Annotated in this window: 49 protein-coding genes and 1 pseudogene (2 of these 50 only partly in view); 27 read left to right on the top strand and 23 right to left on the bottom strand. The window is 69.2% G+C overall.

Going from position 1 to position 57079, the window contains the following annotated elements; translation table 11 throughout:
- The 3 genes in view from ACQPZK_RS05365 to ACQPZK_RS05355 are tightly spaced (at most 29 nt apart) and all read left to right on the top strand, a layout consistent with a single transcriptional unit that may run on beyond the window.
- On the top strand, window positions 1-527 hold the final stretch of the coding sequence (locus ACQPZK_RS05365) for a sensor histidine kinase (RefSeq protein WP_433537228.1). The gene continues 631 nt to the left of window position 1, outside the view; 527 of the gene's 1158 nt are visible here — the last part of the coding sequence; its start codon lies off the left edge, out of view; the stop codon is at window positions 525-527.
- Complete coding sequence (locus ACQPZK_RS05360; RefSeq protein ID WP_433537227.1) at window positions 524-1192, top strand: response regulator; 669 nt, start codon at window positions 524-526, stop codon at window positions 1190-1192. Before ACQPZK_RS05365 ends, ACQPZK_RS05360 begins: the two co-directional genes overlap by 4 nt.
- Window positions 1193-1221: 29 nt before the next feature.
- Entirely contained in the window at window positions 1222-1761 is a 540-nt protein-coding gene (locus ACQPZK_RS05355) for a DUF1697 domain-containing protein (protein WP_433537226.1), read from the top strand.
- A gap of 32 nt (window positions 1762-1793) precedes the next feature.
- On the opposite strand, the gene ACQPZK_RS05350 is transcribed toward ACQPZK_RS05355, so the two are convergent.
- Together ACQPZK_RS05350 and ACQPZK_RS05345 are read right to left on the bottom strand one after the other, a co-directional pair.
- The gene (locus ACQPZK_RS05350; RefSeq protein WP_433537225.1) at window positions 1794-2771 is read right to left on the bottom strand and encodes an MBL fold metallo-hydrolase; all 978 of its coding nucleotides are present in this window, start codon (window positions 2769-2771) and stop codon (window positions 1794-1796) included.
- Between the two features lie 155 nt (window positions 2772-2926).
- A complete protein-coding gene (locus tag ACQPZK_RS05345) occupies window positions 2927-3811 on the bottom strand; it encodes a serine hydrolase (RefSeq protein ID WP_433537224.1) in 885 nt (294 codons plus the stop codon).
- 51 nt (window positions 3812-3862) lie between these two features.
- On the opposite strand from ACQPZK_RS05345, the gene ACQPZK_RS05340 reads away from it, so the two are divergent.
- Together ACQPZK_RS05340 and ACQPZK_RS05335 are read left to right on the top strand one after the other, a co-directional pair.
- Window positions 3863-4822 carry a LysR family transcriptional regulator gene (locus ACQPZK_RS05340; protein WP_433537223.1) on the top strand — a complete coding sequence of 320 codons (960 nt, stop codon included), beginning with the start codon at window positions 3863-3865 and terminating at the stop codon, window positions 4820-4822.
- 97 nt (window positions 4823-4919) lie between these two features.
- Window positions 4920-5771, top strand: a complete 852-nt coding sequence (locus tag ACQPZK_RS05335; RefSeq protein WP_433537222.1) for an aldo/keto reductase — start codon at window positions 4920-4922, stop codon at window positions 5769-5771.
- 61 nt (window positions 5772-5832) lie between these two features.
- On the opposite strand, the gene ACQPZK_RS05330 is transcribed toward ACQPZK_RS05335, so the two are convergent.
- Complete coding sequence (locus ACQPZK_RS05330; RefSeq protein ID WP_433537221.1) at window positions 5833-6675, bottom strand: helix-turn-helix transcriptional regulator; 843 nt, start codon at window positions 6673-6675, stop codon at window positions 5833-5835.
- A 102-nt stretch (window positions 6676-6777) separates the two neighbouring features.
- Here ACQPZK_RS05330 and ACQPZK_RS05325 point away from each other — a divergent pair, with 102 nt between their 5' ends.
- Window positions 6778-7530 (top strand): SDR family oxidoreductase, encoded by a 753-nt coding sequence (locus ACQPZK_RS05325; RefSeq protein WP_433537220.1) that lies wholly within the window; start codon window positions 6778-6780, stop codon window positions 7528-7530.
- 56 nt (window positions 7531-7586) lie between these two features.
- Here ACQPZK_RS05325 and ACQPZK_RS05320 read toward each other — a convergent pair whose 3' ends face one another.
- The gene (locus tag ACQPZK_RS05320) at window positions 7587-8102 is read right to left on the bottom strand and encodes a GNAT family N-acetyltransferase (RefSeq protein ID WP_433537219.1); all 516 of its coding nucleotides are present in this window, start codon (window positions 8100-8102) and stop codon (window positions 7587-7589) included.
- A gap of 185 nt (window positions 8103-8287) precedes the next feature.
- Between ACQPZK_RS05320 and ACQPZK_RS05315 the strand changes: the two genes are divergently transcribed.
- Window positions 8288-9301, top strand: a complete 1014-nt coding sequence (locus ACQPZK_RS05315; RefSeq protein ID WP_433537218.1) for an ATP-binding cassette domain-containing protein — start codon at window positions 8288-8290, stop codon at window positions 9299-9301.
- Window positions 9298-10161, top strand: a complete 864-nt coding sequence (locus tag ACQPZK_RS05310; RefSeq protein WP_433537217.1) for an ABC transporter permease — start codon at window positions 9298-9300, stop codon at window positions 10159-10161. Before ACQPZK_RS05315 ends, ACQPZK_RS05310 begins: the two co-directional genes overlap by 4 nt.
- 281 nt (window positions 10162-10442) lie before the next feature.
- Here ACQPZK_RS05310 and ACQPZK_RS05305 read toward each other — a convergent pair whose 3' ends face one another.
- Window positions 10443-13832, bottom strand: a complete 3390-nt coding sequence (locus tag ACQPZK_RS05305) for an ATP-binding protein (protein ID WP_433537216.1) — start codon at window positions 13830-13832, stop codon at window positions 10443-10445.
- 106 nt (window positions 13833-13938) lie between these two features.
- On the opposite strand from ACQPZK_RS05305, the gene ACQPZK_RS05300 reads away from it, so the two are divergent.
- Both ACQPZK_RS05300 and ACQPZK_RS05295 read left to right on the top strand, forming a co-directional pair.
- Window positions 13939-14397 (top strand): helix-turn-helix domain-containing protein, encoded by a 459-nt coding sequence (locus ACQPZK_RS05300; protein ID WP_433537215.1) that lies wholly within the window; start codon window positions 13939-13941, stop codon window positions 14395-14397.
- Window positions 14390-14758 (top strand): DUF4180 domain-containing protein, encoded by a 369-nt coding sequence (locus tag ACQPZK_RS05295; protein WP_433537214.1) that lies wholly within the window; start codon window positions 14390-14392, stop codon window positions 14756-14758. Before ACQPZK_RS05300 ends, ACQPZK_RS05295 begins: the two co-directional genes overlap by 8 nt.
- Here the strand turns inward: ACQPZK_RS05295 and ACQPZK_RS05290 are convergent.
- A complete protein-coding gene (locus ACQPZK_RS05290; RefSeq protein ID WP_433537213.1) occupies window positions 14748-15380 on the bottom strand; it encodes a hypothetical protein in 633 nt (210 codons plus the stop codon). The two genes, ACQPZK_RS05295 and ACQPZK_RS05290, sit on opposite strands and share 11 nt — an antisense overlap.
- A gap of 214 nt (window positions 15381-15594) precedes the next feature.
- Here ACQPZK_RS05290 and ACQPZK_RS05285 point away from each other — a divergent pair, with 214 nt between their 5' ends.
- From ACQPZK_RS05285 to ACQPZK_RS05270, 4 genes are all read left to right on the top strand, one after another.
- Entirely contained in the window at window positions 15595-16350 is a 756-nt protein-coding gene (locus ACQPZK_RS05285) for a hypothetical protein (RefSeq protein WP_433537212.1), read from the top strand.
- A 438-nt stretch (window positions 16351-16788) separates the two neighbouring features.
- Entirely contained in the window at window positions 16789-19314 is a 2526-nt protein-coding gene (locus tag ACQPZK_RS05280) for an ATP-binding protein (protein ID WP_433537211.1), read from the top strand.
- A gap of 458 nt (window positions 19315-19772) precedes the next feature.
- Window positions 19773-20918, top strand: coding sequence for a DNA cytosine methyltransferase (locus ACQPZK_RS05275; protein ID WP_433537210.1), 1146 nt, complete (start codon window positions 19773-19775; stop codon window positions 20916-20918).
- Window positions 20918-21862, top strand: coding sequence for a very short patch repair endonuclease (locus ACQPZK_RS05270; RefSeq protein ID WP_433537209.1), 945 nt, complete (start codon window positions 20918-20920; stop codon window positions 21860-21862). The genes ACQPZK_RS05275 and ACQPZK_RS05270 overlap by 1 nt, the downstream gene beginning before the upstream one ends.
- A 478-nt stretch (window positions 21863-22340) precedes the next feature.
- Here the strand turns inward: ACQPZK_RS05270 and ACQPZK_RS05265 are convergent, their stop codons facing one another.
- Complete coding sequence (locus ACQPZK_RS05265; RefSeq protein WP_433537208.1) at window positions 22341-27782, bottom strand: DEAD/DEAH box helicase; 5442 nt, start codon at window positions 27780-27782, stop codon at window positions 22341-22343.
- 12 nt (window positions 27783-27794) lie between these two features.
- Window positions 27795-30887 (bottom strand): hypothetical protein, encoded by a 3093-nt coding sequence (locus tag ACQPZK_RS05260; protein WP_433537207.1) that lies wholly within the window; start codon window positions 30885-30887, stop codon window positions 27795-27797.
- 852 nt (window positions 30888-31739) lie between these two features.
- On the opposite strand from ACQPZK_RS05260, the gene ACQPZK_RS05255 reads away from it, so the two are divergent.
- On the top strand, window positions 31740-32627 hold the full coding sequence (locus tag ACQPZK_RS05255) for an HNH endonuclease (RefSeq protein WP_433537206.1): 888 nt from the start codon (window positions 31740-31742) through the stop codon (window positions 32625-32627).
- Between the two features lie 39 nt (window positions 32628-32666).
- Complete coding sequence (locus ACQPZK_RS05250) at window positions 32667-32867, top strand: MMPL family transporter (protein WP_433537205.1); 201 nt, start codon at window positions 32667-32669, stop codon at window positions 32865-32867.
- 72 nt (window positions 32868-32939) lie between these two features.
- Here the strand turns inward: ACQPZK_RS05250 and ACQPZK_RS05245 are convergent, their stop codons facing one another.
- Both ACQPZK_RS05245 and ACQPZK_RS05240 read right to left on the bottom strand, forming a co-directional pair.
- Complete coding sequence (locus ACQPZK_RS05245) at window positions 32940-33119, bottom strand: hypothetical protein (RefSeq protein ID WP_433537204.1); 180 nt, start codon at window positions 33117-33119, stop codon at window positions 32940-32942.
- Window positions 33120-33263: 144 nt separating this feature from the next.
- On the bottom strand, window positions 33264-34286 hold the full coding sequence (locus ACQPZK_RS05240) for an FAD-binding oxidoreductase (RefSeq protein WP_433537203.1): 1023 nt from the start codon (window positions 34284-34286) through the stop codon (window positions 33264-33266).
- A 189-nt stretch (window positions 34287-34475) separates the two neighbouring features.
- Between ACQPZK_RS05240 and ACQPZK_RS05235 the strand changes: the two genes are divergently transcribed.
- The 5 genes and pseudogenes from ACQPZK_RS05235 to ACQPZK_RS05215 all read left to right on the top strand — a co-directional run bounded on the left by ACQPZK_RS05235 (window position 34476) and on the right by ACQPZK_RS05215 (window position 37690).
- Complete coding sequence (locus tag ACQPZK_RS05235; RefSeq protein ID WP_433537202.1) at window positions 34476-34892, top strand: cysteine hydrolase family protein; 417 nt, start codon at window positions 34476-34478, stop codon at window positions 34890-34892.
- Window positions 34893-35081: 189 nt separating this feature from the next.
- Window positions 35082-35600 carry a flavoprotein gene (locus tag ACQPZK_RS05230; protein ID WP_433537201.1) on the top strand — a complete coding sequence of 173 codons (519 nt, stop codon included), beginning with the start codon at window positions 35082-35084 and terminating at the stop codon, window positions 35598-35600.
- 13 nt (window positions 35601-35613) lie between these two features.
- Window positions 35614-36108 (top strand): annotated as a pseudogene (locus ACQPZK_RS05225) (DUF3427 domain-containing protein); the annotation flags it as partial.
- A 27-nt stretch (window positions 36109-36135) separates the two neighbouring features.
- Window positions 36136-36573 carry a VOC family protein gene (locus ACQPZK_RS05220; protein WP_433537200.1) on the top strand — a complete coding sequence of 146 codons (438 nt, stop codon included), beginning with the start codon at window positions 36136-36138 and terminating at the stop codon, window positions 36571-36573.
- 91 nt (window positions 36574-36664) lie between these two features.
- Entirely contained in the window at window positions 36665-37690 is a 1026-nt protein-coding gene (locus ACQPZK_RS05215; RefSeq protein WP_433537199.1) for an IS30 family transposase, read from the top strand.
- Window positions 37691-37976: 286 nt separating this feature from the next.
- On the opposite strand, the gene ACQPZK_RS05210 is transcribed toward ACQPZK_RS05215, so the two are convergent.
- The 5 genes from ACQPZK_RS05210 to ACQPZK_RS05190 form a co-directional block, all read right to left on the bottom strand.
- Window positions 37977-39317, bottom strand: coding sequence for a hypothetical protein (locus ACQPZK_RS05210; RefSeq protein WP_433537198.1), 1341 nt, complete (start codon window positions 39315-39317; stop codon window positions 37977-37979).
- Between the two features lie 96 nt (window positions 39318-39413).
- Window positions 39414-39809, bottom strand: coding sequence for a VOC family protein (locus ACQPZK_RS05205; protein WP_433537197.1), 396 nt, complete (start codon window positions 39807-39809; stop codon window positions 39414-39416).
- Window positions 39806-40555: an ArsR family transcriptional regulator gene (locus tag ACQPZK_RS05200; protein WP_433537196.1), complete on the bottom strand. Its 750-nt coding sequence runs from the start codon at window positions 40553-40555 to the stop codon at window positions 39806-39808. Before ACQPZK_RS05200 ends, ACQPZK_RS05205 begins: the two co-directional genes overlap by 4 nt.
- Window positions 40556-40595: 40 nt before the next feature.
- Window positions 40596-41141 carry a WapI family immunity protein gene (locus ACQPZK_RS05195; RefSeq protein ID WP_433537195.1) on the bottom strand — a complete coding sequence of 182 codons (546 nt, stop codon included), beginning with the start codon at window positions 41139-41141 and terminating at the stop codon, window positions 40596-40598.
- A gap of 45 nt (window positions 41142-41186) precedes the next feature.
- On the bottom strand, window positions 41187-42335 hold the full coding sequence (locus ACQPZK_RS05190; RefSeq protein WP_433537194.1) for a hypothetical protein: 1149 nt from the start codon (window positions 42333-42335) through the stop codon (window positions 41187-41189).
- Between the two features lie 138 nt (window positions 42336-42473).
- Between ACQPZK_RS05190 and ACQPZK_RS05185 the strand changes: the two genes are divergently transcribed.
- The gene (locus ACQPZK_RS05185) at window positions 42474-44024 is read left to right on the top strand and encodes a gluconokinase (protein WP_433537193.1); all 1551 of its coding nucleotides are present in this window, start codon (window positions 42474-42476) and stop codon (window positions 44022-44024) included.
- Between the two features lie 193 nt (window positions 44025-44217).
- On the top strand, window positions 44218-45615 hold the full coding sequence (locus ACQPZK_RS05180; protein WP_433537192.1) for a serine hydrolase: 1398 nt from the start codon (window positions 44218-44220) through the stop codon (window positions 45613-45615).
- A 7-nt stretch (window positions 45616-45622) separates the two neighbouring features.
- Here ACQPZK_RS05180 and ACQPZK_RS05175 read toward each other — a convergent pair whose 3' ends face one another.
- From ACQPZK_RS05175 to ACQPZK_RS05165, 3 genes are all read right to left on the bottom strand, one after another.
- A complete protein-coding gene (locus ACQPZK_RS05175; RefSeq protein ID WP_433537191.1) occupies window positions 45623-46381 on the bottom strand; it encodes a MerR family transcriptional regulator in 759 nt (252 codons plus the stop codon).
- A 50-nt stretch (window positions 46382-46431) separates the two neighbouring features.
- A complete protein-coding gene (locus tag ACQPZK_RS05170; RefSeq protein ID WP_433537190.1) occupies window positions 46432-48687 on the bottom strand; it encodes a putative bifunctional diguanylate cyclase/phosphodiesterase in 2256 nt (751 codons plus the stop codon).
- Between the two features lie 340 nt (window positions 48688-49027).
- The gene (locus ACQPZK_RS05165) at window positions 49028-49261 is read right to left on the bottom strand and encodes a zinc-ribbon domain-containing protein (RefSeq protein WP_433537189.1); all 234 of its coding nucleotides are present in this window, start codon (window positions 49259-49261) and stop codon (window positions 49028-49030) included.
- A 102-nt stretch (window positions 49262-49363) separates the two neighbouring features.
- Between ACQPZK_RS05165 and ACQPZK_RS05160 the strand changes: the two genes are divergently transcribed.
- The gene (locus ACQPZK_RS05160; RefSeq protein WP_433537188.1) at window positions 49364-49729 is read left to right on the top strand and encodes a type II toxin-antitoxin system RelE/ParE family toxin; all 366 of its coding nucleotides are present in this window, start codon (window positions 49364-49366) and stop codon (window positions 49727-49729) included.
- Window positions 49726-50043 (top strand): helix-turn-helix domain-containing protein, encoded by a 318-nt coding sequence (locus ACQPZK_RS05155; RefSeq protein WP_433537187.1) that lies wholly within the window; start codon window positions 49726-49728, stop codon window positions 50041-50043. Before ACQPZK_RS05160 ends, ACQPZK_RS05155 begins: the two co-directional genes overlap by 4 nt.
- A gap of 119 nt (window positions 50044-50162) precedes the next feature.
- On the opposite strand, the gene ACQPZK_RS05150 is transcribed toward ACQPZK_RS05155, so the two are convergent.
- The 4 genes from ACQPZK_RS05150 to ACQPZK_RS05135 form a co-directional block, all read right to left on the bottom strand.
- Window positions 50163-51032, bottom strand: a complete 870-nt coding sequence (locus ACQPZK_RS05150; protein ID WP_433537186.1) for an SRPBCC family protein — start codon at window positions 51030-51032, stop codon at window positions 50163-50165.
- The gene (locus tag ACQPZK_RS05145) at window positions 51025-51582 is read right to left on the bottom strand and encodes a helix-turn-helix domain-containing protein (protein WP_355051970.1); all 558 of its coding nucleotides are present in this window, start codon (window positions 51580-51582) and stop codon (window positions 51025-51027) included. The genes ACQPZK_RS05150 and ACQPZK_RS05145 overlap by 8 nt, the downstream gene beginning before the upstream one ends.
- A gap of 100 nt (window positions 51583-51682) precedes the next feature.
- Window positions 51683-53026, bottom strand: a complete 1344-nt coding sequence (locus ACQPZK_RS05140) for a class I SAM-dependent methyltransferase (protein ID WP_433537185.1) — start codon at window positions 53024-53026, stop codon at window positions 51683-51685.
- Complete coding sequence (locus ACQPZK_RS05135) at window positions 53023-54420, bottom strand: FAD-binding oxidoreductase (RefSeq protein WP_433537184.1); 1398 nt, start codon at window positions 54418-54420, stop codon at window positions 53023-53025. The genes ACQPZK_RS05140 and ACQPZK_RS05135 overlap by 4 nt, the downstream gene beginning before the upstream one ends.
- 93 nt (window positions 54421-54513) lie before the next feature.
- Here ACQPZK_RS05135 and ACQPZK_RS05130 point away from each other — a divergent pair, with 93 nt between their 5' ends.
- Window positions 54514-54984 carry an aminoacyl-tRNA deacylase gene (locus tag ACQPZK_RS05130; RefSeq protein WP_433537183.1) on the top strand — a complete coding sequence of 157 codons (471 nt, stop codon included), beginning with the start codon at window positions 54514-54516 and terminating at the stop codon, window positions 54982-54984.
- Window positions 54985-55045: 61 nt separating this feature from the next.
- On the top strand, window positions 55046-55753 hold the full coding sequence (locus ACQPZK_RS05125) for an RICIN domain-containing protein (protein ID WP_433537182.1): 708 nt from the start codon (window positions 55046-55048) through the stop codon (window positions 55751-55753).
- Here ACQPZK_RS05125 and ACQPZK_RS05120 read toward each other — a convergent pair.
- Window positions 55750-57079 carry the 3' portion of an MFS transporter gene (locus ACQPZK_RS05120; RefSeq protein WP_433537181.1) on the bottom strand. 26 nt of this gene lie beyond the right edge of the window, so 1330 of the gene's 1356 nt are visible here — the last part of the coding sequence; its start codon lies off the right edge, out of view; its stop codon occupies window positions 55750-55752. The two genes, ACQPZK_RS05125 and ACQPZK_RS05120, sit on opposite strands and share 4 nt — an antisense overlap.

Genomic DNA, 57079 nt, shown 5'->3' with positions numbered 1-57079 from the left:
CCAACCACGTCGCCGAGGCCGACCCGAGGGAGGCGGGCGCCGCCCTGCGGGTCATCGAGGAGACCGGCCGTGCCGCCCTGACCGACGTACGTCGGGTCCTCGGCGTCCTGCGCGAGAGCGCCCCGTACGCCCCGACGCCGGGGTTGGACGAGCTGCCGGTGCTCGCCGAGCAGGCGGCGATCGGCGGGGTCGACGTGCGGCTCGACGTACGGCGGGAGGAGCCGGTCGGCGCGGTGCCGGAGTCGGTGGGCCTCGCCGTCTACCGGATCGTGCAGGAGGCGGTGACGAACGTGGTCAAGCACGCCGCGCCGGCCGCCTGCCGGGCGACGGTGACCGTCCTTTCCACCGAGGTACGCGTGGAAGTGACCGACGACGGCCGACGGCCGGTGTCGACCGACGGCCACGGGCATGGACTGATCGGCATGCGGGAGCGGGTGGCGCTGCACGGCGGCGAGTTCCGGGCCGGTCCACGCTCCGACGGTGGCTTCGCGGTGGCGGCCCGCCTCCCCTACCGGGTGGCGGCGTGATCCGCGTGCTGATCGCCGACGACCAGGCGCTGCTGCGCGGCAGCTTCCGGTTGCTGGTGGACCTCAGCGGGGACTGCACGACCGTGGCCGAGGCGGGCAACGGCGTCGAGGCCGTCGCGCTGACCGGCCAGCACCGGCCGGACGTGGTGCTGATGGACGTCCGGATGCCGGAGATGGACGGCATCGAGGCGACCCGACGGATCTGCGCCGACCCGGCCACGGCCGACACCCGGGTCGTCATCCTGACCACGTTCGACCTGGACGAGTACGTCTACGGGGCGCTGCGCGCCGGGGCGAGCGGGTTCCTGCTCAAGGACACCCCTCCGGCGGACCTGTTGACCGGCATCCGGGTGGTCGCCGCCGGTGAGGGGCTGCTCGCGCCGACGGTGACCCGCCGACTGATCGACGAGTTCGCCCGACGGCCAGAGCCGGCCCGACCGCTGCCCCGACAGCTCGACGGGGTGACCGAGCGGGAACGGGAGGTGCTCACGCTGATCGGCCGGGGCCTGTCGAACGCGGAGCTGGCCGGACACCTCAACCTCAGCCCCGCCACGGTCAAGACCCACGTGGGGCGGTTGTTGACGAAGCTGGCGGCGCGCGACCGCGCGCAACTGGTCATCGTCGCGTACGAGACGGGCCTGGTCGGGCCGGGCGGCCTACGCTGAGCCGGTCCGCCGTACACCCAGGAGGAGCCATGACCCGGTACGTCGCCCTGCTGCGCGGGGTCAACGTCGGCAGCACCCGCCTCGCGATGGCCGACCTGCGCCGGATCGTCACCGACCTCGGCCACGACGACGTCACGACGTACCTGCAGAGCGGCAACGTGGCCTTCGGCAGCACCGTCCGGGACGCGGAGAAGCTCGCCGCCGGCATCGAGCGGGCGCTCACCGACGAGCTGGGGCTCACCGTGCCGGTGCTGGTGCGCAGCGGCCGGGAGCTGGCGGCGGTGGCGGGCGGAAACCCGTACGCCGAGATCGACGACGACCCGAAGAAGCTGCTGGTCGCGTTCCTCGCGACCGCTCCGAAGAAGTCGGCGGTCGACGCGCTCACCGTCCCCGGTGGCGAGAACGTGGCGTTCACGGTGACCGGCCGCGAGGTCTTCCTGCACTTCCCGGACGGCGGCTACGGGCGGACGAAGTTCACCAACGCGTACCTGGAGAAGCAGCTCGGCGTGGTGGGCACGACCCGGAACTGGAAGTCGGTGCGCGCCCTGGCGGAGCTGGCCACCGGCTGACCGGGCGGGCGCGGACGCCCGCCCAGCGCCGGTCAGAAGTGGTACGCCGTCTCGTACTCGGGGACCAGCACCCGGCTGCGCGGCGAGATCCGACGCACCGCCGCGATCATGTCGTCGAGCCGGTCACGGTCGGCAGGGGCGACGACCGGCGGGTTGCGCAACTCCGTCTCGAAGTTGTCCCAGTGCACCGGCACCACGACCTTCGGGTAGTCCAGCCCGGCCAGCAGTCGGGGCAGGTAGTCGCCGGTGGTGGTCGCGTTCTGCATGGCCACCATCGCCACGTCCGGCGCGAGGCCGGTGAGGTTGCGCTCGGCGACGTCGCTCGCGCCGGTGAAGTAGACCGACGGGCCGCCGTCTACCCGCAGGAGATAGCCGAGCGTGTCGCCCTCCGGCAGGTCCGCGATGGTCGCCGGCCGCGCCGGCTGGCTGACCCGCACCCCCGGAAAGGCCACCGAGTACGACGGGTTGCGGCTGTGCAGCGAGCCGACCACCTCGATCGTGTGGTCGCCGAAGTCCAGCACCTCCCCGCCCTTCACGGCGCTGAGCTGCGTCGACGGCACCCCGTACGCGAGCCCCAGGTGGTACGCGGTGAGCGTGCCGAAGACCCGCGCGCCGGTGCGTCCGGCGATGTACGGCACGTCCATGAAGTGGTCCCAGTGCGTGTGCGTGACCAGGACGGTGGTGGCCTTCTCGACGCGCGGGTCGATCACGTCGGTCCGCACGGACAACGGGGTGGCCGTGTTGAACGGGCCCCGGAACAGGCCGGTGTCGATCCGGCTGAGGAACGGGTCGACCAGAACGGTCCGGTCGCCGATGTCGATGCGCCAGCCGGCCGTACCCCACCAGCGGAAGCTGACCACCCCCTTGCCACGGGTGGACGGTGCGGGTGCGGCGGCCGGGGGCGCGGCCTGGGCCGGGGTGGTCGAGGTGGCGGCGAGTCCGCCGGCGGAGACCAGCGCGGTGGTGGCTGCGGCGTCACGCAGGAAGCGACGACGGTCGAGGTTGGGCATGTGGATCTGCTCCCCGTGTTCGGGTGATCGGTCGGCAACGAGCCAACCAGCGCCAGCACGCTCCGGTCCAAGATCGAAGGCGTTCGCCTCCGATACGCCACCACATATCGCGCCTGCTCAACACGGGGTGCCTCAGCGCCGGACACGCCGGGAAATCAGTTACCGCGCAGCGCCTCCACGGCGGCGCGGGCGGCCCGGCCGACGGCCAGGTCCACGTCGATCCGGCGCGGGGCGAGGTCGTCCGCGCGGGCGAAGACGGCTATCCCGTATCGGCCGCCGTCGGGGTACTCGGCGACTCCGGCCTCCAGGTGCAGTCCGGGCAGGCTGCCGGTCTTGCCCGACACCCGCACGGCGGGCGGGAAACCGGCGGCCAGGCGGGTCCAGAAGAGCTGCCGGGCCATCCAGGCGCGGACCATTGCGCACGCCGACGCAGGCCCGGCCTCGTCCCGCCAGATCATGGTGAGCAGCCGGGTGATGTCCCGCGCCGTACTGGACGTGGTGCGCAGCGGGTCGAAGACCCGCATGGCCCGTACCTCGCCCGCCGGCAGGGTCGGGAAGATCCGCGCGAACTCCGCCTCGGTACGCGCCCCCACGTCGGCGAGCATCATCTCGACCAACTCCCGTGGGCCGCCGAGGACGCGGGTACGGGCGAGGCCCAGCTCGGCGGCGAGCATTGGCAGCAGGTCCGGGCCAACCCGGCGCAGCAGCAGGTCGGCGGCGGTGTTGTCGCTGACCGACATGGCGAAGTAGGCGAGGTCCCGCAACGACACCTCGGCGTCGTCGGCGCAGCCGGCCAGCCCCCACCCGCCGAGCCGGTCGGCGGCGGTGACCAGGACCCGTTCGGTCGGGTCGAGTTGACCCGCGTCGACCTGCCGGGCGAACTCCAGCACCAGCAGGATCTTGAAGATCGACGCGATCACCACCTGCTCGTCGGCCCGCAACCCGACCTCCCGGCCCGCCGCGTCCAGGTCCACGACGTGCAGACTGCCGGTCACCCCGGCGTCCGCGAAGATGGCCTCGATCCGTTCCCCCACGTTCACCCCGGCACGGTATCCACTGGCGGGGTGCCGACGCTGGCGTAGGGTCCGGCCGTGGACCTGCTCCGACATCTGCGGCACTTCGTGGTGGTCGCCCACGAGCTGCACTTCGGACGGGCGGCCGACCGTCTCGGCATGGCCCAGCCGCCGTTGAGTCAATCGATCCAGCGGCTGGAGCGGGAGCTGGCCGTCGAGCTGTTCGACCGGTCCCGCCGCCAGGTACGACTCACCACCGCCGGCGGTCTGCTGCTCGCCGAGGCCGAGGAACTGCTCGCCGGCGAGGGCCGGCTGCGCAACCTCATGGTCCAGGTCCGCGCGGGCGAACTGGGCGTCCTGCGCGCCGGTGTGCCGCCGGAGACCCCGGCGGTGACGCTGCGGGCGCTGCTGGACCAGCTCGCCACCCGTGCGCCCGGCCTGGACGTGGAGCTGCACGAGCTGACCACCGCCGAGCAGGTGCGGATGCTCGGCGAGCGGAGCCTGGACGTGGGGCTCCTGCACCATCCGATCGACGCGGACGCGCTGCGCTTCGGCGCCCCCGTCGACGTACCGCTGGGGGTGTTGCTCCCGCGGACCTCGCCACTGGCGCGCGACCGGGCGGTGCCGCTCGCCGCGCTCGCGGGCCTGGACCTGGTGGCCGCGCCCCGGGCCACCGCGCCGGGCTGGCACGACCACCTGCTGGCGGTGTGCCGGCGGCACGGGTGGCGGCCGGCGCGGGTGCGTCCGGCGCGCAATCCGGAGTTCCTGTTCGGGTTGGTCCTCGCCGGCGGCGGGGTCGCCGTGGAGCCCGCGACCCTGGCCCGCCGGGAGCCACGGATCGCCTGGCGACCGATCGCCGACACGTCGCTGGCGAAGCGCACTTCGGCGGCCTGGCCGCAGCGGTCGGCGCACCCGGCGGCGGCGATGGTCGGGCAGCTCGCCGCCGAGGTGCTGGCCGCCGCCGAGCCGGCGCCATCCACGTCACCCTCGCTGCCGGCGGCACGGCCCTGGCCGGTGTTGTTCGACACGACCGGGTGAACCGGATCGCCGTTGCGCTCGTCACCTCGCTTTGGGCGGTGAATCGTCCACCCGCCCGGGTATGGATAACGGGTACCGAAGACGCGAAGGAGCCGCAGTGGCACTCACGATTCCTGACATCAGCCTGAACGACGGCACGACCATTCCGCAGCTCGGCTTCGGGGTGTTCCAGATCGAGCCGAAGGACACCGTCGCGGCGGTGACCACGGCGCTCGAGGTGGGCTACCGGCACATCGACACCGCCGAGATGTACGGCAACGAGGCCGAGGTCGGCGAGGCCGTCCGCACGTCCGGCCTCGACCGCGGCTCGGTGTACGTGACGAGCAAGCTGAGCAACGCCTTCCACCGCCCGGACGACGCCCGCAAGGCGTTCGACTCGACGCTGTCGGCGTTGAAGATGGACTACATCGACCTCTTCCTGATCCACTGGCCGCTGCCGACCCTGTACGACGGCGACTACGTCTCGACCTGGAAGGTGCTGGAGGAGTTCCAGCGCGACGGCCGCGCCCGGTCGATCGGCGTGTCGAACTTCCAGGTGTCGCACCTGCAGCGGCTGGCCGACGAGGCGAGCGTGGTGCCGGCGGTCAACCAGATCGAGGCGCACCCGTACTTCACCAACGACGAGGTCCGCGCGTACGGCAGCGAGCACAACATCCTCACCGAGGCGTGGTCGCCGATCGCGCAGGGCAAGGTGCTGGACGACCCGACGGTGGTCGACATCGCCGAGCAGGTCGGCCGTACGCCGGCGCAGGTGGTCCTGCGGTGGCACGTGCAGCGCGGCGACATCATCTTCCCGAAGTCGACCACGCCGAAGCGGATCGAGGAGAACACCGGGATCTTCGACTTCGAGCTGGACGACACCGCGATGGAGCGGATCACCGGGCTGAACAAGGGCAGCGCCGGGCGGCAGGGTCCGGACCCGGACACGTTCGCCTACGTGCCGCGCTGACCTGCGACTACGTGCTGCCCCGGAGTGCTGACTCCGGGGCAGCGCGCGGTACGCGGTCGGGTCAGCCGTCGACGCGCTCGGCGAGCCGGCGGAACACCGCCTGGGTCGGTGTGTCGGGCGTGGCGACGTAGACGATCAACCGCTGCTCGGTCTCCGGCACCAGCAGCACGCGGCACTCGAACTCCAGCGGTCCCAACTCGGGATGCGGCACCCGTTTCACGACGGGACGGCGCTCCCCGACCTCGTGCTCGGCCCACAGTTGGGCGAAGCGCGGCGAGGTGCCGAGCAGTTCGGTGACCAGCTCGCGGATCGCCGGGTCGGCCGGGTAGCGGCCGTAGGCGGCCCGCAGGTCCGCGACCGTGGTGTGCACGAACCTGCGCGCGTCGGCATCGGACCAGTGCGCGTCGGTGATCGGCTGCCGGAAGGTCCAGCGGATCATGTTGCGCTCGGCGTGCGGTACGGCCGCGAGATCCCCCACGAAGTGCGTGGCCAGCCGGTTCCAGGCCAGCACGTGGTAGGCGGCGTCGACGAGGTACGCCGGGGTCTCCGTCATGGCGTCGAGCAGGTGCCGCAGTCCGGGCGGCACCTCGCGGCTCGGGCCGACGGCCGATGGCGGATTTTCCCCGGCGATCCGGAACAGGTACTCCCGCTCGTCGCGGTTCAGCAGCAGCGCCCGGGCCAACGCGGCGAGCACCTGCCGGGACGGGTGCGGCCCCCGGCCCTGCTCCAACCGGATGTAGTAGTCGATCGACATGCCGGCGAGCTGGGCGACCTCCTGCCGACGCAGCCCGGGCGTACGCCGCCGTACCCCGTCGGGCAGACCGACCTCGGCGGGCCGCAGGCGGGCGCGGCGAGCGCGCAGAAACGACGCCAGTTCGTTCCGTCGCAGGCCGCTGCTCGTCATGCCCCCAGCATGCCTCGTGCCACGTCGCTCATGGTGGTACCGCCGGTCCCAGCCTCGCGGCGTCTCTCCCCGCCGGCCGTCGGCGGGCACAGGCTCGGTGGCATGACGAACACGATCGCCCTGATCACCGGGGCCAACAAGGGAATCGGCCTCGCCACCGCCCGGCAGCTCGGCGCCCTCGGCATGACCGTGCTGCTGGGAGCGCGGGACGTCGAGCGGGGCCGCGCCGCGGAACGGGAGCTGCGCGACGGCGGCGCGGACGCTCGGTTCGTGCCGCTGGACGTCACCGACGCCGCCTCGGTGGCCGCCGCCGCGAAACTCGTCGAGGACGAGTACGGCCGGTTGGACGTGCTGGTCAACAACGCCGGCATCGTGCTGGCCGACGGTACGCGGGGGCTGCCCAGCGAGACGACCGTGGCGACGATGCGCCGGCTATACGAGACGAACGTCTTCGGCCCGGTGGCGGTCACCAACGCGCTGCTGCCACTGCTGCGGCAGGCACCGGCGGCGCGGATCGTGAACGTCTCCAGCGAGGTCGGCTCGATCGCCGTGATGACCGACCCGGACGGGGCGCTGTTCGCGCTGACCTCCGTGCCGTACCCGTCGTCGAAGGCGGCGCTGAACATGCTCACCGCCATGTACGCCAAGGAACTGCGGGACACCCCGATCAAGGTGAACGCCGCGAACCCCGGCTACTGCGCCACCGACTTCAACGGCAACAGCGGCTTCCGTACGCCCGAACAGGGCGCCGAGGTGAGCGTGCACCTGGCGACCCTGCCGGCGGACGGGCCGAGCGGGCTGCTCTGGGGCTTCCAGATGGACGCCGGTGGCGGGTACGGCGTACTCCCCTGGTGATCCGCGCTCGCCAGGGTGGTCCTCGGGCGCCCGCCAGCGAAGCAGCCCCGCCGATCTCAGTCGGAGGTCGGCGGGGCGGTCAGGTCGACCTGCCAGTCGTTCACCCGCATCAGGTGCCCGGGCGGGTACTCGAAATTCGTCTCCTCCAGCAGTGTGAAGCCCGCCTTGCGGCAGACCGCGTTCGAGGCCGGGTTGTCGACGGACGGGTACGCGTGGGCGTGACGTCGGTCCCGTCGGGCGCGCGCCGCGTCGAGAGCCGCGCGCACCGCGGCGGTGGCCAGCCCTTGCCCCCGGTACGCGGGCAGCACCGCCCAGCCCAGCTCGTACACCGGCTGGTCGCGCCACTCGCGGGGCCAGTAGCCGACGCTGCCCACCCGCGTGCCGTCCGGCAGCACCACGGTGAACATGCACCCCGGCCCGCCCTCGGCGGAGCGCACGTACCGGTCGTGCCGGGCGAGCACCTGCTCGTCCGTCTCCGGGCCGCCGGTGTGTCGGCGCGTGTCCGGCGAGTTGAGCCGGCGCAGCAGATCGAGATCATCCTCGCGCCACGATTCGATGCGTACCTGCGTCATTCCGTCCCCTTCGTCGACCCCAGTCAAGCCGATCCCACCGACATTCCGCCCCGGAACAGCGCCCGCTAGTTCCGATCTAGCGGACGGCCGCCGTCGCCTCGCGCCTGAAGAGTGGGCGGGGTCGTTGGTCTCACCGACCGGCGACCACCGCGCCTGCCGACGACGTCCGAGGAGAGGTACGACTGATGAGTAGACGCGCCACCGGCCTGGCCATCGAGGCCGAAGGGCTCACCCGCACCTTCGGGGAGACCCGGGCGCTGGCCGGCATGGACCTACGGGTGCCCGCCGGCACCGTCTACGGCCTGCTCGGGCCGAACGGGGCGGGCAAGACCACCGCGGTCCGGGTGTTGGCGACGCTACTGCGCCCGGACGGCGGCACCGCGCGGGTCTTCGGGCACGACGTGGTCACCGAGGCCGACAAGGTCCGCAGCCGGGTCAGCCTCACCGGCCAGTACGCCTCGGTCGACGAGGACCTGACCGGCACGGAGAACCTGGTGCTGCTGGCCCGCCTACTGGGCCTGCGCAAGCCGGAGGCCCGCGACCGCGCGGCGGCGCTGCTGGCCGCGTTCGGTCTGACCGAGGCGAGCGACCGCCAGGTGAAGAAGTACTCGGGCGGCATGCGACGACGCATCGACATCGCCGCGAGCATCCTGAACACTCCGGACCTGCTCTTTCTCGACGAGCCGACGACGGGCCTCGACCCGCGCAGCCGCAACCAGGTGTGGGAAATCGTCCGGGCCGTGGTGTCGCACGGCACCACCGTGCTGCTGACCACGCAGTACCTCGACGAGGCCGACCAGCTCGCCGGTCGGATCGCGGTCGTCGACCACGGCCGGGTCATCGCCGAGGGCACCCCGGGCGAGCTGAAGTCGTCCGTCGGCTCCGGCACCGTCCACCTGCGACTCCGCGATCCGGGCCAGCGGCCCGAGGCCGAGAAGGTGCTCCGGGAGGCGCTGAACGTGCCCGTGCAGCTCGCCGCCGATCCGGTGGCGTTGACGGCCCGCGTCGGCGAGGCCGGCACCGACCTGGACGCCAGCGCGCAGGCCGCTCGCGCGCTCGGTGACCTGGCCCGCGCCGGCATCGCCGTCGACAACTTCTCCCTCGGTCAGCCCAGCCTGGACGAGGTCTTCCTGGCCCTGACCGACCACCCGGCCGTACCGGCCGACGAGCGCGACGACGAGCTGGAGGCAGCCCGATGAGCGACACCACCACGACCGCCAGCACGGCCGAGCGGGCGCCGTCGGTCTACGTACCGTCCGCCGAGGCATTGGCGACCGTCCTCGCGCCGGGCGCCCGACCGCCCCGCCCGAGCGCGTTGGGCGCGTCCCTCACCTTCGGCTGGCGGGCCCTGCTGAAGATCAAGCACGTGCCGGAACAGCTCTTCGACGTGACCGCGTTCCCGATCATCATGGTGCTGATGTTCACGTACCTGTTCGGTGGCGCCCTCGCCGACAGCCCACGTGACTACCTGCAGTTCTTCCTGCCCGGCATCATGGTGACGAGCGTCGTGATGATCACCATGTACACCGGGATCGGCCTCAACACCGACATCGAGAAGGGCATCTTCGACCGCTTCCGGACGCTGCCGGTCTGGCGGCCCGCCGCGCTGGTCGGCATGATCTTCGGTGACGTGCTGCGCTACATCCTCGCCGCCCTGGTCATCCTCGGTGTCGGGCTGGCGCTCGGCTTCCGGCCCGCCGGTGGCGTCGCCGGGGTGGCCGCCGGGATCGGGCTGCTGGTGGTCTTCTCGTTCGCGTTCTCCTGGGTGTGGACGTTCTTCGGGCTGATCCTGCGCAGCGAGAAGTCGGTGATGGGGGTCAGCATGATGGTGCTGTTCCCGCTGACGTTCCTCAGCAACGTCTTCGTCGAGCCGAGCACCATGCCCGGCTGGCTTCAGGCGTTCGTGAAGGTCAACCCGGTGACGCAACTGGTGGCCGCCGTACGCGCCGTCATGTCCGGCAACTCGGACGCGCCCGCCACGATGTGGCTCCTGGTGTGGAGCGCCGGCTTCGTCATCGTCTTCGGCACCCTGACCATGTACCGCTACAACCGCCGCTAACCCGGTCCCCGCGCTCCCCGCTCCCCGCTCCCCGCTCCCCGCTCCCCGCTCCCGCCTCCCGCCTCCCGCTCCCGCGCTCCCGCGCTCCCGCGCTCCCGCGCTCCCGCGCTCCCGCGATCTTGCACTTTCTGTGGCGACATAGGCCACGAGAGCACCCAAATCCACAACAGCAAGTGCAAGATCGGCGGGGCGGGGGGCGCGCGTGGGCGCCGGGCCGCGGGGCGCGAGGGCGCGGGGCGGGGGGGCGCGGGCGCGAGGGCGCGGGGCGCGAGGGCGCGGGGTTAGAGGTGCCAGGGGAGGCGGGTTTGCGGGAGGTAGCGGCAGGTCGTGCCGGTGGAGACCGAATCGCGCAGGTGGTTGGCGAGCGCGGGATGGCGATCGTCGAGCTTGCGGAGCGTGTCGCGGATGCGCGCGGTGACCGTCTTGCGGGCCCGTTCGGCTTCGTCGCCCAGCCGTCGACTCCGGCCGGCCAGCCCCGCCGCGGCACGCAACTCCTCGAGCAGCGCGCCGCGCTCGGCGTCCAGCGCGCCCACCTTCGCCGTGTCGCCACGTGCGGCGGCCCGGTCGATCTCGGCGTCGAGGCGTGTCAGGTGCCGCCGGTAGCGGGCCTTCGCCTCGTCGTCGAGGACCGGGTCGCCGCCCATCCGTCGGGCGGCCACCAGCACCGGACCGGCGGCGGGGTCGAGCAGTTCCACCGCCGGGACGTCACCCCCGGGGCGGCTCAACAGCAGGTGCAGATCGTGCAGGCCCTTGGCGTCGGGCAGGTGCGCCACCACTCCCGCGTACGCGAGTTGCCAGACCGGCCCGTCGCGCCGAAACGCGTACCCCTCGCTCGTCGGGTCGGACGGCGTCACCGGACGCCGACCCACGGCCTGGCCGCCCCCGACGACCTGGTCAGCACCCGCGACCTGAAGGTTCTCGGCGACCGTGCCCGCGACATCGCCGGGCCCACCAGGGGCGCTCTGCCCGGCGGCACGACCCGGCCCGCGACCTGTCCCCCGGTCCACGGCGTGATCCGCCTCGGGGGCGTGGCCCGGCTCGGCGTGGGTTGGTTTCGGGTCGGCGAGCCGGAGGAGCACCTGCCTCATGCCGAGTGCGGTGGCGTCCCGGACGGTGGTGGCGCGCACCTGGGCCGCCGCCGCGGCGTCGCCCGGCTGGTCGCGGCCGGCGAGGGCGTCGACCAGGCCCGCGCGGGCGATGAGCGACCAGGGTCGGGAGCCCATCCGGTCGGCGGCCTCACGGGCCGCCGTGAACCCGGCGATCGCGTCGTCCCACCGCTCCTGAGCGGCGTCGACCACGGCGAGCCAGTGGTCGATGGGCCCGCTGATGTCGCAGCCGAACAGCCCGACCGTCCACTGTCCACGGTGCGGAAGCAGCGCGGCCCGCGCGTCGTCACAGCGCCGCGGATCGCGGGACGCGGCGGCGGCCTGGGCGCGCAGGCGCAGCCACAGCGGCGACACCGGACGCGGATAGTGGATCCCGGCCGCCTCGATGCCGGCGGTCAACCGCACCGCCTGCTCGTCGTCGCCACGCTCGGCCGCCGTGATGGCCGACAGCAGTTCCCGGTACGGATAGTCGGCCGGCGCCCACTCGTGCAGCAGCGCGTCGACCTCGTCGAAGCGCCCCTGCAACAGCAGCCGGGCCCACCGCAGGTGGTGGCCCATGAAGGCGAACTCGGCGTGCCCCGGGTCGGACAGATCGGCGATGACGGCGAACCGCTCGTCCGCCTCGGCGAAGTCACCCCGGAATCCCGCGATGATCCCACCGTCGACGGCCGCCGCCATCCGGGAACGAGCCAACTCGCGCTGCTGACCCCCGGTGACGAAGGCGGCGAACTCCTCCATGAAGCGCGGGTCGCCCAGTTCCAGCAGCGCCACCCAGCGCAGCGACGTGGCCCACAGCTCGGTCTCCCGGTCGCCCGTCCGGCGGGCCACGTCGCGGATCTCGGCGGTGAGGGCCGCCCTCGCCGCGGCGGTGCCCAGCCCCCAGGTGGTGTCGTGGCGGGCCCACAGGCTGAAGGTGAGCGCCTCGTCGTCGCGCCCACGACGGGCGATGGTCTCCGTCGCGGTGATGAGATCCGCCACCAGCGCGCCCGCCGACGCGGTGGGGGCGGGCTCGCCGATCAACCGCTGGTACGCCTCGCGGACCAGGTCCGTCGTGTCGACCGCGTGGGTGGTGTCCACCTGACGGGAGCGGTGCACGGTGAGCGCGACACGCGCCAGCGGCACCGGGTCGTCGAGCGTACGGGCGAGCGTCGCGGCTTCGGCCAGCAGGCGTACGGCCTCGGATCGGCCGGCGTGGTGGTACTGCACCTCGCCGAAGTCCACGAGCAGCCGGATCCGCTGCGCGGGGTCCTCGACGATCTCCAACGCCCGGCGGAAGTGCACCGCCGCCTCGTCGGCGGCGAGCCGGGCGAACGCGTCGCGCCCGGCGGCGGTCAGCAGCTCGACGGCGCGGGTCCGGTCCAGCGCGGCGCCGGCCAGGTAGGCGTGGCGGGCCAGGTCGGCCGGGATGAGCCGGTCGGTGAGCGCCGTCGGCGGGTCCACCGCACGGACCACCGCGGCGTGCCGAGCCTGCCGGTCGTCGGTGGTGAGCCCGTCGTACAGGGTCTCGCGGACCAGGTCGTGGGCGAAGGTGAACCGTCCGCCACCCCGAGCGGCCACGAGCCGGGCGGTCACCGCGTCGTCGAGCAGCCGATCGACATGCGCCACCGGTTGCGCCGCGCTGGCCGCCAGGACCTGTCGGTGGAACTCACGCCCCAGTACGGCGGCGACGGTCAACGCCTCGACCACCGGGGCGGGTAACCGGGCGAGCCGCTGCCGCACCGCTTCCCGTACGCCGGGCGGGATCGCGCCGGTCACGCCGTCGGCGTGCCACAGCCGCGCGGTCTCCTCGACGAAGAACGGGTTGCCGCCGGTGCGGCGGTGCACCTCGTCCGCCAGGTCGGGGGCGGGCTCCCGACCGGCGGTACGCGCCATCAGCGCGGCCACCTCGTCGCGGGCCAGGCCGGCGAGGGTGATCGTGGTGGCCTTGGCGACCAGGGGCAGCAGCAGCGGGCGCAACGGATGGTCGTCGGCCTCGACCTCCGCGTCGCGGTACGTGCCGACCAGCAACAGGCGTTCGAACCAGGTGTGCTGGGCGGCGAACCCCAGCAGCCGCAGCGAGGCCGGGTCGGCCCAGTGCAGGTCGTCGAGGACGACCACCACCGGCCGGTGCGCGGAGACGGCGACCAGCGCGGCGGTCACCGCGTCGTACAGGGCGAACGCCTCCTGGTCTGCGACGTCCTGGCCGTCGCGGGCCGACCAGGCGGCCGTGAGCCCGGGAACGTCACCGGTGCCGCTCTCGCCGAGCAGGGCCGAGAGGGCTGGTTCGGCAGCCGGGCGGGCGAGCGCCCAGTCGTCGGCGGATCGCCGCAGGGCACGCAGCACCTGCACCCACGGCCAGTAGCCGGGGGCGCTGTCGGAGTCCCAGCAGGCCGCGCCGAGTACGAGAGCCCCGCGTCGGCGGGCTTCCCGTGCCGCCGACGTGACGAGGGTGGTCTTGCCGATGCCGGGCTCACCGGTGACCAGGACGAGACCGCCGTGACTGGTGGCCGCCCGGTCCAGCTCGGCGCGCAGCAGACCCGCGGGATGATCCCGCCCGATGATGGCGTCGCCGACCCGCGCGTCCATGGTTTCCAGACGGTACTGGAACCCTCCGACGCTCAGCGTCGAATATGACACGAGCCATGCGGCCCACCGCTCCTCAACCTTCCCTATCAAGATATGATAGGGAGCGATGAGGGAAGAAATGTTTTCGGTGGAGCAGGTTGCCGACCGGCTCGGGCTGCACGTGCGCACCGTGCGCGGCTACATCCGCTCCGGTCGCCTGCGGGCCGTGCGGATCGGCAAGCAGTACCGGATCGCCGCCAGCGACCTCGATGCGCTCACCGCACGGCCGCCCGGGACGCCCGTCGCGGGCATCGTCGGGCCGGCCGAGGTGTCGAGCATCGTGCAGGTCGACGGCGTCGACCGGGCGGCCGCCGACCGGCTCGGCACGCTGGTGCTCGCCAGCGCCAACACCGGGCACGACCCGACCCGGCCGCTGCGCGTGCAGACCGTGCACGACGACCACCGTCACCGCTTGAAGATCATCATCATCGGCGACCCGGCCGGCACCGCCGAGTTGCTCCACCTGCTCGACGCCGTCCTCACCGCCGACAACGGCCTGCTTGACCGGGAGGTCCACGATGCCTGACGAGATGCAGCAACGCGCCGGAGTGCCGGTGCTGGTCTGCGACCCGGCCGGCCCGCCGATCGCCACCGAGCAGGACGCGCTGGACCTGATCGGCGCGGCCTTCCTCGGCGCCCAGGTGGTGGCCGTACCCGCCAACCGGCTCGACGACCGCTTCTTCTCGCTCGGCACCCGCTTCGCCGGCGACGTGATGCAAAAGTTCGTCAACTACCGGCTGCGGCTCGCCGTGGTCGGCGACATCTCGCCGCAGCTCGCGGAAAGTTCGGCGCTGCGCGCTCTCGTACACGAGTCGAACCGGGGCGAGCAGATCTGGTTCGTGCCCGACCTCGACGCCCTCGACGAACGACTGCGCGCTATCTCCTAGCCGCATCCGGGTCGTGCACGATCGCCATCTCGACCGCATCCGGCTCAATGCCTCTGGCCTGGGCCTGCTCGGCGGCCCAACGAAGATAAGCCAGCCACTCGTCCGACGACCAACCGTTGCGCCGGGTGACACCGGCCTCGGCGGGGAGGCGGCTGGCCACCACACGATCCAGGATCAGCGGCTGGACGCCGCCCACCCCGCGCCGGTAACCGACGAAGTAGAGGACCTTCGTGAACAGTCCCGGCCCCAACCACGGCAGGCGAGCGGGGTCGCGGAAGCGGCGATAAGCCGTGCGGAGCGCCTCCGGGTCGGGCGCGGGCGCGGACACCTCCTCAAGCGCGTACGCCAGGCGTTTACCATCGGGGTCGGCGCCCAGCGACCTGGCGGTGCGCCACGGCCCGTACCCGATGGGTCCGTAACCCCAGACCAGCACGGCGGTCAGCAACTGGCGGGCGGTGGCCGAGCCGGCCCGGTACGCGTCGGCCACCGCGAAGACATCGCGCCGCCAGACCTCGCCGCTCACCGGCAAGGTGTCGGGCCAGGCGTCCGGCGGCAACCCCGCCCGCCACCGGTCCGGCTTCACGGTGGTCGGGGCCTGCTCCCCCGGTAACGGCCTCTGCATGGCTACCTCCCTCAGGTCGCGCGCTTGAGGACCTGCGCCGTTCGGACGCTACGGTCGGGCACTCGGGCACGCCGTCCGCTGACGCCATATCGCGGTATCGGGCGCCTGCCTGCCCTACGCGATCTCCAGCCCGGTCAGGTCGGCGCGCCGGACGCATCGCCCGGCGATGGGGAAAGGCAGTCCGTTCGGCATGGGGCCAGAAATCGTCATCGCAGTGGCGTCCGCCGCCATGTCGCTGATCAGCGTCGCGGTCAGTTCCCGGACCACTGTCGTCACTCACCGCCTACAGGACAAGGCGCGCAACCGCGACAAGGTGGAACTCGCCGAGGAGTTGTTCCGGCGTTCCCGGGTGCCCCTGTTGGCGTCAGCCGAGTCGCTACAGTCTCGGCCGCACAACGTGCTCAGCCGAAACTTCCTGCGTACGTACCTGCACTCCGGCAACAGCGAGGAGCAGCAGTACGTCCGCCACAACATCGTGTACGTCCTCGCCGAACACCTGGCCTGGCTGAAGGTCCTGCGGCGGGAACAGCGCTTCCTCAACATCGAGTCGGTGAAGAGCACAAGGAGCTCTTCGCAGCGATCCAGCGGATTCATCATCCCTTGGCGACCGACTCACTGCCCGGCCCGTTCCGTGTTCCGGGGGCACCAGCGGGCCATCGGTGAAGTCATGCTGCACCGAGTGGAGTCGCCTGAGGGCGCGGTGACAGAGGTGCTGGGATACGCCGCCTTCTGCGACCGCCTCGAAACCGAGCCGAGGTTCGCATTATGGTTCACCCGCCTCCTCGCAGAGGTCGACGACGTGGGAGCCCAGGACCTCCGCGAAAATGAGCGGCTCGTACGCCCGCAGAACGAGCTCGTCGGGCTCACCGAACTGCTCGACCCCAAGGGTGAATGGCTCCCGTTGGAGCGACGCGAGCGACTGCCACAATCGACCCCGCTCCTGCCCACCTCGCGGACACCCAACGGCTGACGTTCGCCGGGTGGCTCGTGACGGGCCGCCGGGTGACCGATACGCACGGTCTATGGGTAACCACAAGCAGAAGGGTGGAGGACAAGACCCGCGGCCCAGTCCGTGTAGGCGCGCCAACTGGCGCGTCAGTCATTACAGCTTCGGTGTCAATCATCCCGAGTGGTGAATAGTCAAAGACAGCACCACGGTATGGCCTAAGGGGTCGGCCATGCCCAGCAGAGCAGCGACCCAGGAGCAGGATTCGAGATCCCAAGGCAGAAATGCCCGGAACGCCCCTATCAAGGCCCGGCCCAGCCGGGACTGTCAACCCTCCTCGACCTGCCGAGTCGACTAGATGTACCCACCTATAGCTTCACCACGAACTGCAAGTCAACTAGTGACATGGAACACCCGTCCCGGGTACGGTGACCGCACCAGGGGAGACGGGGAGGGACACTTATGCGCGTACCAGAAAACACGGTTGGCATTCAGCTTGATCATGTGGGAATCCAGCGAGAAAGCATTCCCGTCCGACTTTCTAAAGAATTAATAACACTACTATCCGAGCAACTTTACCAGTCGCCACTCAAGGCCATCGAAGAACTTGTAGTAAATTCCTTCGACGCCGAGGCTGCCGAATGCCGCATCTTCGTTCCCATAGTTGCAGCCGGAACAGCCGCGGCAGCAATCCCCTTGATGCTGGTCTTCGACAACGGCATCGGCATGGATATGTCCGGGTTGGTCGACTTATGGCGGATCGGGTCTTCAACAAAGCGCGAAGAACGAATAACGAGGATCCGCAAGCGACGCCAAATAGGAAAATTCGGCATCGGGAAACTCGCGACGTACGCGCTTGCAAATCGAATCACATACGTCACGAGTTCGGGCGATGGCGAGATTCTCGCACTTTCGCTTTTGTATTCGGACTTCCGCTCGGAGCCAGGCTTGCCCGACCGCCCCACGGAGCTCACAGTACGACAGCTGACCGAGGCAGAGACATTAGCCCTGCCCAACCTACGGCGAGCGGCCAGCGAGGCCGGGCTGGAGGCACAAGTCGCACTTAAGCCAAATAAAACCTGGACGATAGTTCTACTCGAGGGCCTTAAGGCGCAAGGCCGGTCCATTTCTCCTGGTCGCCTTCGGTGGGTTTTACGAACCGCGATGCCGATCACACAAGAATTCCGTCTATTCCTAAACGGCGAAGAAGTCACCTCTTCCAAACTCGATTACGAGACGATCGCCGAGTTCAATATCTCCGACCTACCACCCGAGCGCCTTAAACAACTGGAAGAGAAAACAGGAATCGAGTGGAGCGCGACAAGCGATGGGCTTAGATCATCACTCTTCCCCAACAAAATTTCGGGCCAAGTAGTGGTCACGAAAAAGAGCCTATATGAAGGAAAGAGCGCAGACCTTACCCGTTCGCATGGGTTTTTCGTCCGCGTCCGAGGCAGACTGATAGATGAAGACAATGCCCTTGCAGGCGTAGCACCTCGGGCTTACGAAGTCTTTTACCGTTTTCGAGCAGACGTGAACGCCGATGATCTAGACAGCGAAATAACAGCAGCGCGAGAGGCTGTCGGCCTTAGCCCTCGCCGCACGGCCCTTACCAGTGTTTTGACAGAAGTTCTTAACGAAGCCCGTACCCGCTATGAAAAGGTGGTCAACGACCGACACCAGAAACAAGCAAACAAGAACGAACCAGACCGGAACTACGTACCTCCACGACACGTCGAAATGCCCGTTGCCGACGTGCTCGCGACCAATCAAGAGAACGGTGCAGATCCTGGGACGGATGCAGATGAGGGCTGGTTCTATCTACGCCCACCCACCGACACGAGCGTTCTTGATTTAATTACCAAGCTATACGAAACGGAGACCCGGAATCCTTACGAGTATTCGATTGAGAGCCTGGGCCCAGGCGGCCGGCTGGTGCAGTTCCACCCCGATGTTCGTCGCTTCGTACTCAACGAGGACCACATACTCTTCATCTCCTTCGGCGACGATCCTCGAGCTCTTGATCTGTTAAAGGACTTCGCAACCGCAGAGGCACTACTTGAGATCTACCTGCGGGGCGCGAACGTGTCTCCTCATTTAATCGGCGAAATTCTCGAGCGCAGAGATTTGTTGATGCGAAGTTTAGCTCGCGAGCAAATCAACTCACCGGCCGCAATTGCCGCTTCACTTCGTGATGCAGTGTCGTCCGAGCGAGACCTCGAGGTAGCAGTCATCATCGCGGCGCGCGCACTAGGCTTCGTTGCGAAGCACCTCAGTGGATCCGAAAGGCCTGACGGCGTGGCACGCTTCCGAGACCACGCAGTAGGCGACCGAAAGATCATCCTCGAGGCTAAATCTTCCGTACATGTACCAAGTCTCGGGGCGATCGATTTCGGAGGGCTGCATCAGCACGTCAATGACGAAAAGGCCGATGGATGCCTTCTGGTAGCTCCGGATTATCCGGGCTCAAGTCGTGAAGACGACTCTGCCGCCTCTAAGCGGGCTGAAGCGCTGAGAATTAGTTGCTGGACCGTAGAGCAGCTGGCCAGAGTCGTCGAGTGCATGGACAAGCGCGATATCACTGCGAGAGATATTCTACGAATCGTGGAATCGGCATTTACGCCGGCCTCCGTCGCCGCCGCTGTCGACGCTCTCCTGGCAGATCCGACACATCCTTCCCAGGCAGTGGCCGGTGCGATTCTTCGCGCCCTACGGGAACTAGACCGGCTTGTTCCCCATAGAACTCGGAGCCTGGATATGCTAATACCCGAAATTGCAAGGCAAGGCATAGACCCCATCAATGCAGTTCGTGTGGAGGAAGCCCTCAGAGCCCTTGCAGCAGCCAGTAGAGGAGCTCTAACGATAATGAAGAATGACCGGATCCAACTGAATACAGCAGTCGAAGAGCTTGAACGGCGCGTCAATCCTTGGCTTCGAAACCTGGCCACTTCTCGGCGCGAAAGCACCTTCCGGTCTAGCGCGCTTTAGCCTGAACCTGCGCGCCGAGCCGGCACCAGGCCGGGGCCGATGGGAGGTAGCGGCCGGAATCATGATCGTTCTGCAGCCGGCAGCGGCGGCTGAGGCCTGTAGCTGACAACCAGGCGAACAGAGCGCCCTCGCCTCCTCGCCTACATGGTCTCGTCCCGAGATTGACAGGACGGACCGTAGCCATCCCAACGGTCCGCAGCCGTGATCACTGCAGGACGCACCGGCGACCGTCCTGAGCACAGCGTTCCGAAGGGGTGGATGGCGAGCTACCGCGGGCGGCATCGAATCGTCCGTTGGCCGGACGTTAGAGGCCAAGCCCTGCACCTGCTCGTCCGGTACGAACCAGTGCTGGGGCTGGGCGAGCAGGCGGCAACTCCTCGTTAGCACCTAGCCCTCGCACCCTCGGTGCAGCCGTGGGCCGGTTACCGTGAGGCTATGGCGCCTGTAGGGTGTTTGCCGTGACTGACGAGCCTGTCGACGCTGCCCCGGACACCATCCGGGCTGCCGAGTTCTTCGCCGGCATCGGGCTGGTACGAGAGGCTCTGCAGCCTCTTGGCATTCAAGTCGTGTGGGCCAACGACATCAAGAAGGCCAAGCGGGACGTCTATGCCGCCAATCATGACGCTAGCCACTTCCAGCTAGACGACATCCGCAATGTGACCGCTAAGGATTTGCCGTCAGACATCGAGTTAGCGACTAGCAGCTTCCCATGCGTTGACCTATCTCTTGCGGGCAACCGCCGCGGCCTTATCGGTTCCGAGTCAGGGATGTTCTGGGAGTTCGCCAGGGTCATCGAAGAGATGCAGGAACAGCGACCTCGCGTCGTTCTCCTTGAAAACGTTCATGGCTTCGCTACAAGCCACGGCGGCAAAGACCTTTCTGACGCTCTTAGGCAGATGCATGAGCTTGGATACTCATGCGACGTCATCGCCGTCGACGCGCGGCATTTTGTACCGCAGTCACGACGGCGCATGTTTATAGTCGGAGTCCAGGGCGCAGTCCCGTCTGGGGCACAGAGCGGCATTCCGCCGATCTCAGGTGTCCGGCCCAGGTGGGTTCAGCGCGTGCATGCTCTGCACCAGCACCTCGACATGCATCACCTAACGCTTCCTAGGCTTCCTAATGGACCACAGGACCTTTCCAGCGTCGTCGAGACGATGGACAGCGAGGACCCTCGATGGTGGGGCAAGGATCGGCAAGCCGCGTTCATAGAGTCCATGAGCCCCATTCAGAAAGCTCGAATGGAAGCTCTGCGTGACACCGAAGACACTTCATGGCGCACCGCCTACCGCAGGAGGAGAAATGGGGCCTCAATGTGGGAGCTTCGGCGAGACGCGATCGGGGGCTGCCTTCGCACGACCGGAGGCGGCTCCAGCAAGCAGGCCCTAGTCGAGCTAGGCAAGGGTGAGGTGCGGGTTCGCTGGATGACCCCCTTAGAATACGCGCGAATGATGGGCGCAGGGTCCTACACCGTCACCGCTGGAACACCGAACCAGGCGCTGTTCGGCTTTGGGGACGCAGTGGTAGTGGACGTCATCAGTTGGATCGGCCAGCACTACCTGCTGCCCGTACTCCGACCCCAGAAGGTGCTGCAAGCCGCGTAATGGGCCTCGGCCGGCGCCCCACAAGTTTGCAACCCGCCGACCCGGCGATCCAGGCCCGGACGCAGGCAGATTCGCGAGGAGCTGGGCCAGCAGAGCAGCGCATTATGAGGTCGATGGAGCCTGCTGACCGCGAGGACGCAGCAAGCCCAACATCAATCAACGCTTCTCGCCTGCGGGCGCCGTACTATCATCGCATGCCACGAGCCCGCGTGGAGCTTGCTCCAGAGGACCCGCGTCACGGGACGCCGAACGGTTACGGCAACCTTGGGTGCCGATGCGTCCTCTGCCGGGAGGCTCACCGGCAGACCCACAGCCGTTACATGCAAAGGGTGCGGACAACAAAGACGCTCGCCGGGACGGCCTCAGCCCACGGAACGTCCTATCGATACGACGTCGGATGTAGATGTGAGGAATGCCGCAAAGCGCATAACGTCAAGAGTCGTCAGACGAAACAGCGTCTGCGGGAGCAAGCAATCCGAGCAGGAGGTGCCGTGCCATCGGATCTAGCGCTTCCGCCATCCCCGCCCCCATCCACGGCTACCGCGTCAATGCGCTCGAACCGCCATCGAGACACCGGACCTGAGCTCCGGCTTCGTAGGGCCCTTCACGCTCGGGGACACCGCTACCGGGTGGCACTGCCCATCGTCGCTCGTGGAAAACGGGTGCGTCCCGATCTTGTCTATCCCAAGCGCAAGCTCGCCGTCTTCGTCGATGGCTGCTTCTGGCATCGTTGTCCGGAACACGGCAGGGCCCCGAGCGATCCAACCGGATATTGGTCCGTCAAGCTTCAGCGCAACGTCGATCGGGATGTCGCCGTCAGGGCCGCCCTCGAAGAGGACGGTTGGCGCGTCCTTCGCCTATGGGAGCACGAAAGCCTCGACGATGCCATCGGCCTTGTTGAGGCAGCTTGGCGAGAGGGCAACCCGCCACCATCACGTGGTTGACGGCTCCCACAATCCTGTTGGGCAACCAGGAAGCTGCCTTGCAATTCTTCAAGCCCCGGAAAGGGCTGCCTCGCGATCTGAGTGAGCGCGTGAAGCCCTTCTCGGTCGAACTCGAGTGTTTGACTGACCTTCTTGCCGGCCGCCTGCTGGTCGGATCCATATCTGCTCAACTGCAATAGCGTCTCATCGCCATCCTTGACGATCTGCCAGCCGCATTCAACTACCGTTGGATGACGTCGAACGTTCGGCCTGTCCGGGAAACTCTCCGACTACCGCCATGCTGATACTCCGTTTCACCCATGCGCTCAGCCCTAACCGGCGGGGCATATTGCAGTGAACCGGTCCATGGGGAATGGAAGCAGGTTACAGTGGTCATGCCTTTTCGTACTGACGTTGCGACTGGTTGCCGCCCCGCTAGCGTGAATGACTGGATCGCAGCCATCGGCCCGCCAAGCGTGCCGGTTGCAGTTTACGGTGGCTACGACAGCAACCTTAGAGCGATCCTCATGGGTGTGCGATCGAGTTCGAACAGGTCGCCCGATTGAACTTCGAACCCGTTCGACTCGACCCAACGGAGCGCCGCCTCCTGCTCTTCTCGGAGGAGGTGACGTTCTTGGCGCCACAACGGGTGGCCCAAGATCACCGCTCGTCGCTTATCGGTCTGGTATAGGACCGCTAGCCCCTCCATCTCCTGCGCCTTGATTCCGTGCTGTCCGAAGGAGGCGAGGAACCCGCGGGTCAGCACGCTCGCGCGGCCCAGCCAGCGTTTCCAGTCGACGTCTTCCTGCAGGGCCAGCTCCGCCATGTCCAGAGCCAGCCTCCAGTCGAGCGCGCCATGAAGGCGCCGGTTGTCGTAGGAGCGGAGACAGTCCGGGCAAGACATGGTGCAGTCCATCGAGTGGCGGACGTCCTCCCACCGCGCGCGCAGGTCCTCCACGACGCGGCGCAACACACGCTCAAAGACCTGAGGCTTACCGAGCTCGGTAGCGTACCCGGCCCCGTTCTCGAGGCTGTCCGCTACGAAGACGCGGTGCGTCTGCTCTCCGCAGACATTGACGGAGTTAAGGCCTACGGTCAGCTCAGCCGGATCGACGTCAAGCTCGGCCTGGAGCCCTCGGCGCAGCACCTCAGCGAAGGACCACAGAGCCGGGAGGCCGGCCGGATGCGTTCCCCGACGAGTCGGTAGGACACCACCGGGCAGGTCCAGTGCGTTCGGCGTAACGACCAGCACGTCGGTCTTTCGCACTTCTCCGATCGCCGCGTCGCACCGCAACCCGTAGGACCGCGGCAGGTTCACCTCATTGCTGTACAACGACGAATCTGTCACGATCACCGACTTCCCGGGTCCGGCCTCCATTGGGAACAAGCGCCCGAGATTGTCGTTTATCCGGAGAATGTCGGCCATCTCGTAGACGTCGACGAGCACCCCGTGAATCTGTGACGTCTGGTCCGGGTCTGACGCCACGGCAAGTTCGGGAGCGCCGACCACTGCTACGGTGTCGCCGTCGATGTCGTAGTCCCTACCGTGATAGTCGGTGCGGAACCCCAACGGCTGGTACATGTCGAATGAGTTGACAGTGCCACTACAGACGGGGCAGACCTCCGCCATCTCTACGAGAGCGGTCCAACCGCACTCGCTGCACCTGCTGACCCGGATCGAAACCCCCAACGGATCGATCGGCAACGCCGTCCTGCCTCGAACTTCGTAGGCAGCGAAGCCGACGACCGTGTGGATCCGTCCGTCCCGGACGACCTCTGCGCCTGGGGCGAAGCTTCCCACCGCCATGTCGAGAGCCCTATCGGACACAACAAGGTCATTGAGCTGACGCTTCTCCTTCGGCACGCCCATGTACAGGTTTCGGACCCGGGTGGGGAACCCGAACATCGGCAGGACGCCGGCGTTGGCGAGCAGCTCGCTCAGCTCGTTTTGCTGGTAGAACGGGTTGGCCAACGCCGTGTCGATGTCGCTGACAAGGTCCGTCCGCGCCCACCGCTCCAGGCCGGCCACGCCGGCCAGATCGATCCCGGAACGGACGGTAAGGGCCCTGATGACCCGAGGCACATCGGCAGAGTGCCTGAGCCAGGCAGCCACCTGCTGCCGATAGATCCCGGGCCACGCGTCCCGCGTGCCGAAGATGCCATGGATGCTCTCGCGTGAACGAGCCGGCCTCGGATCCGCCGCCAGGAAGGCCCGGCGCAGGAGTTCCGCGGCAACGACCCGCCGTGCGATACGGGTGCGACGCAGGTCCAGGAACGGCTGCGGCGGAATGTCACCCGTCATTCGCTCCGTCGCGTTGAAGTAGTAGTCATCGTGAGTGCGAGACCGGGCGACGGTCAACGCGTACGAGAACGGCTGTCCTTGACGGCCGGCGCGGCCAACCCGCTGCTGGTAGTTGAAACGTTGCGGCGGAACGTTGGCCATGATGGTCGAGCGTAGGGAGCCGATGTCCACGCCGACCTCCATTGTCGTGGTGACGCTTAGTACGTCGAGCGGGCTCGTCAGCTCGTTTTCCAACGGCGGCTTGAGCAACGCTCCACGGAACCAGCGTTGGCGCTGCCGCTGCAACGCCAGAGGCTTCGTCTGTCCGGTCAACTCGGCGACCGTCATGCGCCGGGGCTCAAGGCTGGAAAGCCAGGCGTAGTAGTCCTCGTCCACGCGATCACCGATGTGCTGTTCGAGCGCGTAGTGGTAACAGCCCCTGGCGGCACAGACACCGGCCGACGGGTGCAGGTGGCGGTAGTTGCACTTGCGGCAGGCCCAGCTCGAGTCGCCGGCCCGCACAATGACGAGGGGCACATCCGGGTTGTCAACCCGCAGCCCCCAGTCCGGCGCGATGCCACGGTCGCGAATCTCGCGCGTAACCCAGGTCTCCAGCCCATCCGTGTCGCATCCAAGTCGGCCCGAAACCGCTTTCAGGTATTGCCGGACAGCGGGCGGCACCTTGAACGACGGTTTGAACCATTGGGCACCCGTGAACCGCCCTGCTATACCTAGGATCCGGATGACAGAGCGCAAGACTTGCAGCGCTGTCTCCGGGTCTGTCGGCGCGTCGGTGAGCTGCGGCGCCCGAGGCTCGACCACGACAAGGCCGGTGGACTCGAGATCTCGGCCCGCGCGGTCGAAGACTGCCTCGGCCATCGCCGTGGCAAGTGCTTGCCGGTACAGCTGTTGACTCTCGACACGCGCCTGCGGGTCGAGCGGAATCCAATGTCCCGTGATGGGCGGCTCGTACGCCCGGTACCACGGCTCCCCGTGGGGCGTCTGCTGCATGGACTGCGCGGGGCCTGCCGGGTGCAGGCCTTTCTTCAGCATGCTCTCCTGCAACCTGCTCGTCACCACAGCCCACGAGAGCCGCGTGCTTGAGCGGCTCTCCTCCCGGTACCGCGAAATTAGGCTTTTGTCCTCGGTTGAGGCAATGCCCGTGACCTGCCGCATCACCGCTTGGAACACGTCCGGGTGCTGAGTCTGAAAGCTGGTGAAGGCGAGCTGCTCGTCGGCGGACAGCGGCGTTCCGGAAAGCAGCTTGGCGGCCAGTTGCGCGCCGTCGGGGTGCTCCGCATCGAGCTCCCGGCGGATGAGCTGGCGCACCAAGTCCCGGTGGTGGTTTTTTGCCACCCCGGCAGCCGTACGCGCAGCGTCATCACGGCTGTCGGTGAATAGGATCGTGCGGGAGTCGGCTGCCGTGGAACCCATGCTCCGGAAGAGCTGGGACAGGTAGAGCTGAATTGCCTGTGCCTGACCGTGGGTGTGGCCACGTATCGGCGAGCGGACAATGCCTCGCCAGAACCTCTGCAGATCGGTGTTGCGATTGTGGGACCCGCAGCGGGGGCAGCATTCCGGAAGAGCCGGTGCCTTCGCGTCCGAGTCTGTGCCGAGCCCCGCGACGCGCAACGCATACCCGGTGTGGTTGTCATCGCGCTGGATCACGCCGGAAGTGGGATCCAGACGGACCGGCTCGAACTGGAACCTCGCGGACCGCTTCTGTGGCGTCTGGTGTCCCCACTCCTGCACCGCCGTGACATCCCCCGGCCAGTACCACACGTACTGGCTAAGCAGGCGGCGATTCACCGGCCTGCTCTGCCCTGATGGAATGTCAACCGCTGTTGCTCCGAGTGCCCGGATCGGCGGATCGAACTCGTCGTTCCTCTCGATGACGTAGCCTCCGAGGCTTACGTCTCCGCAGTCGAAGCAGTACAGGACCTCGAGGATGCGGCCTCCGCAAGGACAGGTCGATCCGGGACGGCTGAAGAGCCGGCCGATTCGCCGCCTCTCCCACCGGTATGTGGGATCGACGGCCTCACAGTCGGGCTTTGCACAGGCCCACAAGCCGCCGACAGTACGGACGAACATGTGCGCACGAAGCGGAATCGCTCCTTGGTCGCCCGCAAAAGCAGCGGCTGACAGGACAAGCTCAAGGGCTCGTCCCTGGTCGGCCTCCTCGTCGAACAACCGCTGCTCGATGACGCCGACGCGCGTGGCACGCAACTGCCCTGCGGTCGTCTCTCGGCAAGCCGAAGCGATCGCCTCCGAAACGAGGTACTTCTCAGCGATGTTGGCCAGCGCCGCAGCTCGGCCCTCGGGGTCTCCTGGGAGTTCGCGGGCCAGCTGCTCTAGCTCACTGCGTGGCAGCGGCTCACGGCCGGCGACGGAGCGCGGAACGCCCGCCGTGACGTGGAATGTGGCGCGGTCGACACCAAAGAACTGCTCAAGGTACTCCTTGCCCTCCTCGTCGTCAGAGAGCGAGGCGCTGGTAGCAAGGCAGCGTAGCTGCGGCGAGTCCGCCTCTAGCCCCAGCCTCGCTAGGAGGTTGCGCACGACCATCGCCACCTCGCTGCCCTGCGTCCCTCGATACAGGTGCATCTCGTCGACGACGATCGTGAGCGTGTTGCTTTGGTCCGTTCTCAGCCATTTCGCTGTGCTCTCGAACAAGGGCTGCTCGATATCCCGCATGAGCATCGCGTTCAGCATCGAGTAGTTGGTCACGAGAATGTCGGGCGGCGAGGCCACCATGTCCCACCGGGTCAGCATCTCCCCCATCTGGGGATCAGGGAACTGCGACAGCATCTCCTCAACCCGCCGCCGGTCAGCTTCGCCCTGGTACGCCTCAACGAGGGTCCGAAAATCGCTGGCTGCGCTCTTGATCTCGTTGGCCGCGTCGATGACCCGCTCTCGGTCTGCGGAGCCGGCCGGAAGATCACTCGACCCCAGCGTTCCGCCTGTGTACCGGCCAAACCACAGCGGTGCCAACTGACTTGCCGCGATACGCCGCAGCGCCTTGCGCAGTCGGCTGATCTGATCCTCAACGAGAGCGTTCGTGGGATACAGCACGACTGTGCGGAGGGCGGCAGACCGCGCCTCCGATGCCCGCATCGGCCGCCACCGCATCTGGCTTTCCGGTGCCTCCCACCACCGGTCCGGTGCCCGGTCTTGGCCCCAAGCCAGCGCCTCCTGCACCAGCCGGGCGAGCACGGGCAGCAGGAACGACTCGGTCTTGCCCGAGCCAGTGCCAGAGGTGACCACGACGTTGCGCGGCTTGCCGGGATCGTTGCTGAGGGAGTGCCTCAACGCCTCGGCCTGGTGGCGGCGCAGCATGATGTTCTCACCAGGAGCGACGAAATCGCCGAAGAGGGCTTTCCCGACGATGTCAGCAGCTAGCGGATCGAGCCCTACTTCCGCGGCAACCTCCTTCAGGGGGACGTCGGCGTCGTACGGAACGACAGGCTCGAGAAGCACGTCCGTGAACAGCAACCCGGACTCGTTCAGGAGCTGCCGCCGCTCCCGCCGCAACGGCTCGTCCCGCAGCCAATACGCAGTGTCGAAGTAGCGTAGGTAAGCGTCCCGGAGCTCCTGATAGACCCGCTTGGGTGTGGGGAAGCCAAGCCGCGAGGACGGGTCAAATGACTTGCTTGCCGTGGTCATCGGGCACTTCCTTCAGCTGGCGAGACGTGCAGCGAGCGTGTCGGCAAAATCGGCGGGCACATTGCGGTAGAGCAGGAGCCTGTCCGCCTTCTCCGGTGGACGGCCACTGCATAGGACGGCGGCCCGGCCGTAGAGCCCGGGGAGGTCAGCGCCGAGCGGCACTTGGAGGCATTTCTGCTTGGCCTCGTACGCGATGAGTGGGCGGCCGGTTGCGAGCGCATCGAGGTGTTTGACTAGCTGCACCGTGCCTATCCGTGCTGTTCCCCGCGCAATGTCAACTTGACGACGGATGACGTCGGTGACGCCAAACGACTCGAGTCGGTACGCGCCCGGAGACTCGGCATGTTGTTGTGCAAACCACGAGGCGGAAGCGACGTGGAACCTTTGGACGCGCCGGGCGCCTGGCATGGTGACCTGCGGAAGCGCCGTCTCAACCGCGCTCAGATTCGGAGTCACTCGCAGGATCGACCGCGCGGCATCGCGAGCGACTGCAACCGCGTCAAACAGCGCGGACACAGTTTCGACCTCCGTTGCCGTGAGTCCCTGAAGAACCCAGCGGGTCGGTCCCGCGTTGCTCGCTTCCGCCACAACCCTGCCACCAAGCGCTGCGGCCTCGTTGTCCAGCGTGTCTCTCATTGCGGCCGGCCAGTAACCGACCAGCAGGAATGACCCGTCCGTCAGCTCGGCGAGGGTGGATGGACTAATTTCCCACTCCACCGGACGAAGCAGGTAGTTGTCCCGCTTGACCTGCAGATGCCCTAGGACCTCGAGCGTGCGGGCGAACTCATCGACGAAACGAGATGAGCCTTCCACTTGGAGGCTGATCCGTTCAAGAGCGGAGAAGGGGCCGCCTCCGGCATGCATCAGGGCATCGACGGCCACGTCCCAAGTAATCGATCCTGTCCGTACGGGCTCGATCTCTCGAACGTCGACGTGATGCGTGGCGGCGGTCGTGTTCTGAACCCTACGCTTCGCTTCGGCGGCCCATGCCTTGTTGGGGAATCGCTTGACTAGTCCGCACTTGCGGCAGGTCCCGTGCACGGTGATGCTGCTGGAGAGGGGCAGATCCCAGTGGTGGGCACCGGTTACCAGACAGGAGGTCGGGTCAGGAGTGGTAAGCACGGTGGTGGTCGTGCCAACGTAGTCGGAGGGACGATCACCGGTCCACCATGGCGCGCTTGGGGCCTTTACTTGGGCTACCTCCGCCTCGGTGCCATCGGCAGAAGCACCGTCGACCAACGACGTCGAATCCTGAGCATCCAGCTGTTCTGCCGAAATCACCGCCCAGCCATCTCGCCCTCCGATGTCGTGAACGAGGCGAGGGCTACGGCTCCACATTGCCAGGTCGACGGCGCTGCCGGACCTGAGCGAGAAGGGAAGCCGCTGCGCGGGGGTTTTCGAGTCGTCGATATAAAGCAGCGCCTCGTAGTCGCCGTCCTCAAGTTCTTCAGTGGCGAGCGGGAGGACCAATGCGCTGCCGTTCGTCTCGGCTTTACAGAAGGCCTGGTCGATCGTCACTCCTGCTGGATCGTCGAGCAGCCCCAGGTCGTCCGTGTGCTTCCTTAGCACCTCAAGTCGGAGGTACTCCGCTGTCACGGCGACAGACCGAATCTCAGGCGGCGACAGCGACGAGTACTTTCGCATCTGGCCAGGCAACTTCAGCCCATCAGCTAGGGTAAGCTGGGACGCGACCGTTGGGAGAAGGACATTTAGATCCTGGTGCTTGTTGGATCGATGCTCGTTTGCCAGCAGCGCGAGCAATTGCACGTGTGAGAAGAGGACCCAGTTCGCCGGCACCCCCTCCTGCCCTCCGTTGACGCGCCGGAAGCCGGGGCGCGCAGCCTTATCGAGCGCGCGCTCCACCTCGTCAGCCAGCTCCTCGGCAGTGAAAACCAGGCCATCCTCCGCCAGCGGCAATCGCTCAACCTCGAGATAAAGTCCGAGCGACTCATCTCTCCGCATAGGGACCACTCGCCGAGGGCGACGCTGGACCGTGAAGCTGCCGGTGTCACTCGTCAGCGACAGGATGCCATCGAGAACAGACGCCTTCTCCAGATTTGCGGGCCGGTGCAATCGATGCCAACCGCCAGGGCCTGGGATGAAGTCGAGGAGCGGTTTATTGTCTCCGACGGCACTCGAAACCGCCATGCACTGCGGACGATCGACGCCGGGCAGCCGCGACACAATGTTGAATTCGACGCTGCTGCCAAACGGCCCCGATCGCGTCATGGCCACTAGCCGGACCTCGCCTCGCGGCTGAATGGCCGGAACCGACGATTGAGCGTCGCCGGCCGAGATGCCGTCCCAACTCTGAAGCTCGAGGGAAACGACTGCAGCGATCCGCTCGCGCGCCGCCGGCTGCCTCCTCCAAAGCTTCGCCAGGCTCCGACTGATGGGCGGAGGATCCTTCTTCAACCACTCGTCGAGCAGTGCCTCCATCTCTCGTGGACTAACCTCCTGGCCAGGCATAAGTCCGTATGCCATGAAGAAACGCGGCAACTTTTGGCGATCGTGCTCGCGAACCAGAGCCTGCGAGACGGACAGCCCGATGTAGCGGTGAGTAAGGGCGACTGCGGACGGGAGACCGCGCATTCCGTCGAGGCCCGTCAGCCACAAGGACAACACATGCCAAAAGAATTCGACATGCCGTCGGTAGTCCTTCGCTAGCCGTTCCCGCTGCTCCCCATCGGGTACGGCAAGCACCTGAGCTAGACGCCCGAAGTAATTGCTGGGGGCCATGGTGGCGTCACCTCCCATCCGCTCTGCCGCCATGCTGAAGACCGCCAGTACGGCTAACACGGGGGGCGGACTTAGGTCCAGACGGGACGTGCGAACAGTTCGACGCCACGTTCCGAGCCACGTCTTGAGATTCGTAAAAACCTCGTCGAAGGCCCCCTGGCGACCTGCACCGAGACGCAAGACCTGCCGTACGGCTGCGGCCAGGGCGTTTTCGACCTCATCAACTGGCGTCCCAGTCTTCTGGCTCAGCAACGGGACTGTGTCGTTGTCTAGGTCAATGTATACCGGCTGACCTCCGAGTTCTTCACAGAAGAAGACCTCTGCGATCGCTTCGTTCCACATGTCGTACGCTTCCCAGCGAGCCATCCTAGATCCCTTCGTGCGGAACGAAGCGGTCGATGAAAGTCGTCGACTAGCTCGTTGGCCTGGGCGGTGATGATCAGCGGCTCGCCTGCGGCGGCTAGCTCGACGGCCCCACCGACTACCAGGGCCGACGTGCTGTACCCCAGGAGCTGAGTCGACCACAACGCCAGGGTGGGCTCCCGAACCCAGGTCGGCTAGAACGGCGGTAAGTGCGCGCTCCGCTTTGACCGCGGGTGGTACTTCCAGTCCAGCATGCAATGACACCACCTCCCCACATGGTGTGCCAGGACCCTACGTCAGTAGTCCTGCGAGCGGGACCCCTCGGATTTCATCCGATCGGCCGCTTTGACCTGGCCTATCTGCGCTGTCAACTACCCCAGATGTGGATATTGCCCCGAGGCAACTACTTGCCTTAATCAGGGCCGTTCGTGCTGGAGAAGGCCGTGATCACGAAGCGCATGGGGTTCGGTCAGCTGAGTCGAAGCCGCAGCCTCGTCCTCGACGAGTCCTACATCAACGAAGATGCATTCCTGTCAGGGACACGACAGTGACGATGGCTGACGCACTCCACTCAGCCGACCAAGCCTTAAAGCGAAGATGCTCCATGTATAGGGTGGCCTTCCGACATCCCCGCTTGGTCGATCTTGTCTCTGCCGGGGGCTGAGTAGTGGCAGGAACTAGGCCGACGGTCACGTCGGGACACTGGGTCCGCCGAAGATACTGCGTAAGGGTGGAGGCGACATGCCGTCGGAGCGGGACTACCTGGATCTGACCGGAGCCCAGGCCGCAAACCAGTGGCGGGCAATCCTGAGTCGAGAGCCAAGGCCGGGGACCAGGCAGGTGCCTTTTGTGCCGGTGGAGACGCTGCTGTGTCTCGCCGCTAGCCTCGTCTTCGACCGCCGAAAGTATGGGGGCTCCACTAGCCACCTCGCTGTCGAGCCGGTTCCCACGCTCGCCCGGCTCTTCAAACGCCCCAACGGCAGCCTGATCGCGAAGATGTCCAACCTAGACGGGACCCTCGCCCATGGTGCCAAGCACGAAGTCCATGTCGCTGCGCAGCTGCTCTCCTCCCCCACCAAGCTTCAGGCGACCTGCCGCCTGATCTTCGACACCGCACGCCGGGTCGGGATCGGGCCGGACGAATTGCCCGACTTCCTCGGCCTCGAGGACAACGACGAACTCGTGCTCCTGGGCCAGGAGGAGCTGGTGCAGTCTGACCTTGAGGCGGCCGTTCAGAACCAGGTCGCCAAGTGGGCGCAGAAGTACCCGGACATCGCCGAGCCAGTGACGGAGCGCCTCCTCACCGCCGCCATCCGGGTCGGGCAGCATCGATTCGCGCGCGACGTGCTGCGGAACAACGGTTACCGCTGCACCTTCTGTGGGCTGGGAGTGAGGGCCGGCGGGCTCAGGGCCCAGCGGATGCTCGTCGCGAGCCACATCAAGCCTTGGCGGGTGAGCAACCCGACCGAGCGGCTCGACCCGCGAAACGGTATCGCCGCCTGCCCGACCCACGACGTTGCCTTCGACACGGGCCTTCTGACCGTCGGCCATGACCTCCGCATCCATGTGCGTCCAGAGGTGCAGCAAGCGGCAGAGTCCGACTCAGCAGTGCGGTCATCGTTCGGGCACCCACCGCTCTCGCAGCATCTACTGCTACCGGATGGTGCAATACCACCTGCCGTCCGATACCTCGACTGGCACCACGAGCACGTTTACCAGCGGACGAGTAGTAGGACCTCCTGATCAACTACGAAGCGCTACCACTGCAGGAACCTCGCGGGCGTGGTGCTGGCCGCCAGATTCGGCGCGCTCAGCGTGCTGCTGCTGGTGCCGTCCGTGCAGTCGGCCGTCACCATCGGCGTCGGCGTGCTGCTCGACACGTTCCTCGTCGGCAGCTTGCTCGTACCGGCCCTGGCGCTGCACCTCGGCCCCCGTACCTGGTGGCCAAGCGCCCTGGCCGGAATGGGTCCGTCGGTCGACTGAACGGTCGCGTAGAAAGTCGGCGTCTCGTACTCGGGAAGGCTCAGCCGCTGCCGCACGACCGCATCCGACAGGTCACGCATCGGGGATGTCCGGCTTGGCGGCGACGAGCATGCTTCGCGGAATGACGACGACCCTTTCGTCTGCACCAACGCTCACACCGTCGGGTAGCCGGGTGGCAAGCACATCGGTGAGATTGCGCCCAATGACAGCGACATCGCCGTTCGAGAGCCTCCAGACGTCGGGACAGGTCATCGTTCCCGCTCTCGCCCAGCTCTGCGGCTGACTTGCCGAGCCTGCGCAAGAAGCGTGCAGTGCGGTCCGCTTCCCAGTGTCCAGACATGTTCGTCTGCCACGATTGACGCCGCACAGGGTCTTTCGGCTGCCCTGGGACGGCCGTCAGCGGGTGAAGGTGACCGGCGTGTGGATGAGAGTGGCGGGGATGCCCAGGGCCAGCAGCCGCGCCCGGGCACCGGCCAGCATCCCCGGCGGCCCGCAGAGGTAGATGTCCTGGTCGGGTCGGTGATGAGCGAGGGCGACGGTGAGGGCGTCACCCCGCTCGGTCGGCTCGGCAGAGGGGTCGTCGGAGAACGCCGGCACGATCGTCAGCCACTCGTGCGCGCATTGCAGCTTGTCGAGGGCGATCGCGTCGTACAGGTCGATGAAGGCGCGGGCGCCGACGACCAGGGTCACCCGCCGACCGGCGGGCGCGGCGGCGACCTGTTCGACCAGGGCACGCAGCGGCGCGAGGCCGGTGCCACCGGCGACGAGCAGCAGATCGGCGGTACGGGTCGGATCAAGGCGCAGGCCGGTGTCGCGGGGTGGACCGAGCCAGATCAGCTCTCCGGGGCGTACCCGATGGACCAGCTCGTGCGAGACGGCAGCGGCGGGCACGGCACGGACGTGCAGCTCGATGGTGCCGTCGGCGCGTGCGACCTTCGCCGGCGAGAGCCAACGCCAGCGGCCGGGCAGGCGTGGTGCCCAGACCGGGACGGCCTGGCCGGGAAGGTGAGGCAGCCGCCGCCAGGAACGTACCGTGAGGATGGCGACGCCCGGCGACGGCCGATCGTGGCCGATCACCTCGGCGGGCCACCAGGCCGGGCCGTCACCGACGCGACCGGCAGCGCGGCGCACGGCCTGCATGGCGCGCTGCACCGCCACCGCCCACAGGGCGTGCGGCGCGTGCCGGGTCAGGGCGGCGAGCAGCGCGTCGCCCACGGCGGTGGCGTGCGGGAGCAGGTCGTAATGGCGGTACGCGCGGACGAGCACCGTGAGCAGCACAGCCCGCCCCGCCCGGTCGCCACCACCCGCCACGAGACGGCCCGACGCGGCGAAGAACAGCGACGCCTCGCGCTGCGGCAGCAGCCCGGGAAGTCGGTCCTCCAGAGTGCACCAGGTCGAAGACGGACGAGACCCGGTCATGCCGCCTGAGTTCGGCTGGCGTTTCCTGCGCGCTGCCCACTCCCGATTGACGACCGCCAGGGCCCGCGAGACAGCGCAGCACTGCATGATGCGCGAGGCGACTCTCTCAACGAGCGGCCTACCGGCACGCCTGATGCAGGCGCAGGCCACCCTTCGCGAGACTGTGGCGTTCAGTGGCAGAGTCGACGGATGAGTGAGAGATGCGCCGCGCTGATCGTCATCGACATGCAAAACGGCTTCATCAATGGCCGAAGCCGGGGTGCCATTCCGAAGGTCGTCGAGCTGGTCGAGCATTGGGAGGCGACCGGGCGGCCGGTGGTGTTCACTCGCTACCACAACTACCCCGGTAGCCCATTCGAACGACTGATCCATTGGTCCTCGGTGCAGCATCCTCCCGAGACGGAGATCGTCCCCGAGCTGGCAGAACATGCGAGCCGTGCCAGAGCCGTTATCGACAAGAGGATCTACTCGTACTTCTCAGCTGAGGGCGCTGGCCTGACGAAACAGGAGGGATGGACCGACCTGCTGTTCTGTGGTGTAGCGACGGAGAGTTGCGTGTTGAAGTCAGCGGTCGATGCCTTCGAACGTGACCTGACACGTGGTTAGTGACGGACGCGTCCGCCAGCCACGGCGGACAACCCGCACACGAGGCGGGCCTGCTGGTTGCCCGCCGGTTCATCGGAGCCGGGCAGCTCATCAGCACCGACGACGTGCGCGTCAGATTCTGAGAGACGCCGCGAGGACCGGCTCGTATCCACTCGATCGAAGGTCGTCCGACTCGGGCAGACTGCGGGCATGACGGAACGTCAGGTGCTGTATCTGGTCGTCTGCGCCGCCGGCCCCGCGGAGCACATCGACGAGCTGGTCGACCTGCTGATCGCGGACGGATGGCGGGTGTGCCTGATCGTCAGCCCCACGGCCGCGACGTGGCTCGACCGAGCGGCGTTGCAGGACAAGACTGATCATTTCGTACGCGTCGAATGGCGCATGCCCGGCGACCCCGAGCCGCACCCGCCGGCCGATGTGGTGGTGGCCGCGCCGGTCACCTTCAACACGGTGACGAAGTGGGCGCTGGGCATCAACGACACGCTGGTGCTCGGCGTCCTCAACGAGTCACTGGGCGCGGGCCTGCCGATCCTCGCCTTCCCGCACGTGAAGGCAGAACTGGCCGCTCATCCGGCGTACGCGAGTCACGTGGCGGTGCTGCAGGGTGCCGGGGTTGCCGTCGCCGATGGAAGGGCGCTCGACCCGGTGTACGGGCCGAGCCGTTGGGACGCGGTCATCGAGGCGGTTCGCTCGGCTCGGCATTTCTGAAGGCAGCTGAGGCATCCACCGCGTCACATCGGCTGCCGCACCTGGCGCCCTGCCGCTGCGGGTGCACGCCCGGTACAGCCGCAACGAGGCGTGCGCCGCATTCGGAATGCCCAATCCGGGCTCGCTACGCGAGGGGGTGAAGTGGCTACCCGACGCCCGGTCCGACCTGTTCTTCGTCACGCTCGTCAAGTCCGAGGCCCACTACTCCCCCACCACCGTGTACGCCGACCGGGCCATCACCGACACGCTGTTCCAGTGGGAGTCGCAGAGCACCACCTCGGCGGCGTCGGCGACGGGCCAGCGCTACACGTCGGGCACCTCCGCCGTGCACCTCTTCGTACGGGAAACCCGGGTCGCCGACCGCGACCTGGGCGCACCGCCGTACCTCTACGCGGGCACGATGACGTACGAGTCGCACACCGGCGACCGACCCATGCGAATTCTCTGGCGACTCCACCACGCCCTACCCGCCGACGTCTACGCCACGGCCCGCGCGATCGCGGCCTAGCGGCTGCGAGCGCGTTAGGTTACGGAGATGGAGCATCGGATCAGTCTGATCACTCTCGGCGTCTCCAACCTGGCGCGCGCCAAGGCCTTCTACGAGCACCTGGGCTGGCGCGGCCAGGAGGTCGAGGGAACGGTCTTCTTCCAGGCCGGCGGCCTGGCCCTCGTCCTGTGGAGCCGCGACAAGCTGGCCTCCGACGCGGGCGTGCCCAACCCGGACACCGGCGGCTTCGGCGGGATCTCCCTGGCCCAGAACGTGCGCTCACGCGCCGAGGTCGACAAGGTGATCGCGACCGCCGCCGAGGCCGGTGCCGAGGTGACCCAGCCGGCGCGGGAGACGTTCTATGGCGGCTACGCGGGCTACTTCAGCGACCCGGACGGCCATGTCTGGGAGATCGCCTGGAATCCCGGCTTCACGTTGGGGGCGGACGGCACCCTCACCCTCCCCGACTTCGACGCCGCGAACTGATTCCCGGGAGATCTTGGACAGTTCCCGTCCGGAGCTTGGGCTCAACCGGTGGTTGCAACACCCCTTGTTTGTGGTGGTCGTTGGGGTGGTTATGGCGTCGAGGTTGAGTGCGTTGGAGCGGGAGCAGATCGGGTTGGGTCGGGCGGCGGGTGAGTCGGTGCGGTCGATCGCGCGCAGGTTGGGTCGGGCGGCGTCGACGATTTCGCGGGAGGTGGGTCGGTTCGAGCGTTACGGGCAGCGGTATCAGCCGTCGATGGCGCAGTGGGCGTCGTTTCTGCGGCATAACCGCCCTGGTCGGGTGCCGCGGTTGGCCGGTGACGGGCCGTTGCGGGAGGTGGTGCTGGATATGCTGCGGCGACGTCGTTCGCCGCAGCAGATCAGTGCCCGGCTGCGGGTGCAGTTCCCGGACACGCCGGAGATGTGGGTGTCGCACGAGACGATTTACCAGGCGATCTATCTGCAGGCGCGGGGTAATCTGCGCGCGGAGTTGACGCGGCAGGTGGCGTTGCGCTCGGGTCGGGCCGCTCGCCGTGCCCGGGCGGCGTCAGCCGGGGCGGTGCGTTCCGCCCGGCCCTGGGTTGATCTGCGTATCGCGGACCGGCCAGCGCAGGTCGCTGACCGGGCGGTGCCCGGGCACTGGGAGGGTGACCTCCTCGAAGGGGTCCGTCGCGGTGGACGCGGCGGTTCCGCGATCGCCACGTTGGTCGAACGCGCTACCCGGTTCGTCATCCTGGTCGCCCTGCCCGAGGGCAAGGTGTCCGAACACGTCGTGTCCCAACTGGCCGCCGCGATGACCTGGCTCCCGCAACGGTTACGGGCCTCACTGACCTGGGACCAGGGCGTCGAGATGGCCCGACACCGGGACTTCACCATCGCCACCGACTGCCCGGTCTACTTCTGCGACCCGCACAGCCCCTGGCAACGCGGCAGCAACGAGAACACCAACGGGCTACTGCGCCAGTACTTCCCCAAAGGCCAATTCGACTTCACCACCATCGACCAAGCCGACCTCGACCACGTCGCCGACGAACTCAACGACCGCCCCCGCATGACCCTGGGCTGGGCCACCCCCGGCGAAAAGATGACCCAACTCCTCGCTGTTGCAACCACCGGTTGAACCCGCCGAGCTGACGGAAACTGTCCAAGATCTCGCCGCGATCCCGCACCGAGTGGCGCAACCTGATCGGACCACGGCCGCCCGAGCCACGCGCGCGGGACCCCACGGCGATCAGCCCGGAACCATCGGCGGCCACAACCCCAGACCGCACGGCGATCACCCCCCGAACCGCACGGCAGCCACACCCGCAACCGCACGGCGATCGCCCCCGCAACCGCACCGCAGCCGCACGGCAATCACGTTTCGAGAAGGACGGCGATCATGCCCGGGAACGGGTACTGAGAGGTCAAGGGCCGGCCGGCGGGCAGAGCAGCCGTTCCACCAGCGGCAACAGCGGATCCAGACACGCCGTGAGCAGGGCGGGATCAGACGTCGTGGTGGGCGTCGGAGGCGTTGAGACGGTGGGCAGGATCGTCGGCACAGGCTCAGACGACGGGGTGGGACCGCCCGAAGGCGCCGGCGTCGCCTCGACAGTCGGCGAGGCCGACGGTGTGACAGCGGCGGCCGGCGACGGTACGGCGACAGCAGTCGGCGGCGTCGAGCGGACGGCAGCGGCGGCCGGCGACGTCGAAGGCACCGCGACCACGGAGGAGGCCGCAGCGTGGCGCGGTGGACCGGCCGCGGGAGGTCGCACCGGCTCGACCACAAGCGCCGGCCCGGCCACCGAGCCCGGCTCGACCACAAGCGCCGGCCCGGCCACCGAGCCCGGCTCGACCACAAGCGCCGGCCCACCCAATCGGCCCGACTCGACCACCGAGCCCGACTCGACCACCAAGGCGGACGGGCCTGTCAAGGCGGCACGTGTCGGCAGCGGAGCGCTCCATCCGGCATCCCGCATGGTCGCCGCCTCGGCCCGTCGCATCGGCCCGGTCGGCGACGGTCCCACCGCGCCGGGGCCCAGCGTCGCGAACACCACCGTCGCGATAGCGGCGACGGCGAGTGCCCGGCGGTCGGGGCGTACCGCCGTCAGTGGCGCGTCGGACGGCCCGACCGCCGGCAGCGGCACGGGCGGGGATGCCTGGTGCGTGGCCAGCAGGGCATCGAGCTGTCCGAGGAAACCGCCACGATCCCCGGCAGCCGAAGCGGCCGCGAGGGTGAGGTAGAAGCTGACGTTGACGGCGGCGTTCGCCGGGACCCGCAGCCCGGACAGCCGGCCGTCGTCGTGCAGCAGGGTGATGGGCACGTCCGGGTGGTGGGCGATTCCGTGCAGGTCCGCGTACCGCCATTCGCGCCGGTGCTCGACGCCGGCGAAGGCCACCCGGTGGCTGGTCACCAGTGCCATGCCGGTGTCAACGGCCCGCAGGCCCGGCGGCAGCGCCTCGGAAGACGGCTCAGCGAAGGAACACCGGCCCGGCGTGGGCAGCCCGGGGACGTGTCGCGCCTCGGCCTCGACAAGCGTGGCGACGGGTACGACCCGGAAGACGAGTTCGTCGGCGTCGAGGTCGACGGGGAGGCCGGCGCGGGGCTGCGTACACCCGAGGAAGCTGGCGGCTTCGATTCGCAGCCGGACCAGGTGGTCCTGACGTCGACGCCAGGCGGCGGTGGCGTCGCGGTACGCGAGCTGCCGGCGCTCGTTCTCGCGCTCGGCCCAGGCGAGCCGCCAGGAGGGAGGTGCCAGTGCGGTCACGGTCACACGCGGTACAACCGCTCACGTACGTGACAGGCAACGCGACCAGGATCGATGCATCCCGTTGCGCCCGAAAGGAGAGAATTTACGCGCTGGTCAGGCCGGGGCGGGCTCGAACAGCTCGACCGGGTTGCCGGAAGGGTCGTCCAGGAGGATCTGCCGACCGCCCGGTCCGCTGACCACGTCGCTGCGCAAGGCGACGCCGGCCGCCCGCAGCCGGGCAACCTCCGCGTCGAGGTCGGCGACGATCAGGTGGATGCGGTTCCAGCCGCCCGGCTGCGGACGGCGGCCGTCGGGCAGGGCCCGGCCCGCCGAGCTGGCCGGACCGGAGAGCAGCAGCCTCAGGTTTCCGCGCCGCACGTCGGCAATGGCGGGCAGGAAGGCGCTGGCCGAGGTGAAGCCGAGGTGGACGGTGTAGAAGTCGACCGCGGCGGCCACGTCGTCGACGAGGTACCGAACGCTGACCGTGCTGTCATCGATGGGGCTGGTCATGATGCCCTCTCCTCCGGGGTGACGAGCGTGTGCAGCAGGAAGTCGATCCGCTCGGCGAGGTCGTCGGCGACCCGTTCGAACGCGGGTAGCCCGGCGGGGTCCGCGGCGGGGTCCAGGATGCTCCAGTGCGCACTGCGCTGGCTCCCGGGGAAGTCGGGGCAGACCTCCTTGACCCGGTCGCACAGGGTGATCACGGCGTCGAACGGCTGACCGGTGAACTCGTCGAGGTGCTTGGGCCGGGCCGCGCCCAGGTCGACGCCGCGCGCCGACATGACGGCCGTCGCGTGCGGGTGAAGCGGCTTCGGTCGGCTCCCGGCGCTGTAGGCCTGCACGGCGCCGTTGCTGCGGTGTCGCAGCAACGCCTCGGCTATCTGGGAGCGGGAGCTGTTGCCGGTACAGAGGAACAACACCCGCCCGGTCACCGGGGTGGCCGGCGGCGGTGCAGCGAGCCGCAGTCCGGGATGCAGGGCCGCGCCAGCGCCCGCGAGCAGGCCCGCGCACATGGTCAGGTCGAGCGAGTAGTAGGTGTCGCGGCCGTCGGCGCTGCTGCGCCGGGCAGTCACGAGGGCCGCCTTACGGAGTTTCCCGAGGTGGTACGAGACGAGGTTCTGCGGCTGGCCGAGACGCGCGGTCAGCTCTCGCACGGCGAGGTCGCCACGGGCCAGTTCGCTGACGAGCCCCCACCGCACAGGATGCCCGACGGCGGTCACGAACCCCGGTGGCGCGCTGGCGCCGGATGACGTCACACCCGCAGATTACATCAAACTGATTTGATGTAAATAGCGGTCAACCCACGCGTCGCCGGCGCGCCGAGGGCCCGAGCAGCGGATGATCGGCCGGGAAGCGGGATCGCGAACGCGGCGGGTACGCCTCGCAGTGCCCGGCCCACTGGTCGGCGGCGACGGCGAGGGCGTCGGCGGAGACGGTGAGGACCAGCGGGTAGACGGCGGTGGGCGGTCGGCGCATCCACGGAGGCAGCGACTCGGCGGAGAACTCGACGATCAGTTCGAGCCGACGCCGGCGGATCGCCCGGGTGCGCAGGGCCAGGTTCGGTTCGGTGAAGCGGACCGTCGCCGGTGGCGGGTTCGGTCCACCGGCCGCCGCCGCCTGGCCGTGCAGCCAACTGCCCAGCGCGCGGGCCTCCTCGACGAGGAGACTCGGGTAGTGGTGCGACCAGAGCTGACCGTCGGCGGTGCGGGCGTCCACCTCGATGAGCAGCCAGTCCTGCCAACCCGGCGCGGCCAGGTCGGGGTCGTCGGGCGGGTCGATGCCGGGCTGGTAGCCGACCGGGCGGATCCGCACCCGGGCACCGTCGTCGGATCGGATCTCCACTCAATCATTCTCGCCGACCTGAACGAGCGTTATGGTGGAAACGCGCTACTTCGTGATGGTCCGCCGGACGCCCCGATGCTCGGCGCACGCGCCCGCCCGGCCACCGGCAAGGCTGACCGAACCGTCCCGGCACTGCACGAGGTAGCCCCGGCCCGCCCAGAACTGGGGCACGCAGTCGAACCAGTCGCACACCTCGGCGGCGGGCCGGCGGATCCTCGTCCCGCCGCAGAAGTCGTACCCCAGGGGATTTTCCGGCGCCCCGCAGCGCGGCCCGGACGTCGCGCTGGACGACGGGCGGGGCGACGGCTTCCGCGTGGGCTTGGCGCTCGGCGTGGGCGGCGGGATCGCCGGCCGCAGCAGCGCGGGGAACGCGCTGCTGGTCGGGGCCGGCGTGGCCGCCACGGCGACCTCCGCGCGACCCGTCGGGTGGGACGGGTTCGAGTCGAAGAGCGCCGCCGGCACGAGCAGCGCGACGGCCGCTGCCACCGCGATCGACCGTCGACCACCGGGCACGAGCGACGAGAGTCGGGCCTGCGCCGGCGTGGCCACCGCCGGTCGGAACGGCTTGAGCTGGTCGTGCTCGGCGATCAACTCGTCGAGCTGGTCGAGCACCGCGGCCCGCTGCTCGATCGAGTCGGCGAAGGCAAGCGTCAGCTTGAACCGGAAGTCCGCCGCCGCGTCGGTGGGCAGCAGCAGTCCGGAGGTACGCCGCCGGTCCAGCACCTGGATCAGGGTCACCGGGGCCGCCGGGTCGTGGGCCAGCCCGGTCATCCGGCCGTACGCCCAGTCGCGCCGGCCGCGCCCGCCCAGCAGCACCAGCCGGCGACTGGTGATGACGGCCATGCCGGCGTCGGTGACGCGTACGCCGTCGGGTCGGCGCGGACGCAGCGGCGCGGCCGGCACGGCGACGGTCAGGTCCGGCGCGGGCAGCACGGCCGTGTGTCGCACCTCGACCAGCTGCGCGGCGGGCAGCGCCCACAGCACCACCTCGTCGTCGAGGAGTTCGAGTGGAAGGCCCACGCCGGCCGCGGCGGAACCGTGGAAGTCGGCGGCCAGGGCGCGCAGCCGCCGTAACTCGTCGTCGCGCCGCCGCCAGGCCGTCTCCGCGCCGCGGTACGTGCTGATGCGCCGCACGTTCTGCCGCTGCGCCCAGCGGTACCGCCATGTGGAACCCGTCGAATCAGTCTTTGCCACGCCGACTCCTTCGCCGCGTAGGCCACCAATCTGGGGTGCACTCGGATTAACAGTTGTGACGGGCGACCGGGACACGCCAGGACGGGCGAACTACCCGAACGGCGGATCAACCCGGACGATAGGGCGATACTGACGTTCATGCCGCCAGACACCCCGCCCGGTGTGGTGATCGGGATCGACATCGGCACCACGAGCACCAAGACCACGGCGTACGACACCGACGGGCGGCTCCTCGCCAGCCACGCCGCCGGCTATCCCCTCGACGGCCCGCACCCCGGGTACGCCGAGCAGAACCCGGAGGTGATCCTCGCCGCCGTCGTCGAGTCACTCCGGACCGTCGTGGCGGAGGTGGCCGCGCCGATCTCCGGCCTCGCGTTCTGCTCCGCCATGCACAGCCTCATCGGCCTCGACGCGGACGGCAACCCGCTCACTCCGTCGGTGACCTGGGCCGACTCCCGGGCCACCCGGCAGGCCGAGCGGCTGCGGGCGGTGCCGTCCGGGCTGGCGTTGCACCGGCGCACCGGTACGCCCATGCACCCGATGTCGCCGCTGCCCAAGCTGCTCTGGTTCGCCGAGCAGGAGCCCAAGCTCTTCGAGCGCGTCGCGCACTGGGTCGGCATCAAGGACTGGGTGCTGCTGCGACTCTGCGGGGAGCTGGTCACCGACCACTCGATAGCCTCGGCCACCGGCCTGATGGACATCCACACCCTCGAGTGGGACGCCGAGGCGCTGACCATCGCCGGCATCACCGAGGAACGGTTGCCCCGACTGGTCGCCACCACCGCCGTCCTGCCCGGCCTCACCGCCCAGGCTGCCGCCACCGTCGGCGTGCCGCAGCGCACGCCCGTGGTGGTCGGGGCGGGCGACGGGCCGCTGGCCAACCTGGGTCTGGGCGCGGTGCATCCCGGCATGGTGGCCTGCTCGATCGGGACCAGTGGCGCGATGCGGGTCATGGTCGAACGCCCCGGCGTCGATCCGCTGGGCGGGGTGTTCTGCTACGCGCTGACGGAGAATCGTTGGGCGGTCGGCGGCGCGATCAACAACGGCGGCATCGTCCTGCACTGGGCGGCCGCGGCGCTCGCGCCGGAGTTGGGCGAGCACCCCGAGGAGGAACTGGTCGCCCTGGCCGCCCGGGCGCCCGCCGGCTCGGGCGGGCTCATCATGCTGCCGTACCTGCACAGCGAGCGCGCTCCACACTGGAGCGCCCTGCCGCGCGGCGCGTACGTCGGGCTGACCCACGGGCACCGCCGTGAACACCTCGTCCGGGCCGCCATGGAGGGGGTCTGCCAACAGCTCGCACTCGTGCTCAGCTCGGTACGCGCCGCCGGCAACGAGGTGTTGGAGATCCGGGCCGGTGGCGGCTTCGCCCGCAGTGGCCTGTGGCGGCAGATGCTCGCCGACGTGCTCGGCATGCCGGTGAGCTTCCCCGCCGGCCGCGAGGGGTCGAGCTTCGGCGCGGCGCTGCTCGGCATGCAGGCGCTGGGCCTGATCCCCAGCATCGACCTCGCCGCCGACCTGGTCCAGATGGAGGAGACCATCCGTCCCGACCCGGCCGCCGCCGCCACCTACGCGGCGCTGCTGCCGCTCTTCGCCGAACTGTACGAGGCGCTGGTGCCGACCTTCACGTCGATGCGCCGCCTGGCGCCCAGCCTGCCCGCCGAGCCACCGACCCCGGGACCGATGACGTAGTCGGCCGGCTCGGTTGTCGGCCGGCTCGGTCGTCGGCCGGCTCGGCGCGGGGTGGCCGTTCGGCGTTGGGCGTGATGCCTGTCCGTCATCTTGATGCCGCTGAGGCATCACGCCGCGACGGGCGCAGCCTCCCGGACGGGTGACTCAAGCCCCGGCAGCCCCATCCCCCGCCGACGCTTCTTATCGTACAAACGTGAGGAAAAGCGACAAGAAGCGCTCATCTTCCCTGCTCGCGGCGGCGGTCGCGCTGGTCGTCGCGGCGACGACCGGCCCGGCCACCGCCGACGGTCCCGGCCCGGACCACCAGACAATCCAGGGGTACGCGTCAGACGGGCTCGCCGCCGACGACGGACCGAGCGACGAGGGCGGGCCGAGCGACGACGACGGACCGAGCGACACGGACGGGCCGAGCGACGAGGGCGGTCGGAGCGACGAGCCGGGCGTGGAGCCGACCCCGGAGCGGGCACCGACCAGCGAGGTGTCCTGGCTGTCGTTCCCCGGCGGGGCGTTCGCGGTGGACTCGCTCGGGCACACCGTGCGGTACCGGGCCTGCGACGGCGACACCGGCCGGGTCGCCGACCCGGACATGCGGGTCGCCGTCGGCGTGGCCAGCGGCGAGGTCACCGTCGACGGCAGGAGCTTCAACTACCGGGTTCCGCTGGTCGGGCGCAGCACGGGCACCCTCGTGGTGTCCGGGCCGCAGGCCCAGCCGGTGCGGCTGCCCGGCGTCGTGGTCACCAGCCCGCAGCCGCCCACCGACCCGGTCGCGGGCGCCCGGCTGTTCCCGCTCAGCGGGCAGCTCGCCCGGGTGGTCGCCGACGCCAGCCTCAACCCGGCCGGGGCCACCGTCCGTGACCTCTCCGGCCGGTACGGCGACCAGCAGATCTCGGTCAACGGGTCGCTGCGCCCCAAGGCCGCGAGCGTCATCAAGCTGTGGATCCTGGTCGAACTCCTCCGGCGCGTCGACTGTGGACAGGTCTCTCTCGACGACGGCGTGCTGGTCACCCCGGCCGACGTGGTGGGCGGCACCGGCCAGCTCCAGTTCGAGACGTTTCCGCAGGTGGTCACGCTGTACCGGCTCGCCCGGTACCTGATCAAGTACAGCGACAACGTCGCGGCCAACGTGCTGATCACGTACCTGGGTGGCTTCGCCCCGGTCAACGCGCTGATCGACTCGATGAACCAGCGCTCCACCATCCTGGCCCGGCGGATGCTCGACAGCGCGGCGGCCCAGCGCGGCGAGGAGAACTACACCAGCCCGGACGACGTGGTGTCGCTGCTCGGCGCGGTCTGGGACGGCGAGATCCTCACCCCGGCCTCCCGGGACCTGATGATCGGCTTCATGCGCGAGCAGACCCTCAACACCAAGATCCCGGCGGCGCTGCCACCCGGCGTCCCGGTGGCCCACAAGACCGGTGACCTGCCGGACGCCTCCCACGACGTCGGCTACTACCTGATCCCCGGCACGGAGACCGCCGTCGCGTTCCTCACCGCCGGGCCGATGGCGACCGGGGACGAGACCGTCCGCCGGATGGCCAGGACCGTCTACGACTTCCTGGTCACCCCATCCGACGGAGCGGTCGAGGAGTGAGCGGTGGTCAGGCCCGGCTGACCGCGTTGGCGTGGATCGCCTCGCTCACGTAGGCGGCCAGGCCGGGAGCGATGTTCTCGAAGTACGCGGTGAACCGCTCGTCGGCCAGGTACATGTCGGCCAGCCCGGTGTGGATCTCGTACGAGCACTCGTAGAACCAGCGGCTGATGAGCTGTCGGTGCTCCTCGGCCAGGTCCATCGCCTCCGGGCTGTCCGCCGGTACGCCCGAGGTGAGCAGGGCGACGATGCGCCGACCCCAGTCCTCGTTCTCCGCCTTGTTCCGGAGCCAGTCCTCCTTCGTGTACCGCGCGACCCGTCGGTTCGACTCCCGGTACGCGTCGGTGTCGCCCCAACGCTGCTCCGCCTCGGCCTCGTACTCCTCCGGCGTGAAGTCGCCGAAGACCTCGAACCGCTCCTCGGGTGTCAACTGGATGTTCAACTTGCTCGCCTCCATCGCGAACTCGATCGCCGTGACCATCTCCTGCAACCGCTTGATCCGTACCGTCAGCAGTTCATGCTGGCGGCGCAGGTGGGCGGCCGGATCGGCCGCCGGGTCGTCGATGATCGCGGTGATCTCCTCAAGCGGGAAACCCAGCTCGCGGTAGTACAGGACGAGTTGCAACCGTTGCAGGTCCGTGTCGTCGTAGCGGCGGTAACCGGTCGACGTCCGGCCGCTCGGCGAGAGCAGGCCGATCTCGTCGTAGTGGTGCAGCGTCCGTACCGTCACGCCGGCGATCTTCGCCACCTGACCCACCGTGTACGCCATGGTTCCCCTCCCTTCCGGAAACCAGGCTCCTACCTGCCGCTACGTCAGGGTCAAGCCCGATTCTGACCCACCGTGGCGGGACTGTCCGGGCGCCCGTAGAGATAGCCCTGGCCGCGTGGGCAGCCGATGGCGGTGACCGCCTCGTGCTGACGCTCGGTCTCCACCCCCTCGGCGATCACCGCCAGGTCGTACGCGCCGGCGAGCCGGGTGACCATCTCCACCGTGGCGTACGCCCGCTCGTCCGAACCGAGGCGGGCCACGAACGAGCGGTCGATCTTCAATTCGGTGGCCGGGATGCGGTGCAGGTAGCTCAGCGACGAGTAGCCCGTGCCGAAGTCGTCGATGGCGATCTGGATGCCCAGTTCGCGGAGCTGGTGCAGCCGTTCCAGCACGGCGTCGGTCCCCTCGATCAACGCCGACTCGGTCAACTCCAGCGTCAACGCCCGCGGCGCCAGCCCGGCGCTGGCGGTGGCCGCCGTGACCGTGGCGATGAGGTCGGGCCGGCGCAGGTGGGCCGCGGCGATGTTCACCGCGACCGTCGCCTCCGGCGCGCGGGCCCGCCAGGTCGCCGCCGCCCGGCACGCCTCGTGGATCACCCAACGGTCGATCGGGAGGATCAGGCCGGTCTCCTCGGCCAGTGGCAGGAACCTCGCCGGAGGCAACATCCCCAGTCGGGGGTGCCGCCAGCGCACGAGCGCCTCGGCGCTTCGTACCGCGCCGGTGGCGAGGTCGACGATCGGCTGGAACTCCAGGTGCAGCTGCTCCTCGTCGACGGCTCGGCGAAGGTCGGCGATCAGCTCCGCCCGGGACACGGCCGACTCGCGCAGCGCCGGGGTGCACGTCCGGTACGCGGACTTGCCGGACGCCTTCGCCGCGTACATGGCGATGTCGGCGTCGCGCAGCAGGTCGGTGTGGGAGGCGTGCTGCGGCCCGTACTCGGCGATGCCGATGCTCGCCGACGGGTGCACACCCACGTCCTCCTCCCCCTCGGACGGGCGCAGGGCGTCCAGCAGCCGTTCGGCCAGGTGCTCCGGTGACACCGGCCGGTCCCCCTCGACCAGCACCGCGAACTCGTCGCCACCGAGGCGGGCTATCGTGCCGTCGCCTTCCACGGCGGCCCGCATCCGGGCCGCCAACCCGGTCAGCAGGGCGTCGCCCGTGGCGTGCCCGAACCGGTCGTTGACCTGCTTGAACCCGTCGAGGTCGAGCAGCAGGACGGCCACCGGTCGACCGTCCCGCAGGGCCACCCGCAGCAGCCGGTTGAACAGCAGCCGGTTCGGCAGCCCGGTGAGCTGGTCGCCGTACGCGAGCCGGCGCAGTCGCGCCACCAGGCGCAGGTTCTCGTTGGCGGCCAGCCCCTGGCGTACGGCGAGGGCGGCGAGCAGCGCCATCATGGCCACGAAGATCAGTGACGGGGTCTGCCCGGTGGGCCGGCGGGCCAGCAGCACCGCGATGATCGCCCCGCCGACCGGCAGGTACGGCAGCGCCACCCGCCACCACGGCGGTAACGGAGACTCGGCGCCCTCGTCGGTGCCGTCGCAGTCCGGCGGCGGACGGCTACCGGTGGCCAGGCCGATCAGCAGGTAGCTCAGCGGCCAGCACAGGTCGATGGGGTGACCGGCGGCGTACTCGCCCCGGGCGACCAGCGAGACGTAGACCACGTCGGCCACCACCCGGATGGTCAGGCTCGCCGCGAGCAGGCGCATCGGCCGCCACAGGGGCCGCGCCGGACCGGCCACCGCCACCAGGATGGTGAGCTGCATCAGGTCGAACATCGGAAAGAGCAGGCCCAACGTGCGCGCCGGATCGGCCAGCTCGGCGGAGGCGACCCCGCGGAACACCAGCACCCACGCGACCGGCACCAGCGCCAGCGCGACGATCACGCCGTCCAGCAGCGTCCGGGCCCGTCCGACCGCCGTCCGCGGCCCGGACGGGGAGCTGAGCAGCGCGGCGGTGCCGGTGAGGATGCCGGCGCTGAAGACCACCCCGATCAGCGCGTTGTGCGGCAGGTCGTCCCCGACGAGCCGCTGCGCCGTCCAGATTCCCCGACCCAGCGCGGCGAGCGCCATGGTGACGGCGAGCAGCATCCAGAACCTGCGCAGCGGGGACGGATGTCGCCGGGCCACTTTCGCACAGGCCACCGTCGCCCAGGCGGCAACCAGCAACGCGCCCACGTCGCTGACCAGCGCGGCGCCGGGCAGCGCGGCGGCCAACCAGCCGGCCTCCACGACCAGAACCGCACTCGCGACGATCGGACCGATGGGCCTGAGCTGCCCCGCGGCCTGCTTCACGTCCTGTCGCGACACGGTCGCTCCGGCTCCTGGTCGTGTGTACACAATCGGCGGACCGGTCCACGGCAAACCCCGAAAGCCTAGCCAGCGCCCGGAAACGCCGCCAGGGCCGAACATCCAGGTCGATGCCTCTGCCCGGGCTGTCATGACGGCCCGTGTCCCGCGCCGCCCGACGGATCAGGTCAACGGCCGGCGGAGCGGTTCCAGGGTGAGCGGGGCAGTGCGGTGCCGGCCAGCGGGCGGCGCACGGGTCGACGCCGACGCCGGCCGGGCGTGCACGGGGGGCGTGCGGCGGTGTGCACGACGGGTCCGACCGACGACGGGCGGCCGATGAGCCAGCACAGGAAGCGGGCCATCAGCCGACCGGGAGACGCTCGGCGTCGGACCGGGAGATCTCGTACTCCGCGCCGCAGAACGTGCACTGCTGCGCGTACCGGGTGCGGATCGGGATGAGTGGAATGAAGAAGAGGGTGAATTTCGTCGACCGGCGGGTGATCACCTGCGCGGCGTGGTTACCGCAGTGGCGGCAGACCTCCTGCACGACACCGGACCTGTCGACCTTGGTACGTAGACCAAAGATGAAGAACATCGCCCGGCAGTACCCACTCCACCCCGAAAAGTCACCGAACCCGCCCCACTGATCGGTACGACAGCCGCAGCAGCGCGGTATAGCGATTGGTATACTTTCCACGTGCAGCAGGATGAGTGGGAGGTCTTCGTCGTCGACGAGGTCCGCGCCTGGATCGACAGCCTGGACGAGGCGACGTTCCTCCGGGTCGTCCAGGCGATCGACGCGCTCGCCGACGCGGGCCCCGGCCTGGGCCGCCCTCTGGTCGACACGATCAGCGGGTCGACGCTGGCGAACCTCAAGGAGCTGCGACCCGGCACCGTCCGTATCCTCTTCGTCTTCGACCCGTGGCGCGCCAGCATTCTGCTGGTCGCGGGCGACAAGGCGGGCCAGTGGCAGAGCTGGTATCAGCAGGCCATTCCGCTCGCCGAACAACGCTACGAGATCTACTTGAAGGAACGCGCGCAGCAGGAGGGGGGCCGGCGATGAGTGGACATGTGCGGTGGTCGGACATTCGGTCCGAGTACGTACAGCGAGCCGGCGGCGAGGAGGCCGTCGAAGCGGGAAAGCAGGAACTGCTCGCGCAGGTCGTGGGGCACCGCCTTGCCGAGGTACGACGGGCACGCGGCCTCACTCAGCAGCAGGTGGCCGAGCGGATGGGGGTGACCAAGGGGCGGGTCTCCCAGATCGAGCAGGGCCGGATCTCCGGCCAGGAGGTGGTGGCCCGGTACGCCGTCGCCCTCGGCGGTCGACTCCACCAGGCCATCTACTTCGACGACGGTGACATCGCCGCCATCGCGTGAGCCACCCTGCCGGCAGCCCTACTCCCGACACACAAGATCGTGCTCGACCCAGGATGCAGTGGCTTCCGGCGCACACGAGGCCACCACATCCCGGATCGAGCACGATCACGGGGGAACGGTCAGAGGGTGGGCTGGGGATCCAGGCCGGGGACCTCCTCGGCGAGCCAGATCGGCTGCCAGGCCGTCATCTCGTGGAAGCGGCGCAGCTCGAACAGCCCGGCCACCGTCCCGCTCCAGGCGCCGTACGGCGGGTTGGTCTCGTCGAAGCCGCTCTGCACGAAGGTCAGCGTGGTGCGCCCACCGGATTCGGCCAGCTCCCAGCTGGTGACGCCGGTCGGTCCCCAGTCGACGGACATCCGCCGACCCGGCTCCAGGTCAACGATCTTGGCGGCGTACCCCTGCTCGAAGCCGCCCATGGCGTACCGGCCGCCGACCCACGGCTCGATCCCGATGGGGTAGCCGAACCAGGCGCTGGCCTGCTCGGAGTCGGTCAGGGACTCCCACACCTTGTCGGCGGGGGCGGCGATGACCAACTCGCCGCGCAGGTCTGCGGAGGTGAAGTCGGTGCGCGGCAGCAGCGGCTTGCCCTCCAGGTGGGAGGCCAGGTTGGCGATGGACAGCGCCCAGTAGGTCTGGAGCACGCCCCGGATGCTGGCGCCGCTCATCGCCTCGGCGAAGTCGAAGTGGGTCTGCGTCAGCGTGAGCACCGTGGCGTCCGGGCCGTCGGCGGCGAGCTGGAACTCGGTGGTGGTCTCGACTCCGTCGAGCAGCCACGCGAAGCGCAGCGAGTCGTCGTCGGCGTGCAGGAGCCGCTGGTGCGGGGCATCACCCTCGGGCGTGTAGCGGCCCCAGAACTCGTACCGCTGGGGCAGCTCGACCTCGGCGTGCTCGGCCAGCCAGACGCGCAGCTCGGCCGGGTCGGTGAGGGCCTGGCGGACGCGCGCCACGGGCGCGGCGAGGCGGGCCTGCACCTTCAACGGTTCACTCATTGTCGTTCCCTTTCGGATAGCAGGCGACGGCCAGCTTGAAGGCATCTCCCTCGCTGCCGCCGTAGCGGGTGAACAGGTCCTGAAGTGCGGTTTGCAGGTCGTGCAGGAACTCCTGGCGCTGCTCGGCGGGCACCCGGATCTCGCCGGAGACCCCGATCGAGGGCAGCTCGGGCGCCGCCCGGTCCAGGGCGGCGATGTCGGCCTGGACCTCCTCCATCAGGTCGAGCAGGTAGCCCAGGCTCAGCTCGTCGCGGGCGCGGCGCAGCCCGATGCGGCCGACCAGCCGGGGCGAGAGCCAGTAGGACCGCGCGGCGGCCTGGTAGATGCCCTCGGTGATGCCGCGGACCTTGCGCTCGTTGACCAGCTCGACCAGGCCGGCCGCGACGAGCTGCTTGACGTGGTAGTAGACGCGCTGTGGCGTCTGGTCGAGTCGGGCCGCGACCTCGGTGCAGGTGCGCGGTTCGGCCAGTTGCCGCAGCACCTCCACGCGCTGCGGCTTGAGCAGGACCTCGGCCTGCTCGATCTGCTCCAGGTACAGGACGTCTCTCATGGCAAAATCAGTTTGTACGTACAAAACTTGTTTGTCAATCGCTTCGCGAGAAGCCGCGCCGACTTTCTCGACGCGGCTTCAGGCGACGCTCAGCTGATGATCAGGGCAACCAGTCGGGTCGCAGCGGGTAGCCGTTCACGCCGTCCGGGCCGTTGTGGGTGGCCAGCACCTGGTGCAGCTGGATGCCGTTGCGCTCGAAGGCCATCCGCGAACCGGCCATGTAGAGGCCCCACACCCGGGCGGTGCCCGCGCCCACCTCCGAGACGCAGAAGTCCCAGTGCTCCACCAGGTTGCGACACCAGGCCGCGAGGGTCAGCGCGTAGTGCTGGCGCAGGTTCTCCTCGTGGTGCACCTCCAGCCCCGCGTCGTGCACCTCGCTGATCAGCCGACCCGGACCGGCCAGCTCGCCGTCCGGGAAGACGTACCTGTCGATGAACGCGCCCGAGCGGTGCGGCGCCCGGTTGTCGGCCCGCGTGATGGTGTGGTTGAGCAGCCGCCCGCCCGTACGCAGACGCGACCGCAGCGCACCGAAGTACGACGGATAGTTGCGCACGCCGATGTGCTCGGTCAGCCCGATCGAGGAGATGGCGTCGAACTGCTCCGCGGGCGCGTCCCGGTAGTCGAGGTGTCGTACCTCGGCCAGCTCGGTCAGCCCCTCCCGCTCGATGGCGGCCTGCGCCCACTGCGCCTGCGCCTTCGACAGGGTCACTCCGAGCGCCTTGACGCCGTACTCGCGCGCGGCGTGCCGGACCATGCCGCCCCACCCGCAGCCCACGTCGAGAAGCCGCATGCCCTTCTTGAGCGCCAGCTTGCCGGCGACCAGGTCGTACTTCGCGGCCTGGGCCTGCTCCAGGGTGTCGTTCGGGGAACGGAAGACCGCGCAGGTGTACGTCATGGACGGGCCGAGCACCTTCTCGTAGAAGGCGTTCGAGACGTCGTAGTGGTGCGAGATCGCCGTGCTGTCGCGGACCCGGGAGTGGCGCAGCCCGTTCATCACCCGCTTCCAGCGCGGCTGGGCCTCCTGCGGGGGCGCCGGCGGCGGCAGCAGCCGCTCCCAACCCAGCCCCCGCACCAGCGCGACGCCGTCGGCCACCGACGGCGGGCGCAGCCGCAACTCGTCCTTGAGCACCCGCAGCGCTTCGTACGGGTCACCCGGGTGCACCCCCTGCAACGCCAGGTCGCCGCTGACGTACGCCCGGGCCATGCCCAGGTCGCCGGGGGCGGTGAGCAGGTAGGACAATCCCCGCTCGGTACGGATCGCCAGGGTGATGCCGGCATCGGCGGGGCCGACGGCGCTGCCGTCGTACCCGGTGATGCGGATCGGCAACGGCCCGGCGGTTACCGCGCGGATGACGTCCGCGACGGTCGGACCGGTGCGCCGGCCCCCCGCCGGCGGGGTGGCGGGGACGCTCGCCGCCCCCTGGTCTCGGTCGGTCAGGCTCATGCTCGTGCTACCGCCTTTTCGTACAGTCCCGTCAGCCGGTGGTCCGGGTCGTAGCGGTCTTTCACCGCCCGCCAGGTCTCGCCGCCGTAGAGGCGATCGAAGGCGTCCCGGTCGTAGTACGCGTCGGAGTAGAGCGACTTGTGCCCGCCCAGCTCCGACACCCTGCGTTCGATCGTGCGGTTGACGTCGCCGTCGGCGGCGCCGGACGCGATCGGCACGCTCCCCCAGAACCCGATGTTGACGTAGTCCTGCCCCGCGTGAAGCGGATACAGCGGCCACGACCGCGCGGAACCCGGACCCTCCGGCTCGCGCAAACGCAGCGGACAGAGCCACACCGGGGTCATCCCCACGTTGGCCGCGAACCAACGCAGGAAGTCGGCCATGCGGGCCAGCGGGATCTCCACGTCCTGCACGACCCGCTCCCGGGCCGGCTGGCCGCGCAGCCGGTCGATCCGGGCCGCCACCTGGTGCCGGTGTTCGAGGCGGACCAGTCGGTGGTAGACGTCGCTGCGTCGGTAGCGCGCCGGCCAGAGCCGGCGTACGACCGGGTGCTGCGCGCCGAACGCCGCCGAGCACCAGAACCAGTCGGTGTCCCAGCGCCACAGGTAGTCGTACGCGGTCAGCACGTCACGGGTGCGCCGACGCAGCGACCGGTAGTAGATCGCCTGACCGGTGTAGTCGCTGGGCGGGTCGGCCGTGTCGGTGAAGCGCCCCAGCACCAGGTACGCCTCGCCGGGGCTGAACATCACGCCGTCCAGCACGTCGACCGGCTCGCCGGCCCACGACCGGGTGGCGCTGATCTCGGCGATCGCGTCGGTCAGCGCCTCCAGCTGGGTGAACCGGATGTTGCGCAACGCCACGTACCGCCCGATCGGCTGCACCTCGATGCGCAGCCTCGTCGCATAGCCGAGGCTGCCCAGCGAGTTGGGGAACGCGCGGAACAGGTCGGCGTGCTCGTTGTCCGGGCGGGCGGTGACGATCGCGCCGGAGCCGGTGAGGATGTCCATCTCGCGCACCGACTCGTGGGGCAGGCCGTTGCGGAAGGACGTCGACTCGATACCGAGGCCGGTCACCGCGCCGCCCAGGGTGATGGTGCGCAGTTGCGGCACCACCAGCGGCATCAGCCCGTGTGGCAGGGTGGCGTCGACCAGGTCCTCGTACGTGCACATGCCCTGCACGTCGGCCGTACGCCCGGTCGGATCGACCGAGAGCACCCCGTTCAGGCCACTCACGTCGAGGCCCGGGGTGCGGGGAGCGGATCGGGGGCGGAAGAGGTTGGAGGTGCGTTTGGCCAGCCGGACAGGCTCGCCCGTGGGCACCGCGGCGTACGACCGCCGCAGCGTGTCCACCGCTTGATCATGGTCAATGGGGTGATCCACACGCTCAGCGCGCATGTGATCACCTTACGCCTGCACCCGGGAAATCGTGGGATGTCCTCGCCTGCTGTTTCCCGTCCGACAGCAGGTCCGACGGTTACCGTGGCGGTCATGCCGTCGCCCGCGATCGCCGCCCTGGACTCCGCCGGACTGCCGTACCGATTGGTCAGTCACGGCGCGGTCGGCAGCCTCGCGGAGGCCGCCGCCGCCCGTGGTGTGGCCATACCGGACGTGGTCAAGACGATCGTCGTCCGACGTGGCGCGGACGACCACCTGTTCGTGCTCACCCCCGGGGACCGGGTCATCAGCTGGCCCAAGCTGCGCGCCCTGCTCGGCGTGCAGCGGATCTCCATGCCGGACGCGGCGGGCGCGCTGGCCGCCACCGGTTACGAGCGCGGCACCATCACCCCGTTCGGCGCGAGCACGGCCTGGCCGGTGATCGCCGACGAGCGGCTGCGGGGCCGGCAGATCACCCTGGGCGCGGGCGAGCGGGGTCTCGCCGTCGCGGTCGACGCCGATGCCGCGATCGCCGCCCTCGACGCCACTGTGGCCGACGTCACCGATCCGCAGCCGACACGCTGAACGCCGCCGTCGCCGTCGTCCGGTTGGCTCCGGCGCGCCGTCGTGGGTGAGGATGGCGGCTATGCCCACGCCCGAGGAACGCCCCGATCCCGTCGGCACCGTCTACGGCGGCCGACGCCGAGCCGGCTCGGGCCTGCTGGCCGACCCGCTGCTGCGGGTGGCGTTGGCGGTCGGGCTGGTGGGCGTACTCCTCGGTGTGGTCTTCGCCACCGGCCTGCTCGACGGTGACGACGAGCCGGCGGTGCCGGCGGCCGTCGCCACGCCCTCCGGCGCGGCCGAGCCGACCCCGGCGTCCGAGCCGAGCCCGACGCCCTCGGTCGAGCCGTCGCCGACCCCGTCGGCCACCCCGGCCGTTCCCACCAGCGGCTCGCACGTGCTGCGGTCGCCCGCCGGGCTCTGCCTCGGGCTCGACGGTGACGACGAGAAGGCCGAGGCCGAGCTGGCCGCCTGCACCGGCGGCCCGGAGCAGCAGTGGGTGGTCAACCCGGTGGCGACGGGCGCGGTGACGGTGACCAATGCCGCGCACGGGCAGTGCCTCGACGTCGAGGGCGGCACCGCCGACGACGGCGCGCGGGTGATGCAGTTCCCCTGCCACGGTCAGGCCAACCAGCAGTGGCGGCTGACCCCCACCGGCGCCGGTCCCATCCTGCTGGTCGCGGTGCACAGCGGTAAGTGCGCGCAGGCCGAGGACGACGGCGCCGAGGCCGGGGACGGCATCCGGCAGCGGCCCTGCGACGGCCGGCCCGCCCAGCAGTGGACCGTGGGCTAACCCCGGAAGCTCCACGCGCGGGGTGCCGTCGCGGCGATCAGGACGGCCTCCGGCACCGGTCGACCCGGCCGTCGACGCAGCAGCAGCGACAGCCCGGCCGCCCCGATCGAGAGCGCACCGGCCGCGTACCAGGCCACCGCGTAGTCGCCGAGCTGGTCGCGGACCAGCCCCGCGCCGGTGGCCGCGAGCGCCGCACCGAACTGGTGCGCGGCGAACACCCAGCCGAACACCACCGCGCCCGCGCCGCCGAAGTACTCCCGGCACAGCGCCACGGTCGGCGGCACCGTGGCCACCCAGTCCAGGCCGTAGAAGACGATGAACACCAGCATGCTCGGCTCGGCGGTACCCGCGAACAGGCTGGGCAGCACCAGCAGCGACAGCCCGCGCAGCGCGTAGTAGGCGCCGAGCAGCAGCCGGCTGTCCACCCGGTCGGTGAGCCAGCCGGAGGCGATCGTGCCGACGATGTCGAAGAGCCCCACCAGCGCGAGCAGTCCCGCCGCCGTGGTCTCGGCCATGCCGTGGTCGTGCGCGGCCGGCACGAAGTGCGTACCCACGAGACCGTTGGTGGTCGCGCCGCAGATCGCGAACCCGCCGGCCAGCAACCAGAACGGCCGGGTCCGGGCCGCGGCGGCCAGCGCGCCCAGCGCCCGCGTCGCCGCGCCGCCGGTCGGCGGCGGCGCCGCGACGACCTCGGTCGCGCCGTAGGCGGGCAGGCCGAGATCCGCCGGGTGCTCGCGCAGCAGCCACACCACCAGGGGTACGACGGCCAGGGCGGCGCCGGCCACGACGAGTGCCGCCGTGCGCCAGCCGTGGTCGCGTACCAGGACGGCGATCAGCGGCAGGAAGATCAGTTGCCCGGCGGCCCCGCCCGCGGTCAGCACGCCGGTGACCAGGCCGCGTCGGTGCACGAACCAGCGCCCGGTGACGGTCGCCACGAAGGCGAGCGCCATCGAGCCGGTGCCCAGGCCGACGAGGACGCCCCAGCACAGCAGCAACTGCCAGCTCGCGTTCATGAGGACCGTCAGGCCACTGCCGGCGGCGACCAGGAGCAGCGCCACCGAGACGACCCGGCGGATGCCGAACCGGTCCATCAGCGCGGCGGCGAACGGCGCGGTCAGCCCGTAGAGGAGCAGGTTGATCGAGACGGCCGCCGAGATCGTGGCGAGCGGCCAGCCGAACTCGGCGTGCAGCGGGTGCAGCAGCACCGACGGGGTGGCGCGGAACCCGGCCGCGCCGACGAGCGCCACGAAGGCGACACCGGCCACGAGCCAGGCGGGGTGCAGGCGACGATTCTTGCTCACGCGACCAGTCTGGGTCGCGCCCCCG

It is taken from the genome of Micromonospora sp. CA-249363 (genome assembly GCF_050950185.1).
Lineage (GTDB): Bacteria > Actinomycetota > Actinomycetes > Mycobacteriales > Micromonosporaceae > Micromonospora.
This window is presented reverse-complemented; position numbering and strand designations above follow the sequence as displayed.

What these genes read in the sequence shown, in the direction of transcription:
- ACQPZK_RS05310 (WP_433537217.1), top strand. Translation starts at nt 9,298, where the DNA reads ATGAGCGACACCACCACGACCGCCAGCACGGCCGAGCGGGCGCCGTCG.
- ACQPZK_RS05240 (WP_433537203.1), bottom strand. Translation starts at nt 34,286, where the DNA reads ATGACCGGGTCTCGTCCGTCTTCGACCTGGTGCACTCTGGAGGACCGA.
- ACQPZK_RS05215 (WP_433537199.1), top strand. Translation starts at nt 36,665, where the DNA reads ATGGCGTCGAGGTTGAGTGCGTTGGAGCGGGAGCAGATCGGGTTGGGT.
- ACQPZK_RS05295 (WP_433537214.1), top strand. Translation starts at nt 14,390, where the DNA reads ATGCCTGACGAGATGCAGCAACGCGCCGGAGTGCCGGTGCTGGTCTGC.
- ACQPZK_RS05245 (WP_433537204.1), bottom strand. Translation starts at nt 33,119, where the DNA reads ATGACCTGTCCCGACGTCTGGAGGCTCTCGAACGGCGATGTCGCTGTC.
- ACQPZK_RS05280 (WP_433537211.1), top strand. Translation starts at nt 16,789, where the DNA reads ATGCGCGTACCAGAAAACACGGTTGGCATTCAGCTTGATCATGTGGGA.
- ACQPZK_RS05135 (WP_433537184.1), bottom strand. Translation starts at nt 54,420, where the DNA reads ATGCGCGCTGAGCGTGTGGATCACCCCATTGACCATGATCAAGCGGTG.
- ACQPZK_RS05320 (WP_433537219.1), bottom strand. Translation starts at nt 8,102, where the DNA reads ATGACGCAGGTACGCATCGAATCGTGGCGCGAGGATGATCTCGATCTG.
- ACQPZK_RS05145 (WP_355051970.1), bottom strand. Translation starts at nt 51,582, where the DNA reads ATGAGAGACGTCCTGTACCTGGAGCAGATCGAGCAGGCCGAGGTCCTG.
- ACQPZK_RS05265 (WP_433537208.1), bottom strand. Translation starts at nt 27,782, where the DNA reads ATGACCACGGCAAGCAAGTCATTTGACCCGTCCTCGCGGCTTGGCTTC.
- ACQPZK_RS05325 (WP_433537220.1), top strand. Translation starts at nt 6,778, where the DNA reads ATGACGAACACGATCGCCCTGATCACCGGGGCCAACAAGGGAATCGGC.
- ACQPZK_RS05260 (WP_433537207.1), bottom strand. Translation starts at nt 30,887, where the DNA reads ATGGCTCGCTGGGAAGCGTACGACATGTGGAACGAAGCGATCGCAGAG.
- ACQPZK_RS05305 (WP_433537216.1), bottom strand. Translation starts at nt 13,832, where the DNA reads ATGGACGCGCGGGTCGGCGACGCCATCATCGGGCGGGATCATCCCGCG.
- ACQPZK_RS05150 (WP_433537186.1), bottom strand. Translation starts at nt 51,032, where the DNA reads ATGAGTGAACCGTTGAAGGTGCAGGCCCGCCTCGCCGCGCCCGTGGCG.
- ACQPZK_RS05235 (WP_433537202.1), top strand. Translation starts at nt 34,476, where the DNA reads ATGAGTGAGAGATGCGCCGCGCTGATCGTCATCGACATGCAAAACGGC.
- ACQPZK_RS05220 (WP_433537200.1), top strand. Translation starts at nt 36,136, where the DNA reads ATGGAGCATCGGATCAGTCTGATCACTCTCGGCGTCTCCAACCTGGCG.
- ACQPZK_RS05355 (WP_433537226.1), top strand. Translation starts at nt 1,222, where the DNA reads ATGACCCGGTACGTCGCCCTGCTGCGCGGGGTCAACGTCGGCAGCACC.
- ACQPZK_RS05270 (WP_433537209.1), top strand. Translation starts at nt 20,918, where the DNA reads ATGGGCCTCGGCCGGCGCCCCACAAGTTTGCAACCCGCCGACCCGGCG.
- ACQPZK_RS05140 (WP_433537185.1), bottom strand. Translation starts at nt 53,026, where the DNA reads ATGAGCCTGACCGACCGAGACCAGGGGGCGGCGAGCGTCCCCGCCACC.
- ACQPZK_RS05230 (WP_433537201.1), top strand. Translation starts at nt 35,082, where the DNA reads ATGACGGAACGTCAGGTGCTGTATCTGGTCGTCTGCGCCGCCGGCCCC.
- ACQPZK_RS05130 (WP_433537183.1), top strand. Translation starts at nt 54,514, where the DNA reads ATGCCGTCGCCCGCGATCGCCGCCCTGGACTCCGCCGGACTGCCGTAC.
- ACQPZK_RS05125 (WP_433537182.1), top strand. Translation starts at nt 55,046, where the DNA reads ATGCCCACGCCCGAGGAACGCCCCGATCCCGTCGGCACCGTCTACGGC.
- ACQPZK_RS05185 (WP_433537193.1), top strand. Translation starts at nt 42,474, where the DNA reads ATGCCGCCAGACACCCCGCCCGGTGTGGTGATCGGGATCGACATCGGC.
- ACQPZK_RS05350 (WP_433537225.1), bottom strand. Translation starts at nt 2,771, where the DNA reads ATGCCCAACCTCGACCGTCGTCGCTTCCTGCGTGACGCCGCAGCCACC.
- ACQPZK_RS05300 (WP_433537215.1), top strand. Translation starts at nt 13,939, where the DNA reads ATGAGGGAAGAAATGTTTTCGGTGGAGCAGGTTGCCGACCGGCTCGGG.
- ACQPZK_RS05205 (WP_433537197.1), bottom strand. Translation starts at nt 39,809, where the DNA reads ATGACCAGCCCCATCGATGACAGCACGGTCAGCGTTCGGTACCTCGTC.
- ACQPZK_RS05165 (WP_433537189.1), bottom strand. Translation starts at nt 49,261, where the DNA reads ATGTTCTTCATCTTTGGTCTACGTACCAAGGTCGACAGGTCCGGTGTC.
- ACQPZK_RS05155 (WP_433537187.1), top strand. Translation starts at nt 49,726, where the DNA reads ATGAGTGGACATGTGCGGTGGTCGGACATTCGGTCCGAGTACGTACAG.
- ACQPZK_RS05315 (WP_433537218.1), top strand. Translation starts at nt 8,288, where the DNA reads ATGAGTAGACGCGCCACCGGCCTGGCCATCGAGGCCGAAGGGCTCACC.
- ACQPZK_RS05330 (WP_433537221.1), bottom strand. Translation starts at nt 6,675, where the DNA reads ATGACGAGCAGCGGCCTGCGACGGAACGAACTGGCGTCGTTTCTGCGC.
- ACQPZK_RS05290 (WP_433537213.1), bottom strand. Translation starts at nt 15,380, where the DNA reads ATGCAGAGGCCGTTACCGGGGGAGCAGGCCCCGACCACCGTGAAGCCG.
- ACQPZK_RS05175 (WP_433537191.1), bottom strand. Translation starts at nt 46,381, where the DNA reads ATGGCGTACACGGTGGGTCAGGTGGCGAAGATCGCCGGCGTGACGGTA.